Raw genomic sequence first — 42,256 nt, forward strand, 5'->3', positions numbered from 1 at the left:
TGAGCGTCTCCGATTGCGAGACCGTGAGCCATGCGGTGTCGCCTGCGCTCGACGTGGACGATCCGATCGATCGCGCGTATCATCTGGAAATCTCCTCGCCGGGTATCGATCGCCCGCTGGTGCGTCCGCAGGACTTCACCCGCTGGGCGGGTTACGAGGCGAAGGTCGAGATGGCCGTGCCGATCGAGGGCCGCAAGCGCTATCGCGGCATGATCGAGGGCGCAGAAGGGGCAACCGCAGTGATTCGCCTGCCCGATGCGCCCGAGGGGGCGGATCCGCTGGCGCGCCTGCCGATCGGCGATATCGGCGAGGCACGGCTGGTCCTGACGGATGATCTGATTCGCGAATCGCTGCGCCGGGGCACGGCTCCGACCGCCGATGACGCGGATGAAACCGAAGAATTCGACGCCGCCGGCAACGACGGCTCCGAGACGGATGATGCGACCGAGATGCCGGATCGTCCCGATAACGACAACGCCAGCAAGTCCACGAAGGAGTGACCTCGATGGCCATCAGCGCCAACAGGCTTGAACTTCTGCAGATCGCCGATGCGGTCGCGCGTGAAAAGGTCATCGACCGCCAGATCGTGCTCGCCGCGATGGAGGACGCGATCCAGAAGGCCGCCCGCGCCCGCTACGGCAGCGAGACCGAGGTCCGCGCCGAGATCAATCCGCGCACCGGCGAGATCGCCCTGTCGCGGCTCCTGCAGGTGGTCGAGGAGGTCGACAATCCGGCCATCGAGATTTCGCTCGAGGATGCCCGCCATCGCAACCCGGGTGCGCTGGTCGGCGACTTCATCGCCGAGACGCTGCCGCCTTTTGATTTCGGGCGTATCTCGGCGCAATCGGCCAAGCAGGTCATCGTGCAGAAGGTGCGCGATGCCGAGCGGGACCGGCAATACGAGGAATTCAAGGATCGCGTCGGCGAGATCATCAACGGCCAGGTCAAGCGCGTCGAATACGGCAATGTCATCGTCGATCTCGGCCGGGCCGAGGCGATCGTGCGCCGCGACGATCTGATCCCGCGCGAGACCTTCCGCCCGGGCGACCGCATCCGTGCCTATCTCTACGACGTGCGCCGCGAGACACGCGGGCCGCAGATCTTCCTGTCGCGCACGCATCCGCAATTCATGGCCAAGCTTTTCGGCCAGGAAGTGCCCGAGATCTACGACAACGTCGTCACCATCAAGGCCGTGGCCCGTGATCCGGGCTCGCGCGCCAAGATCGCCGTGATCTCGCGCGATTCCTCGATCGACCCGGTCGGCGCCTGCGTCGGCATGCGCGGCTCGCGCGTGCAGGCCGTGGTCGGCGAATTGCAGGGCGAGAAGATCGACATCATCCCCTGGTCCGAGGACGAGGCGACCTTCATCGTCAACGCGCTCCAGCCGGCGGAAGTCGTCAAGGTCGTGCTCGACGAGGACAGCGAGCGTATCGAGGTGGTCGTGCCCGACGAGCAGCTCTCCCTCGCCATCGGCCGGCGCGGTCAGAATGTGCGCCTCGCCTCGCAGCTCACCGGCTGGGATATCGACATCCTGACCGAAGCCGAGGAATCCGAGCGCCGTCAGAAGGAATTCAACGAGCGCTCCGAATTGTTCATGGAGGCGCTCGACGTCGACGAGGTGGTCGGCCAGCTGCTCGCCTCGGAAGGTTTCCGCTCAATTGAGGAAATCGCCTATGTCGAGGTCGACGAGGTGGCCAATATCGAGGGCTTCGACGAGGAGACCGCGCAGGAAATCCAGACCCGCGCACGGGAATATCTCGAGCGGATCGAGGAAGAGAACGACGCCAAACGCCGCGAGCTTGGTGTTGCCGACGAACTGCGCGAGATCGACGGCATCACCACGGCAATGCTGGTTGCTTTGGGCGGGAACGATGTCAAGAACATCGAGGACTTTGCCGGATGTGCAACCGATGATCTCGTCGGCTATACGGAAGGTCGCGGTGCCGAAGCCGTGCGCCATGCCGGCTTCCTCGACGGGTTCGATCTGTCGCGCGCTGATGCCGAAGGCATGATCATGGAAGCCCGCATCCGTGCCGGCTGGATCGACGCGCCAACCGAGGAGGTCGAGACCGTCGAAGGTGATGAAGGCGGGGCGGAAGAGGTGACGGAGGCAGCCGCGACGGCTGCGGACGATACTGTTCTCCCCGCCGGAGAGAATGTGGAAACGGACCGGTGAGCGGGCCCTTCCGGGCCTGTCCGGTCATGATGACCAAGGGCCGCCGCAAGGCGGTGAGGGAGGCGCTTGCGTGCCGCGTCGTGAACAACGTCGAACCTGTATCGCCACCCGCGAGGTGCGCGAACCCGACGAGCTCATCCGCTTCGCGGTGAGCCCGCAGGGCGATGTCGTTCCCGATCTGAAAGAGCGTCTGCCCGGGCGTGGCGCCTGGGTCAGCGCCCGACGCGATGCGGTCGAGGCGGCCTTGCGGCGCAAGGCGTTCGCCCGCGCCTTCAAGGCTTCGGTGAATGCGCCGACCGATCTGGCCGACCGCATCGAGGCCGATCTCGCCATTGATCTTCGCCAGGCTCTCGCCCTGGCCAACAAGGCCGGATGCGTGGTCACGGGCTTCCACAAGGTGGAAGGCGCGATCGCATCCGGTGACGTGGTGGTGCTCATCCATGCGGCGGAAGCTGCTGCGGACGGGCGTCGCAAACTCGCACAGGCGCTGCGACGGTGCCTCGGTGACGGTGCGGAAACGATCCCCGTGATCGATTTTCTCTCCGGTGACGATTTGGATTTGGCTTTAGGCCGGTCTCGTGTGATACATGCAGCCCTCGTCGCGGGCGCCGGGAGCCGAGGCTTTCTGGAGCGCTGGCGACGGCTATGCGTGTTTCGCGGATCCATCGCCATGTCTGACGCCCCTCATGAGGAGGAGCGCAGCCCTGATGATAACGAACCCGCAGGATTGTGAGCGGAATGTCTGATACGAAGAACCCGGGCGACAAGACTCTTCAGGTTTCGTCCCCCAAGACGCTGACCCTCAAGCGCCGTGGCGAGCAAGGAACGGTTCGCCAGAGCTTCTCCCATGGCCGCACCAAGCAGGTCGTGGTCGAGAAGGTCAAACGGCGTAGCGTCGGCCCCGGCGAGACCGTCAAGGATGGTGCCAGGGATGCCGGCAAGGATGCCGGCAAGGACGCCCCGAAAGAGGCGGCCCGTACTTCTGCGCCGGGCCCGTCTGCGACGAAGCCCGTCTCGTCGCGCGAATCTGCTCCGCCGCGCCAGCCGGCGCGTCCCGGACGCGGCGGCGGTGTCGTCCTGCGCACGCTGAGCGAAAGCGAGATCGATGCCCGTGCGGCAGCGCTCGCCGATGCCAAACGCCGCGAGGAAGAGGATCGCCAGCGCCGTGAGGCGGAAGAGCGCGCCCGCATTGAGGCGGAGGCACGCGCCAGGGCCGAGGCCGAGGCAGCGCGCAAGGCCGAGGAAGAGGCGCGTCAGCGTCAGGAGGCAGAGGCTGCGGAAAGCGCGAAATCTGCTGCAACCGCCAAGGCCGATACGTCTCAGGCCGCGCCTGCTGCCGAGAAGGCCGCACCCGCCGCGCCCGAGCCTGCGGAGTCGGCTCAGGCTTCTGCGCGGCCCATGCGTGACATGCGCAAGCCGCCGAGCCTCGACGATCTGGCAAAGCCCGAGCCTGCACCAGAAAAGCCGGCGGAGAAATCTGTCGACGCCAAGTCTGGAGAAGCCGGCAAGGCTGCAGAAAGCGGCAAGGCGGCGACCAAGGAAACGACCCGCCCTGCCGCCAAGCCCTCACCTGCCCGTGCGCGTGCCGCAGAGGAAGACGACGCTCCGCGCGGTGGTCGCAAGGGCGCCGCGAAGGTTCCGGCCGCACCGAAGGCCCCCAAGGGCGCCGACGATCGCCGCAAAGGCCGCCTGACGGTCACCAAGGCGCTTTCGGGTGATGACGAGCGTACCCGTTCGGTCGCCTCCTTCCGTCGCCGCATGCAGCGCCTGACGGGCAAGGGCTCTTCCGAGCCCAAGGAGAAGATCGCGCGTGAGGTCATCGTCCCGGAGACGATCACCATCCAGGAACTCGCCAACCGCATGGCCGAACGCGGCGTCGACGTGATCCGCCTGCTGATGAAGCAGGGTGCGATGCACAAGATCACCGATGTGATCGATGCCGATACCGCGCAGCTGGTGGCCGAGGAAATGGGTCACACGGTCAAGCGCGTGGCCGAATCCGACGTGGAGGAAGGCCTGTTCGACGATGCCGATGCCCCGGAGGTGCTGCGCACGCGGCCACCGGTCGTCACCATCATGGGCCATGTCGATCACGGCAAGACCTCGCTGCTCGACGCCATCCGCAAGACCAGCGTGGTCTCGGGCGAGGCCGGCGGCATCACCCAGCATATCGGTGCCTATCAGGTGACGAGCCCGAGTGGCGGCAAGGTCGCCTTCGTCGATACGCCCGGCCACGCCGCCTTCACGGCGATGCGTGCCCGCGGTGCCCAGGTCACCGATATCGTGGTGCTGGTCGTGGCCGCCGATGACGGCGTCATGCCCCAGACCATCGAGGCGATCAGCCACGCCAAGGCCGCTGGTGTCCCCATCGTGGTGGCGATCAACAAGATCGACAAGCCCGAGGCCGATCCGCAGCGTGTGCGCACGGAACTGCTCCAGCACGACATCCAGGTCGAGTCCATGGGTGGCGAGACTCTCGAATTCGAAGTCTCGGCCAAGAATGGGGACGGCCTGGGAACCCTGCTGGAAGGTTTGCAGCTCCAGGCCGAGATCCTCGATCTCAAGGCCAACCCGGATCGTCCCGCAGAGGGGACGGTGATCGAAGCCAAGCTCGATCGCGGGCGTGGTCCCGTGGCCACCGTTCTCGTGCAGCGCGGTACGCTGAAGACCGGCGATATCGTCGTGGCGGGCGCCGAATGGGGCCGCGTGCGCGCCCTGATCAACGACAAGGGTGAGAAGGTCGACGAGGCCGGACCGTCCATGCCGGCGGAGATCCTCGGATTCAACGGCACACCGGAGGCCGGCGACCGCGTCGCCGTGGTCGAGAACGAGGCGCGCGCCCGCGAAGTCACGGAATACCGGTCGCGCCGCAAGCGCGATCTCATGGCCGCGCGGACCGGCGGCACCAGCCGCTCGCTCGCGGACATGATGCGCGACCTCAAGGAAGGCGCAGAGCGCAAGGAATTCCCGCTCGTCATCAAGGGTGACGTGCAGGGCTCCGTCGAGGCGATCGCAGGCGCGCTGGAAAAGGCCGGTAACGATGAAGTCAGCGCCCGCCTGGTGCATGCCGGCGTCGGTGGTATCACCGAATCCGACGTGACCCTCGCGGAAGCCTCGGATGCCATCGTCATCGGCTTCAACGTCCGCGCCTTCAAGGAAGCGCGCGAACTCGCCGCCCGCAACGGCACCGAGATCCGCTATTATAACATCATCTACGATCTCGTGGACGATGTGAAAGCGGCGATGTCGGGCATGCTCGCGCCGACCTTGCGCGAGACGCGTCTGGGCGAGGCCGAGATCCTCGAAGTGTTCAACGTCTCGAAGGTCGGCAAGGTGGCCGGTTGCCGCGTGCTCGACGGCAATGTCCAGCGCGGTGCCCATGTCCGCCTGATCCGCGAGAATGTCGTCATTCACGAGGGCAAGCTCAGCCAGCTCAAGCGCTTCAAGGACGATGCGCGCGAGGTGGTCGCCGGACAGGAATGCGGCATGGCCTTCGAGAATTACCAGGACATGCGCAAGGGTGACGTGATCGAGTGCTACACCGTTGAAGAGGTGAAGCGCACGCTGTAAGCGTCGCATATCGGTCGGCGCGCATTGCGCGCCGGCATGATCTGTAGTCCGGATGCGGCGTCCGAGCCGCCGCAGCACCGGATCATGACCGGTCCCCGGTATTGCGTAAGGCCGCCTGTGGGCGACGCGTGGGCCGGCCCGGATACAACCAGGATCAGGAGCGGAGGCGGCCATGCCGAAGCGTTTCGAATCGCGGGGCCCGTCCCAGCGCCAGCAGCGGGTGGCCGAACTCGTCCGTCATGCGCTCGCGGAAGTCCTCCAGCGCGGTGATATTTCCGATGATGTGCTCGCGAGCCATATCGTAACGGTGCCTGAGGTGCGCATGTCGCCGGATCTCAAACTCGCCACGGCCTATGTCATGCCGATGGGCGGACAGGACGAGAAGCCGGTGCTTGCCGCGCTCGAGCGCCATCGCAAGCTGCTGCGCGCCGAAGTGGCGCGCCGCGTCAACCTGAAATTCGCCCCTGAATTGCGCTTTCGCCGCGATGAGACCTTCGACGAGGCTGATCGCATCGAGGCGCTGCTGCGCACGGACGAAGTCCGCCGCGATCTCGACGTGTCCTCCGACGACGACCACGATCCCGACGCGGCAGGGCGTCCGGGCGAGGGCGATCTGCGAGATTGAGCCGCAGCGACCGCACTGCAAAACGACACCAGAATTCCGATCAGGAACCCCGCACAGGAACCCCCCGTATGTCTGACGAGATTTCGCAGCCCGGCTCACCTTCCGCTCAGCCCGACCAGCCGCGCGACGATGCAGCCGGCGCGCGCCGGCGTCACGGCAAGTCAGAAGGCAACGCAGAGGGCAAGTCAGAGGGCAAGTCAGAGGGCGAGCCGGGCCGCAAACGCGGTGGCGCGCGTCGCGGCGGGCGCGGCCAGCGTCAGGGTGATCGCCCCAAGCGGCGCGATGTGAATGGCTGGGTTGTGCTCGACAAGGGCGTCGGTATGACCTCGACCCAGGCGGTCGGCATGGTCAAGCGTTGCCTCAATGCCAGGAAAGCCGGCCATGCCGGGACCCTCGACCCTCTCGCCTCCGGTCTGCTGCCGATCGCACTTGGTGAGGCGACCAAGACCGTTCCCTTCGTCATGGACGGGCGCAAGGCTTATGTCTTCACCGTGACCTGGGGAGTGGAGACCGATACGGATGATGCCGAGGGCAATGTCGTCGATCGCACTGATGCGGTGCCCGAGCGCGCCGATGTCGAGGCGCTGCTGCCACGCTTCACCGGCCAGATCATGCAGACGCCGCCGCAATTCTCCGCCATCAAGATCGCCGGCGAACGCGCCTATGACCTCGCCCGTGAGGGCGAGCAGGTCGCGCTGCAGCCGCGCCCCGTCGAGATCGACTGTCTGACGCTGCTGCATCATGCCGAGGGCAGGAGCGTGTTCGAGGCGGAATGCGGCAAGGGCACTTACGTGCGCGCGCTCGCACGCGACATGGGTCGCGAACTGGGGTGCCTGGGCCATATCACCGCCCTGCGCCGCACCCGCGTCGGCCCGTTCACCGAAGAGGACACCGTCGCGCCGGCGGAGATCGAGGCCATGACTGACGCCGCAGCGGGAACTGCGCCGATCGATTTCGGTGATCTGATCCTGCCGGTTCAATCCGCCCTGGAGGAGGTCGATGAGATCCCCGTCTCGCGCGATGCCGCCACTCGCATCATGCGCGGCCAGTCCGTGATCCTGCGCGGGCGCGACGCGCCGATCGAGGGTCAGGTCTTCGTTTCGCTGGCGGGTACGCTCGTCGCGGTCGGCGATGTCGAGAACGGCGAATTCATCCCCCACAGGGTGTTTCACCTCGGCGCCTTCTGAAGCGGCGCGCGCGGCTTGCCGGTCAGGTGATCACCTGAAGGCCATCATCGGCATTCACATGCGCAAGCAGCCTGTCGATGACCAACTGCGCTTCCTCGATCTCAGTCGAATCCGGAATGTCCCGTCCACCGGAATTGAGGAAGGCGCCGGCCTGGGCGACGAGTGCGCGCAGGGCCGGAGCCGTCACTTCGGCAACCAGAGCGGCATCTTCGGCCTCGCAGGGCGGGCGCAGGGCGCGGATCGCGGTCATGGCGAGGCGGTCCATGGCATGGACGAGTTCCTCGAAGGCCGCGCGGCGATCGGTTGCGACGCGATCATAAGCGGCGCCCGCCTCAGGGGCATGGCGCAGATTGGAGGCCGCGAAATACTCCGGATAGGAAACCGGGCGCCAATCCTGCAGATCCGCAACGATCTCGGGCGCATCGGCCGCGATCTCCACCAGCATCAGCACTTCGTTGAAATGGTTGAGGTAATCGTTCGACAAGCCGTCCGCCGCACGACGGCGACCGGCCGCAGAATCCGGGCGCGTGCAATCATCTGTCATATCTGCGGCTGTCGACATCCAAACCTCTTCTGCCTGAAGCCCACAAGCTGACCCATAAAGGCTGATAAAGCGTTGACGGCGCGTTGGACGAGACGCTGTGCGCCGGTTGATCGCACATGCCGGGTCATCGCATCGCACATGCCATTGACCGCGCGGGCGCATCAGGCTTTCCTGCCGAGCCGACAGAGGGGGCTTGCGACAGACCGGGCTTGCCGCCCGTTCGACGAGCCGGGAGATGATCATGTGCGGGCGCTTCGCCGTTACATTGCCGCCGGAGCACTTTCGCGAGGCCTACGGCTATGAAGAGGCCCCGAACTTTCCGCCGCGCTACAACATCGCACCGACCCAACCCGTCGGCGTGGTGCTGCAGGATGGCGAGGCGCGCCGTTTCCGGCTGATGCGCTGGGGGTTCCTGCCGGGCTGGGTGAAGGATGCGAAGGATTTTCCCCTCGTCATCAATGCGCGACGCGAGAGCATCATGCAGAAACCGGCCTTCCGCGCGGCAATTCGCCGCCGCCGCTGCGTTTTTCTGGCGGATGCGTTCTATGAATGGCAGCGCGAGGGTGACCGGAAAATCCCTTTCGCCGTGCGCATGGAGAGCCTCGGCCCGATGCCGATGGCGGGCATCTGGGAGACCTGGAGCGATCCGCAGGGCGGCGAGATCGACACGGCCGCGATCGTCACCACGGATGCGAACGGCCTCGTCAGCGCCATTCATCATCGTATGCCGGTGATTCTCGGCAAGGCCGGGCTCGCCGCCTGGCTCGACCCGCAGACACCGCTCGACAGGATCAGAGGGCTCACCGATCCCTGTCCGGATGACTGGTTGCGGCTCGACCGGGTTTCGCGCCGGGTCAACAAGGTCGCCAATGATGATGCGGGGCTGCTCGAACCGGTTACGGATGACGAACCGGCGCGCGGGCACAGCGGGACTGCCCGGGAGACGGTTGACGGACAGGCCGATGAGTCGGTTCAGGAGGCCAGGCCGCGTCAGGGGTCGCTTTTCTGATCAGGCGCCAAAGGTGCTTCAGAACAGCGTGCGCACGATGACCAGCAGCGTCACGCCGACGACGAAGGCCAGCCCGAAACGCTGCCACATCTCCAGGCGATCCCAAAAACGCCAGAACTGGTTCATGTCGATTGTCCCCCCCGCGCGTATCGATTTCGAGGATCGTGGGGCAGCGACCGGGCTGCGTCAACCATGGCGAAAGGGTTTCAGCCATGCCGTTCACGCAGGGCGCAGCTGCCGCGACTCCGTGGGGGCTTTGAATGCGCCGGGGGGCGTGATAGTACCGCAACGGTTTTTACGGGCGCATCCGTCGCGCCCGCCTCAATTCACGTGCGCGCCTTGCGCGCCGGACGGTCGAAACGACCGGTAACCGAGAGGATGATATGAGCGTAAGCCCGATCAAAGCCGACCAGAATTCGAATCATCTGTCGAACGCCTTCTTCTCCGCATCCCTGCGCGATGTGGATCCGGAGATCGCATCGGCGATCGATCAGGAACTGGGCCGCCAGCGCGAGGAGATCGAACTGATCGCCTCGGAGAACATCGTCTCGCAGGCGGTGCTCGAGGCTCAGGGCTCGATCATGACCAACAAATACGCAGAAGGTTATCCCGGGCGGCGCTATTATGCGGGCTGCCAGTTCGTCGATATCGCGGAAAAGCTCGCGATCGAGCGCGCCTGCAAGCTGTTTGGCTGCAACTTCGCCAATGTCCAGCCCAATTCCGGCAGCCAGGCCAACCAGGCGGTCTTCCTCGCCCTGCTGCAGCCGGGCGATACCTTCATGGGTCTCGACCTCGCCGCCGGTGGCCATCTCACCCACGGCGCCCCGGTCAACGTCTCGGGCAAGTGGTTCAACGTGGTTGGCTACAATGTCCGCCCTGAAGACCAGCGCATCGACATGGACGAGGTCGCCCGGCTCGCGCATGAGCACAAGCCGAAGCTGATCATCGCCGGCGGCTCGGCTTATCCGCGCCATTGGGATTTCGCCCGTTTCCGCGAGATCGCCGATGAAATCGGCGCGTATTTCCTTGTCGACATGGCGCATTTCGCCGGGCTCGTCGCCGGCGGCGTGCATCCTTCGCCCTTCCCGCACGCGCATGTGGCGACCACGACGACGCACAAGACCCTGCGCGGCCCGCGCGGCGGCATGATACTCTCGAATGACGAGGCGCTCGCCAAGAAGTTCAATTCGGCGATCTTCCCTGGCATCCAGGGTGGTCCGCTGATGCATGTGATCGCGGCCAAGGCCGTGGCTTTCGGCGAGGCGCTGCAGCCGGAATTCAAGCTCTATGCGCAGGCCGTGGTCGACAATGCCCGTGCACTCGCCGCGACCATCGCCGAAGGCGGTTTCGCCATCACTACGGGTGGCACCGACAATCATCTGATGCTTGTCGATCTGCGCCCCAAGAAGCTTACTGGCAAGGCGGCGGAGGCCTGTCTGACGCGTGCCCACATCACCTGCAACAAGAACGGCGTGCCTTTCGATCCGGAAAAGCCGATGGTGACCTCCGGGATTCGTCTGGGCACCCCGGCGGCGACGACACGCGGTTTCGGCGTAGCCGAGTTCCAGGAAGTCGGGCGTCTGATCGTCGATGTGCTCGACGGACTGGCCGCTAATGGCGAGGAGGGCAATGCCAGGCTCGAGGAAGCGGTCAAGGAGCGGGTGCATGCGCTGACCCGCCGTTTCCCGATCTACGGCTGAGTCACGCGCGACCATGCGCTGCCCGTATTGCGGAAGCCTCGATACGCAGGTGAAGGATTCGCGACCGACGGAAGATTCGGCCGCGATCCGGCGCCGGCGCGTCTGCTCTGATTGCGGGGGGCGCTTTACCACCTTCGAGCGGGTGCAATTGCGCGAGCTCTTCGTGATCAAGCGCTCGGGCAAACGCGCCGCGTTCGACCGGGACAAGCTCAAGCGCTCGATCGACGTCGCCCTGCGCAAGCGCAGCGTCGATCCCGAGCGCGTCGAGCGCATGCTCAACGGCATCGTGCGCCAGCTTGAAGCCACCAGCGAGGGCGATATTCCCAGTGAAAAGCTCGGCGAACTCGTCATGGAGGGGCTCAAGGGTATCGACGATGTCGCCTATGTGCGCTTCGCTTCGGTCTACAAGAACTTCCGCGAGGCGCGTGATTTCGAGGAACTGCTCGGCGGGCTGGGCCGGCGTGACGACATAGCCGATGCCGCACCGTCTCCTGCCGAAGACGATCCCTCCGGGAAGCAGGAATGAGCCCGCGCCTTTACGATCTGGCGCAAGCGCATGATGCGCATTTCATGCGCGCTGCGCTCGCTCTGGGCGAACGCCATCTCGGCGCCACCTGGCCCAACCCCTCTGTTGGTGCGATCATCGTCGATTACGCCTCCGGCGCGCCCGTCATCGTGGCGCGCGGGATCACCCAGGCGGGCGGGCGGCCGCATGCCGAGCGGGTCGCCATCGACATGGCCGGGCCCGCAGCGCGCGGCGCCACCATCTACGTGACCCTCGAGCCCTGCTCGCATCACGGCAAGACGCCGCCCTGCGCCGAGGCGATCATCGCGTCGGGCATCGCACGCGTGGTAACGGCGCTTTCCGATCCCGATCCGCGCGTCGCCGGGCGTGGGCACGGTTTGCTGCGGCAGGCCGGATTGCTGGTCACGACCGGGATTGAGGCGCAGGGGGCGGCACGCAGCCATCGCGGGCACGTCTTGCGCGTCACCCAGGGGCGTCCCGCCGTCACCGTCAAGCTCGCCCGTACGGCTGATGGCTATGCCGCAGCAGCGGACGCTGAACGATTGATGATTACCGGCTCTATCGCCAATGACCGGGTGCATCTGATGCGCATGCATGCGGATGCGATCATGGTCGGTGCGGGTACCGTCGCTGCCGATGATCCGCGCCTCGATGTGCGCCTGCCCGGCCTTTCTGCCCGCTCGCCGGTGCGCGTCGTTATCGATAGCGGGCTCTCGCTCGCTCTCGAATCGCGGCTCGTGCAGAGCGCTGGCGATCCGCCGAGCTGGGTGATCACCACGGTCGATGCCCCCGTCGAGGCCGAACGGCGGCTCGTCGCGGCGGGACTCGAAGTCATGCGGGTTGGCGCTGACGATACGGGACGGGTGCGGCTCGACGAGGCGATGCGCCTGCTCGGTGCACGCGGCATCACCCGCGTCTTCTGCGAGGGCGGGCCTGCCCTGGCGGAGGGGCTTGCGCAGGCCGGCCTTATCGACGAGGCGGTGCTGGTGACCGGTGCAGAAAAGCTCGACCGTCCCGGATTGCGTGCTGTCGGGCCGGCGCTGGCGCACTATATCGGCAACCGCATGCAGGCTTTCGCGGAAGAATTTGCGGGGCCGGACCAGTTTTCAGTCTTCGAAAGGAGCGCGTGAATGTTCACGGGCCTCGTCACCGACAAGGGCGAAATCGCCGCGATCAGCGACCAGCAGGATCTGCGCCGTATCCGCATCCATTCCTCCTACGATCCCGACGGTATAGCGCTGGGCGCCTCGATCGCCTGCAACGGCCCCTGCCTCACCGTGATCGACAAGGGCCACCGCGAGGGCGGCTCGTGGTTCGATGTGGATGTCGCCGCCGAAACGCTGGCGCGCACGAATGCGGGGGCCTGGCAGGTGGGCGATGCGCTCAATCTTGAGCGCTCGCTGAAGATCGGTGACGAGCTCGGCGGCCATATCGTCACCGGCCATGTGGACGGGGTGGCGACCATCGTCGCGCGTGAGGAAGTGACCGGCGCAGGCGAATGGGGGCCGACTGCGCGCTTTACCATCAAGGCGCCCGCGCAACTCGCGCGTTTCATTGCCGAGAAAGGCTCGATCTGTCTCGATGGTACCTCGCTCACCGTGAACAGCGTCTCGGGCAATTGTTTCAGCGTGCTGCTGATCCCCCACACACTGGCCGTCACCACCTGGGGCGAACGCAAGGCCGGAGACGGGCTCAATATCGAGATCGACCTGATGGCGCGTTATGCCGCGCGGCTGGTCGAGGCGGGAAGCTGATCCGCGCTCACGCGCACCACAGCCGCTCGCCGTAAGCCAGCGCGAATCGCTGCGGATCGGCGCCGATCCCCGCCATGGCGCGCAGGATCACCGCATCGTCGAGCAGCAGCGCGAGCGGCATGGCCCTGGCAAAGGCATCGACCGGCGCCTTCCCGGTGAAATGCCGTCGGAAGGTCTCCGGCTCGATCAGCCGCGCCAGCGCATGCAGCACGCCCCCGCGCAGGAAGACACCGCCGGTGGCGCCCAGGACGAGGGCGAGATCCCCGGCAGTGCGCGCCAGAAGCTTCAGGAAGACCCGCGCGGTTGTCGCCGCATGCGCATCGGTGCCGGCAAGCGCGGCTTCCGCGATTTGCGGCGGCGGGGTCGCAGCCGCTGCGCTGGCATCTGCGCCGAAATCGGAGGCCAGCGCGGCATGCAGCCGTTGCAGGCCGGGACCGCAGAGCAGCGTCTCGGCCGTGACACGCCCATGCTGGCGCGCGATACGTGGCCAGTAGCCGTCATCTTCCGCATCCTGCGGGCCGATCCCCACATGCCCGCCTTCGCCCGGAAGCGGCAGGAAGGTCTCGCCGCAACGCGCCAGAGCCGCGACGCCGAGCCCGGTTCCCGGTCCGAGCACCAGTTTCGGGCCGCGTCCGGCCACGATGGTGGGACCGATGGGCGAGACGTCACCCTCCTCGACAAAGGCGAGAGAGAGCGCTGCCGCCTCGAAATCATTCAGCAAAAGACCCTGTTCCAGGCCGCAGGCCTGTGCGATGGCCGGGCCGTCGAAGTGCCAGGGCGCATTGGTCAGGCGCGCCGTGCGCCCGGTGACGGGGCCGGCGGCGCAGATGATTGCCGCGCGCGGGCGCACTTCCCCACAGGCAGCGATCGCTTCGTTCAGGGCGTCTTCCGGACCGGCATGAGCGGCAGTCGCCAGCTTGGTCACGAGACGCGGCGGCTCGCCCGGCCCGCGGGTGAGGGCGAAACGCGCATTGGTGCCGCCGATATCGGCGACGATGAGGGGGTGCGCAAAGGCGGAGAGCTCACTCATCCGGGCAGATTACGGCAGGCGCACGGGCCGTGTGAAGGGGCAACGCGTCCCGATGCGCTATTGCGCCTTCTGCCTGCGGCGTTCGATCGACGACGGTATGCGCAGGGATTCGCGATATTTCGCCACCGTGCGTCGGGCGATATCGACGCCCTGTGCCTGCAGGGCCTTGACGATGGCATCGTCCGACAGGATGCGTTTGGGGTCCTCCTGATCGATCATCTGCCTGATGCGATGGCGCACGGCCTCCGCCGAATGGGCATCCTCGCCGGCGGATCCGGAGATCGCGGCAGTGAAGAAATATTTCATCTCGAACGTGCCGCGGCTGGTGCCGATCGATTTGTTCGAGGTAACCCGCGAGACGGTCGATTCATGCATGCCGATCGCATCCGCCACCGTCTTCAGATTGAGCGGGCGCAAACCTGCCACGCCATGGGCGAAGAAGGCATCCTGCTGGCGCACGATTTCGGAGGCGACCTTGACGATGGTGCGGGCGCGCTGATCGAGGGAGCGGGTCAGCCAATGGGCGTTCTGTAGGCATTCGCCGACATAGGCCTTCTCGGCCTCGGTCCGTGCCGCAGCCGAGACGCGGGCATAATAGCTCTGATTCATCAGGACGCGCGGCAGTGTCTGCGGGTTGAGATCGACGAGCCATGTCCCGTCGTGGGCTGCGCGCACGAAGACGTCGGGGATCAGGATCTCCGCCGGCGCACCGCCGAAGACGCGGCCCGGCTTGGGATCGAGGGCGCGCAGCTCCGCGATCATCTCGGCGAGATCGGCCTCGTCGACCTCGCAAAACCGTCTGAGCGCGGCGAGATCGCGCTTCGCCAGCAGGTCGAGATGCGCGAGCAGCGCCTCCATGCAGGGATCGTAGCGGTTGCGCTCGCGCAATTGCAGCGCGAGGCATTCCGCGAGATCACGCGCGCCGATCCCCGTCGGCTCGAAACCCTGCACTACGGCGAGGACGGATGCGACCTGCGTTGGCGCCACCGACAGCCGGTCGGCGATCGCCTCGACGCTTTCGATCAGATAGCCGCTCTCATCGATCGCATCGATGATGAATTGCCCGATCAGCCGCGCGCGCGGATCGGTGACGGCGAGTTCGAGCTGGCCGATCAGGTGATCGCGCAATGTGGCTTCGCGGGTGAGGTTGCGCTCCATCCCTTCATCGTCCTCGAAGGACCCGCCGGATCCCACGCCGCTCCACATCCCTTGCGAGAGCGCGAATTCATCGCCGCCGGTGATCGGCGCCTCGCCGGGATTCTCGCTCTGGAAGACGTTTTCGAGGGAGGTGTCGAGCGCGCTCTCGATGGTTGAGCGCTCCGGTGCCATGTCGGATGCGAGCCACGGATCGGGCGCACCCTCCGCCAAAGTGCCGGAATCGTCGCTTGCTGCATTACCCTCGGCAGCGTTATCGCGGGAGTCGTCCCGGGACCCTTCTCGGGTCTCGTCGCGCGTGTCGTCTTCAGCGCCCGCCCCCGCGCCCTCGCTGCTCTCGTCCCGTTCCAGCAACGGGTTGCGTTCGAGCTCGGCATCGACATAGGCGACGAGGTCGAGATGCGACAATTGCAGCAGCTTGATCGCCTGCAGCAATTGGGGCGTCATCACCAGTGACTGCCCCTGACGCAGCTCCATGCGCGGTGCGAGACTCATCGATACCCCGTCGGTTCCGGAGGCCGCGCGCAGCGGCACAACCTTCCGGCATGGTTCTTGCATAATTTTCTTGAGGATTCGTATCGCGTCTCGTCGCCCGCGTCAAAGGCCGAGGTCGATGTCGCGATGATCTGAGCGGGGGAGGGCTCGGGAAGGGCTCCTTGCAGCTTACCCGGTGACCACACGCGCCGGCGGAAACACGACTTCCGCGAGCGTGCCTTCATTCTTGCGCGAGGTGATGCGCAGGTTGCCCTGATTCGCCTCGACCAGAGCCTTGGTCAGCGGCAGGCCGAGGCCGGTCCCGCCTGCCTTGCGTGCGGTGGCGAGCTGGCGGAACGGTTCGAGCGCTGCGGTGACCTCGCCCTCGTTCATGCCGATGCCCGTATCGCGCACCCGGAAGATGATGTCGCCCTCGCTGCCGCGCGCCGTCGAGACAATCACCTGCCCGCCGGGATCGGTGAATTTCACTGCGTTCGAGAGCAGGTTGATCACGATCTGGCGCATGGCCCGCTCATCGACCAGGACCGGTGGCAGGCTGTCGGCGAAGGAACTGCGCAGCACGATACGCTCGCGCGCGGCTTCCGGCTGCATCATCGCCACGCCGGCATTGACGAGATCGTTGAGCGCCACGGGGATGAAATTGAGCTCCATGCGCCCGGCCTCGATCTTGGCGAGATCGAGCAGATCGTTGACGAGGCTGATCACATGCTCGCCGGAGGCGTGGATATCGGTGAGATAGTCGCGGTAGCGCTCATTGCCGACGGGGCCGAATCGCTCGTCGAGCATGACCTCGGCAAAGCCGATGATCGCATTGAGCGGCGTGCGCACCTCATGGCTGATTCGCGCGAGGAATTCCGATTTCTGGGCGCTCGCGGCCTCCGCCGTGCGACGTGCTGCGATCAGTTCGTTCTCGGTCTGCTTGAAGGCTGTCATGTCGCGCAGCACGGCGCAGAACTTGCGGTCGAGCCCTTCACCCAAGCTGCCCAGCGTCATGAAGAGCGGGATCGCGCCCCCCTGGCGAACGCGCCCGAGCACCTCGCAGCCGTCATTGAGGACGCTGCGCAGGGCGTCCTCGCGCATGGATGCGAGATATTCCAGCGCGCTGACATGGCTTTCGGTTTCGAGCAGCTGCGTCAGGCTCTCCCCGGCGATCTCGCGCTGGTCGTATCCGAAAAGCGCCTCCGCCGCGCGGTTGAGCGAGAGGATGCGCCCGCCCTGGTCGAGCAGGACGACGCCGTCCGTCGCCGTATCCAGGATCGCGGTCTGCTCGCGCAGCCGCTCCTCGCGCGCGGCGAGATCGGTTTCGAGCGCACGCAGGCGCTCGACCGGGTCGGTTTCGGCGATCTTGCGCAGCATCAGCATGCTGGCCGGATAGCCGAGCCAGTCGATCATCGTCAGCCGCACCTCGACAGCAACCGATTCGCCATTGCGATTGGCGATGATCAGCGGCGCAGTGCTCTCCTGCGCCGCCTCCGACAGGGCGGCCGGGCGGGCGCGGAAAAGCCGTGCGAGACCGCCTGCTTCGACGAAGCTTGCGAGATCCGCGTAGCCGAGCAGATCGAGCAGGTAGCGGTTGATGAACAGCGCCTCTTCGCCCCTGTGGACAACGACGCCTGCGGGCAGGCGATCGAGCACGGTGCGGATATCGGGGGTACGGTCATTCGCGGCGGTGATGATGACGGGTGCCGATCCGGCGCCGCGGCTGCCGCCCGTGCCCGCCGCTGCGGCGTCATCCGGCGCGGGCGCTTCGGGTGCGTCTTCGTTTTCTTCCCCTGATGCGCCGCCATGCGTATCGTCCGCTTCATGAATCGCCGGTGAGCCGTCATCGCCGAAACGTGCGCCGAGCGCCTTCGCGATTTCGCGAAAGGCGTTGCGCTCCTCGCTGGAAAGGGGCGCCGGTCCAGGTGGCTGCGTCTGCACGGTATCGGGCGCTAAGACGTCTGGCTGCGCTGAATCCGCTTCAGCGGTTTGCGGCGTCGCGGGCGCAGGCGCGGCGGGCTCCGGGGCGGCTGCGGTTTCGGCTCCGTCCTCCTCGACAGCCATCTGCTCGACAGCCACCTCCTCGACGGTGCCATCCCCGGCGACCGCATCTTTCCCAATCACAGTCTGCTGGTCGACAATCTCCCGGTCGGCAATCTTGCGGGCCGGAGGCGTGGCGGTCGTCGTCTCGGCCTCACCGACGATGCGTAACGGCGTTTCGCCGTCGCCGAGGCGCCCGCCGATCCGGGTCGCGAAGCCCGCCATGGCATCTGCCGCGCCCTGCTGCCCGAGCGCCGTGATATCGAACGTGGCCGCTCCGAAAGCCGCCGTCACCGAGACCGGTGTGAGCGGGAGGACCTGATCCGGTGCGGTTGTCGGCGGTGCGGTTGTGGGCGCTGCAACCGGGGCGTGAGCGGATGCCGGCGCATCCGGCATTGCCGCACCCGCTGCAGGTTCCGGTTCGGGCGCGGGCTGCGTGGGCGGGACGGGCACCGTGGCCGCCTGCGTCTCGGGCGTCGCCTCGGGTTTTGCGCCGGGCTGCGGGACCAGACTGGCCAGCGGGCCCGGGTCGGATGGCTCCGCGATTGCCCCGGCAGGCTGTTGCTGCGGGGCGTCGTTTTCCTTTGCAGGATGGTCCTGCCCCTGCCGCACAAGCGAGGCCCAGGCGCAGCTGATTTCCGGGCGGGCGATGCCGAAGCCGCGATAGGCGCCTGCTCGCCCTGCGGCACCGGGCGCGGGAAATCCGGCAAAATCGACCGCGATGGCCGTCTCGCCCTGCGCCTTCCAGAAGATCCGCCGCCCCGAGAAGGTCTCACGTCGGGCAATCAGGTCGAGAACCATTTCCTTGGGATCGTGAGCCAGCGCATCCGGTGTGGTGGTATCGAGGATCGCGCTCAGGCTGCGCCCGACCAGATCGGCATGGGGCGCCCCGACGGCGCGCGCGAGATCGCCGCTGATGCGCGTAATCACGCCGCCGGCATCGCATTCCCATAAAAACCGCACGGGGCCCGTAATCGGCTCCGGGGCTTGCGCCTCGACGGCCTCGACCGAAGCCGATTGTGAATCCTGCCCACCCGGCTCACTGATCTGCGCCTGAGCCGGGCCCGCGCTCGCCGGGCGCCGTATCTGGGGGAGGCGGTCGATGAAGGTGAGGATGAGCGCGGTGCTGCTGTCCGGCATGGTAATGCGCCGGAAAGCGCAGGTGGTCAGCGGGGCGAGGGTGCTGGTCTCGAACCGGATCTTCTCGAAACGCTTGCCCGTCATCGGCGCTTCGCTGCGCGCGAGCGCCTCGATGCGCCGCGCCGCCGGGAAGGCGGGATCGATCCGCCCGTCAGGTGCGATCACGATGGCGCAGGCGAGGGCATTGGTATACTGGCTCGACCATAGCAGCCGCAGGGGATCGGCGGCGAAGACCAGCGCAGGAACCCTCGACCCCAGGAGGGGGGCGAGATCCGCATCGCTTGCCATTGTTGCGATGGCTTTGTCGATCTCTTCGAAGGTCACGCCGCCACACCTTATAATTGCGCTGCTTCCGTTCACCAATGATTAACCGATCCCGACTCGGAACGCATCCCTGTTAGCGCGCGTAACCTTACATCAACCTTAATGAGCTTGCGGCGCGACGGTTGATTTTGCAGTGCACAATGTGTATATTGCGTCGCAATAACACGGTCGGACGCGGTGATCGGTTGACGGGATCCGCAGGCTGGGCCGAGGATGATTCCGTCTTCGTCAGACGCCGTGTTCCAAAGGAGGATTATGATGACCGACAAGAACCCGAAGCTCGAAGTCCCCACCGAAATGCGTGAATTCGCCGAGCGCAGCATCGATCAGGCCCGCAAGGCCATGGATGGTTTCGTTTCCGCTGCCATGAAGGCGATGGATACGTTCGAGGGCTCCACCTCGACCGCCGGCACCAGCATGAAGGACATGCGCCACAAGACCTTCAGCTATGCCGAGCAGAATCTCACGGCGGCTTTCGATCATGCCCAGAAGCTGGTCAAGGCGAAGGATCCGTCCGAGGCGATGAAGTTGCAGGCGGAGTTCATGCAGAGCCAGTTCGCCATGATGCAGAAGCAGATGGCGGAGTTCGGCGAAGTCGCCAAGGCCGGCATGACCGATGCGCAGAAGACGATGGCGGAAGCGTCGAAGACGATGACGGAGAACGTCACGGCTGCGACCAAGGCCGCCACGGATGCGGCCCAGCCTAAGAAGTAAGGTTTTCGCGCGCTCCGGGCGCGCCTGATTTCCGGGTGCGGCGGCGATTGTTCGCCGCGCCACCGCGCATCCGCCGTGCGTGTGCCGGTGCGCATGAAACTGCGTTTCGGCAGATCATCGCGGCGGGTCGTTATGAATGGGCCGGACCCTCGGCCATATCGGACAGGACGGGCAGATCATGACGACGAAGACCAAGCCGCCGCAGGCCGCCACCAAGCCGCCGCAGGCAAATGCAAAGCCGGTCCAGAGCGTGACCGCTCAGACGAAACCTGCCGCTGCGGCCAAACCTGAATCATCCGTGACGCCGGCGCCCCAGGTGGCTGCCACCAAGGCCGCCCCTGCATCTGCATCTGCATCTGCATCGACGCCTGCGCCGGCAAATCCTGCGTCGTCGAGCCCTGCACCGAAGGCCGAGGCCAAGGTTGCTGCTGCGCCCGCCGCTGCATCGGCCCCTGCGCCCGCGGCTTCGCCGAAGGTCGAGACCAAGGTGGTACAGAAGGCCGAGCCAGAGAAGGCGCCGGCTGCGGCCGCTTCCGTTGAAAAGAAGCCTGCGGCCAAAGCTGCTGCAAAGCCTGCCTCAAGGAGCGCAGCGAAGGCGCCTGCGAAAGCAGCTGCCCGCAATGCGAACCCGCAGAGCGTGAAGAGCGACACGGCTGCTTCTGCCGGCGAAACGGTCAAGGCCGATACCGGGCAAGCGCCGGGGAAGGCATCCAAAGCGACGCCCGCGCCCGCCGCAGCGGCACCCGCCGAACCCGCCGCTTCCTTCAAATTCGCGCCCAAATTCGCCCCTGTGCAATCCGGACCCGCCACAGCGGAAGCCGCGTCCGGGTCGCTCGGTTTCGATCTGTTGCCCGGTGGCGATGCGGTCGCGAAGCCCTTGCGCATGGCGCTCGATCTGTCGACGCAGAGTGCACGTGACGGCTATGAGCGTGCACGCGAATCGCAGGAGGTACTTCAGAAGGCTTGCGCCAGCAGCGTCGATGCCGCCTCGCGCGGTCTGGTCACGCTTAATGCGCAATGGATCGATCTGATGCGCATGCACAGCGATGCAACGCTGGGCCTGTGGCGCGCCACCATCACCGCACCATCGCTCTCCGAGGCGGTGAAGGCGCAGACGAGCGGCATGCGTCAGGCCTATGACAGCACGAGCGCGCAGTTGAAGGCGATCGCCGAAACCGGCAGCCGCGTCGCCAGCGAGACGACCGAGCCTTTGCGCAAGGCCTTTCCGGGAGCCTGATCCGCAGGTGTGCGAATCTGTTGCGAAAGAAACGCATCCGGGGGCTTGCGAAAAGTCGTCGGATGCGGCATTCAATGCGCCGTCCTGATCGGCGCCCGTTCGCTTGGCAGGACGCGCCACGCACGAGACATGCCGTGCACGAACGTGCAGCTGTAGCTCAGTAGGTTAGAGCGTCGGATTGTGGCTCCGAAGGTCGGTGGTTCGAGCCCACCCAGCTGTACCATTTTCCTGACTGCCATATCGCGTCACGTTGATCATCCCAGCCCGATTTCGACCGATCCGCCGCAGTTGCACCGTTTTGCCGCCGCAGGCCATGCGGCGTCGATCATCGGCACCCATCCGATCCGAAAACCCGTGACCCCGCCCGGCGTCACTCCGCCGCTTCTCTGGGCCCGTAGCCCAGCCGCTCGTTGAGCTCGGCGATGAGCTTCTCGGCGGCTTGCGCGATTACCGTACCCGGCGGGAAGATGGCGGAGGCGCCCGCTTCGATCAGGGCGTCGAAATCGCCCGGCGGGATCACGCCGCCGACAACGATCATGATGTCCTCTCGGCCATATTCGGCGAGCGCGGCGCGCAGGGCAGGGACCAGCGTGAGATGCCCGGCGGCGAGCGAGGAGACGCCGACCATGTGGACGTCGTTCTCGATCGCCTGGCGCGCGGCCTCCTCGGGCGTGGCGAAGAGCGGGCCGATATCGACATCGAAGCCGAGATCGGCAAAGGCCGAGGCGATCACCTTCTGGCCCCGATCGTGCCCGTCCTGCCCCATCTTGGCGACGAGGATGCGCGGGCGGCGCCCGTCATTTTCCTCGAAAGCCTCGACCCGTTCGCGCACACGTTCGATCGCCGGGGACATGGCGCCCGCCTCCCGCTTGTAGACGCCGGAGATCGACTTGATCTCGGCCTGGTGACGGCCCCAGACGCGTTCCAGTGCACCCGAGATTTCGCCCACTGTCGCCTTGGCGCGCCCGGCCTCGACGGCGAGCGCGAGGAGATTGCCTTCGCCGGTTTCCGCGCTTTTCGCCAGCGCATCGAGGGCGGCATCGACCGCGCCCTGGTCACGCTCACCGCGCAGCCGGGCGAGCTTGTCGAGCTGCATCTTGCGCACATTGGCGTTGTCGACCTTGAGCACCTCCACCGGGCGATCCTCGCTCGGGCGATGGGCGTTGACGCCGGTGACGATCTGCTGGCCGGAATCGATGCGCGCCTGGGTCTTGGCCGCCGCTTCCTCGATCCGCAGCTTGGGCACGCCCTTCTCGATCGCCCGTGCCATGCCGCCGAGCCCCTCGATCTCGCGGATATGCTCGCGCGCCCGCGCCACCAGATCGGCGGTGAGGCGCTCGACATAATACGAACCGCCCCAGGGATCGATGATGCGCGTGGTGCCGCTCTCCTGTTGCAGGAAGAGCTGGGTGTTGCGCGCGATCCGGGCGGAGAAGTCTGTGGGCAGGGCCAGCGCCTCGTCGAGCGCGTTGGTATGCAGCGATTGTGTATGCCCCTGCGTCGCTGCCATCGCCTCAATGCAGGTGCGGGTGACATTGTTGAAAACGTCCTGCGCCGTGAGCGACCAGCCCGAGGTCTGCGAATGGGTGCGCAACGCCAGCGACTTGGCATTCTTCGGCGCGAATTGCTGCACGAGCTCGGCCCAGAGCAGGCGCGCGGCGCGCAGCTTGGCAACCTCCATGAAGAAATTCATGCCGATCGCCCAGAAGAACGACAGGCGCGGGGCGAAACGGTCGATGTCGAGCCCCGCCGCGAGGCCCGCGCGGATATACTCGACCCCGTCGGCCAGCGTGTAGGCCAGCTCCAGATCCTGCGTCGCCCCCGCCTCCTGCATGTGATAGCCGGAGATCGAGATGGAATTGAATTTCGGCATGTTCTGCGAGGTATAGCCGAAAATGTCGGAGATGATGCGCATCGACCCCTTTGGCGGGTAGATATAGGTGTTGCGCACCATGAATTCCTTCAGGATGTCATTCTGGATGGTGCCCGACAGCTTGTCCGGGCTCACCCCCTGTTCCTCGGCGGCGACGATATAGAGCGCCATGACGGGCAAGACCGCGCCGTTCATGGTCATCGACACGCTCATCCGGTCGAGCGGAATGCCGGAGAACAGCGTGCGCATGTCGTAGATCGAATCGATCGCGACCCCGGCCATGCCGACATCGCCGGAGACGCGCGGATGGTCCGAATCATAGCCGCGATGCGTGGCGAGATCGAAGGCGACCGAGAGCCCCTTCTGTCCGGCGGCGAGGTTGCGCCGGTAGAATGCATTGGAATCCTCCGCCGTGGAGAACCCGGCATATTGCCGGATGGTCCAGGGCTGGTTGACATACATCGTCGGATAGGGCCCGCGCAGATAGGGTGCGATGCCGGGAAAGCTCTCGACCCCCGGCAGGCCCTCGCGATCCTGCGGCCCGTAGACCGGTTTGACGGCGATCTCCTCCGGCGTCGTCCAGGCAGCCGCATCCGCGAATGCGCGGGCGGGTATTGCGGTGGGCGCGTAGGCGACCCTGGTGTAATCCGGCAAGACTGACATCCGGCGTGATCCCCGTATCGACGATTTCCTGTGCGGCATTGTAAGCGAGCATGCGGCGCGGGCAAATCCCCCCGTCGTCGCATATGGTTGGCGACTGCACGCTCAGCTGAAACCGGGCAGGGCCGGATCATCGCGCCGGCGCAGGCCCAGCACCTTGAACAGCCCACCCATCGCTTCCGGCGTCGCATCGACGAGACGCGCCCGCGCGGCTTCGATCTCCGCTTCGCGCTCCGGCGCGGCGGCAGCGAGCGCGGCCTTGCGGGCATCGATTCCCAATGCGCGCAGGAAGGCGCCCTGGGTGACGACCGGCTCGGTCTGCGCGCCGGCGCTCTGCGCGGCCGCAGCGAGCTGGGCGAAATCGACATGGGCGGTGACATCCGCCTCGCCCGGGTCGGCCAGAACATCGGTGAAACCGTGATTGCGAATCGCCTGCAGCGTGTCGGCGAGGCCTGAGCGGACATGGCCGTAATCAATTGCGAGCGCCGCGCCGCCATCGCGGGCGATGCGCCCGGCGAGCGCACGCATCTGGGCGATCCCCGCCATCGGCCATTCGACCACCGCCCCCTCGCGCCCCGCGACGGTGATCTCGGGCATGGCCTCGCGTGCGAGGCCGAAACACAGCGAACCGTCATCGGCGAGTCCGACCAGCCGCTCGCGCCAGGCGCCCTCGGCGCGCACGAATTGCCTCAGCGGCAAGGCGTCGAAGAATTCGTTGGCGATGACGATGGCCGGGCCCTTGGGCACGGAGTCGAGCGCCGTGTGCCAGCTGCAGGGCACCGGCGCGCGCGAAAGCATGTCACGCTGGCGGTTGATCAGGACGGGGCTCGTCTCGACCATCTCCACCCGCACGGCATCGATGAATCCCGGCGCCACCGCCGCCGCGCGCAAGGCGTCGCGCATCAGCGTCCCGCGCCCGGGGCCGAGTTCGATGATGCGGATCGGTGTCGGCGCGCCGCGATCGAGCCAGACCTGCGCTGCCCACAGCCCGATCAGTTCGCCGAACATCTGGCTGATTTCCGGTGCGGTGATGAAATCACCTTCCAGCCCGAGCGGATCGCGGGTCATGTAATAGCCGAATTGCGGATGTGACAGGCACAGCCCCATATAGCGCTCGACCGTGATCGGCCCGTCGAGGGCGATCATGCGGGCGATCTCGCGCGCCAGAGGAGTGGCCGGCACGTTCACGCCGATCCGGCCTTCGCCGATGGCGGATGCCCCGGCCCGGTCAGCCCGCGCCGCGCGGCGAGGATCGCCACGATCCCGGCCAGCGCCAGCGGGAGTGATAGCAGCATCCCCATGGTCAGCCAGTTGCCCATCAGGAAACCGAGTTGCGGATCCGGCTCGCGGAAGAGCTCGCAAAAAATTCGCGCCGCCGCGTAACCGATGGCGAATATCCCTGCAAGCATGCCCGGACGGCGCATGCCGAGAACGGCCACCGCGATCAGCATCACGATGAAGAGTACGAGCCCCTGCGTGGCGGCTTCGAAGAGCTGGGAAGGGTAGCGCGGGACGGGACCGGCGAAGGGAAAGACCACCGCGAAGGGGAAATCCGGCGCCGGGCGGCCCCAGAGCTCGCCATTGATAAAATTCGCGATGCGCCCGAAGAACAAGCCGATCGGCGCGGTCACCGCCACGATATCGAGCATGGAGAGCCCGATCAGCCCGTTGCGCCGCGCGAAGACGAAGGAGGCGATCACGGCGCCGAGGAGCCCGCCATGGAAGGACATGCCACCCTGCCAGACGAAGAGGATCTCATGCGGGCGCGCCAGATAGGAGCCGAGATCGTAAAACAGCACATAGCCCAGCCGCCCGCCGAGGATCACGCCGAGCGCGATCCAGACGATGAAATCGTCGATCTGCTCCTTGCTCGGGCGCGGCACAGTGCCCCACAGGCCCTCGGCACCGGCAAGGCGCCGCGCCACCAGCCAGCCGCCGAGAAAGCCGGCGAGATAGGCCAGCGCGTACCAGCGTATGACGAGCGGGCCGAGAGAAAACGCGATCGGATCGATATCGGGAAAGGGCATGCGCGGCGAAACACTCCGGTTGCGGGTGGCGCCGGGCTGCGTGCCGCGACGAACACGAATCAGGTGAACTGCTTCATGCAGCGCGTCAAGATCATTGCGTGACGGCAGCATGATCGCCAGATAACAATCTGGTCACGAGCCGCGACATGCCATACCACATGTCCCGGCACATGACGGCAACCGGGCCGGCAGGCCCGGCAACCGAAAGAGGAGGCGACCATGGCGCAATCATCGAACCGTATCCTGGAAGAGTTTTCGCGTCTGTTCACGGATGCGGCCGGTGCCGCGACGGGCGCCCGGCGTGAGGTCGAGGCGATCATGCGCGCCCAGGCGGATAAATTCCTCAAGGACATGGATGTCGTCACGCGCGAGGAATTCGAGGCCGTGCGCGAGATGGCGATCGAGGCACGCAACGAGAACGAGCGGCTGGCAGAACGCATCGACGAGCTGGAGGCGCGCCTTGTCAAGCTGACCAGCCGACCGGACTGAGCGCATCGTCGTGTTTCACTCGGGCAGGCACCTCAGTCATCAAGGCACCAGTCGATCGGTGGCTGTCCGTTTCGCGCAAGCCATTCGTTGGCCGCTGCGAAATGCCGGTTGCCGCGAAAATCGCGCTTGCGGTTGAGCGGTGAAGGATGGCCGCAGGTGAGGACGAGATGCCGGGTGTCATCGCCTTGCTCTGCCTCGACCTGCTCCGCTCGCGCCATCGCCCGCGCCCCCCAGAGCATGAAGACGATGCTCCGCTCCCGGCGCGCGAGCGTGGCAATCACCTCGTCGGTGAGCGCATCCCAGCCGATCCGCAGATGCGCGCCGGAGCGCCCTGCCGGTGTCGTCAATGCGGTGTTGAGCAGGAGTACGCCCTGGCGCGCCCAATGACTCAGATCGCCGGTGCGCGGCATGACACAACCGCAATTCTCCGCCATTTCCGCGAGAATCACCTTCAGAGAGGCCGGCAGGCGACGATCCCCGACATAGGAAAAGGCGAGGCCATGCGCGTCCCCGGGGGTCGGATAGGGATCCTGGCCGAGAATCACCACGCGCGTTTGCGCCAGCGGTGTCAGTGTGAGCGCGGCGAAGACCTGATCCGGCGTCGGCGTGATCGCGGTGCCGGCGGTGATCTCGCGATCGATCCGCGCCGCCACCGCATCCGCGCGCCCGTCCCGGAAGAACGGCAGATCTGCCCAGCCGCCGGGCGGGTTCGCGTCGCGGAAATCGGCCAGGGCCGCACGCACCGTATGCACCGTCATGATCACTCCGGAATCACTTGCAGGATTTGCCGAAAGGCTCTGATAACAGAGCCGGTATCGCACGGCGAGAACCGCCTCGAGCCGGCGCGCGGTGGCCATGTCTCCCGTTCCACCGCGAAATCGCCGGCGACCCGGTTCGCAACCATTGACCGGCGCTTCACGAACCCTTATTGAAACCGGCGCCGGAGACGTGGCCGAGTGGCTGAAGGCGGCGGTTTGCTAAACCGTTAGGCGGGTATTCCCCGTCTCGGGGGTTCGAATCCCCCCGTCTCCGCCATGTTTGCTTCAGCGGGGTCGGGTCGTTGGTGGCAGCTGGTTGGGCTGGTCGGCTTCGCGTCACAAGTTCTTCATCATGATCTGCAAGTCCTCGACGAAGCCGTGGGCGCGATAGGCGTCTATGGCCGCCTGGTTGGTGGCGAGGACGGTGATGGCGAGGCGGGGCAGGGCTTGTGCGCGGGCGGCATCCTCGACGCTGCCGATCAGGGCACCGCCGATTCCGCTGCCGCGATGCTTTTGCGCCACCACGAGATCGGTGATCAGCGCATGGCGGCGAAGATGCACCTGCACATAGGGCTCGCCCTCCTCGATGACCCAGCCGATCATGCCGACGGTTTCGTCGCGCCGCTGAGCCACGAGAATACCGCCGCCGGCCCGCGCGATGCGTCCCTTCAGGCTCGCCAGACATTCCCGCGCAGCCGCGATGTCGGTGCGCCGATCATCCGTCAGGACTGCCTCGTGCCGGTTGAGCGCGTCGATCAGCGCGACAAGGGCGGACGTATCCTGCGCGGTGGCGGGGCGTATGCTCAGGCTGCTCACAGTGCGATGCTTTCGAGCCTGGCCGCAGGATCGCCGTTCTCGATACCCTCCATCAGCATCCTGACCGCTTCGCGCCCGCCATCCTCGAACAGGCTGACATGGCCGCTCTCAGGAAAGGCCAGCAAGCGTTTTGGCCCGGGCAATGCCTCGTAGAGTGCGCGTCCATCGGCGAAAGGGACGACCTGGTCGCGGCGCCCGTGCATGATCAGGGCAGGGGCCGTGATGTCATCAACGAGATCGATTGAGCGGAACTGGTCGAGCATCAGAAACCGCACCGGCACGATCGGATAAAGCCGCGCTGCAACATCGGTGGTGGAGGTGAAGGGGGCATCGAGCACGATGGCGCCGAGCGGGTTATCAGAAGCCAGCCGCATGACCACGCCGGTACCGAGAGATTCTCCGTAAGCGAGGATACGCGCGGGGTCCGCGTGCGCACGGGCGAAGGCATAGGCGGCGCGGGCATCCGCATGCAGGCCCTCCTCCGTCGGAGAGCCGGTCGAGCCGGAATAGCCACGATAGCTCACCATCAGAACGCCGCGCCCCTCTTCCGCCAGTGCCTGGGCGCGAAAGCGCCGGTTCCACAGGCTGCCGCCATTGCCATGGAAATAAAGCACCAGCGTGCGTCCCTCTTCAGGCGGCTTCCAGAAGGCGCGCAGCTGTTCGCCGTCCTCGGTGGTGATCACGACGTCGGAGAATCCGGTGAGCTGCGCTTCCTCGACATCCGTGACGCGCGCGGAGGCCGGGTATTGCAGCGCACGCTGGGTGGTGAAGAGCATCGCCACGAGGCCGATATAGGCGACGAGGACAATGATTGCGGTCCGCAAGATCCAGCGCATTCCCGGCCCCCGATTCACGCCGTCATGGCTTCGATGGAGTGCGATCGCAGAGGAGATGGGCGAATATGGGGCAGGGGGTGGTTTCTGTCAGCGGGGGGCGGGCACCGCGCAGTCCGGGGATCGCGAGGGAGCAGGCGGCGCCTCAGCATGAGGGGCCGCCGCAGTGAGGCAGCATGCTTGGCGTCGCACTCAGCGCGGGATGCGCAAGCTGGAGATTTCCGTGAGACAGTTCAATCCATAATCCATTCTGCCTGGTATCATTCGGGCTGGAAAGCTCGTAAAGTGAACGACGACGTTTTCCAGCGCCTCAAGCTGATCCCTGACCTCTATGTCCATTGCGGTGAGGTTCTCTCGATCGGCGCTCTCCGTGGGAAGGACGAGATGCATTGTTTCGCCATCGTAAATTGTAAGCATATTGATGTAGGAAGTGACTTGCTCACCCCCGTCCGAGAGAGATTCATTTTTGTTCGGAATATAGACGATGTTCAGATTCGGATCATTTTCAAGCTTGGTAATCGTCGGATCGTCCCTGAGTGAATCGTTGACGATTAGCGTGTTGTTCGTCAGTGGCGTTAATACCTGATCGATATGGTAGTTTATTTGCTCATTTCCGACAAAGTTCCAGGGTATGTTATATTCACTCATTTCTGCAAGACGTTCCAGGACACCTGGGGAAATATCATTTCGCGCACCTTCAGGGAGCGTCGCAAGGACTTCGCCAATGGTTCGTGTGCCAGCCCCCAGCGGAAAAATCCCGCTGGCTGATCCAGAGATGCGTTCGATCTCTTCCATCACTTTCGCGGTTGCGTAAAGACGTTGCTGGGCTTGATTCAGATCCGCAAGATGCTCCGGGATCGTATCTTCGTTTGAGAATATCTGATTATGTGCCAGTAACGCGGTCTCCGCACCAAAGAACTGGACCTGTGAGGGGCCGCCATGGTCCTGCGGCGATAAGCCCTGCGTCGGCGATAGATCCATGACGTGGAAATCGCCGCCATAGGTCAGAAAATCAAGCCCAGTGAATCCAAGGCCGTCCAGCGAGGCGGCGGCTGTCTGGGCCATATCCTGGGACCGCAATGGAACGAACATTCCGTGCGGCCCTGCCAGAAAGCCTCGGTCAACTCTGTCACGACTCATGCCGCCGGCGACCGGATTACCGTCCATGTCGTAAATCAGGGCCGTGAAGCCATCCTCCGTGAACCTGCCAATTGGACTGTAAATGGCGCCGGCATCCACACCATTCGTCGGCAATGGTATAGCATTGGAGCCGACACCTTCGGAAAAGGCTCGCCTCACCTCATGTGCATCTTCTGCGCCCCGCTCATATGCGCCGGAAAAAATGGCAAGCGTAATTTCTGGATCGATCTCTGCAAGTATTTCTGATATTTCTTGGAGAACTCCCAAATTTTCTTGGAAGTAGCTCATAAATACAGTTTTTGTTGTGGCGTTGCTTGCTGCGAAGCCAGGGGTCCTGTTTTCCGCCGCTTCGACCCGGATCAGATTTTGATCGGAAGGGCCGTCGACTGCCGCGTCAGCGACTGTCGTAGCGGTAGCGCTGCCTGGCGGCAGCTGCTGAGACAGTGCCTTGGAAAAGCTGGAATCAGCCCGGTTGTGATCGGCAGGCTGCTTTGAGTCGGGGCTAAGGAAATGGTTTGGAATCAATGAGTTGGGCATTAATCATCTCCGAAAAACAATCATCAAAATTAGCTATATTTTTTTTGAATATTAAATATTAATATTTTATATCTAATTTCAAGGGTGATAATTCAAATCAGGGTGATTTTCGGGCCCTCGAACCCGGTGCAGTCCTGCCCCTCAGTTTCCCAAGGGCGCGTCCCGTTCGATTTCGACCGCGCGGACCAGAATGCACAGGGCGAAAAGCAGGGCCCAGACCGCGCAGTCATGCATCAGCTCGAGGCTGGATTGCTCGACTACGACGACATGCTGCGGCGGCGCGCCGAGCAAGCGCGCAGAAAGACGCGCATTTCGGGAAGGCCCGCGTTCCGCCAGGATTCACTGCGTCGTCTCCCGACGTCGTGAAGGCGTCCTGCGGCCCGAGATTGCCGGCACGGCCTCTGCGAAAGCGAGTTGCGGCGCGAGGAGCCAGATCGACTGGTACAGTCACGCCTTCTGACCGCTTTCTCGAGGGCGACGGGTTTTTGGGGTTGTGGCCGTGATCCCGGATGTTGTGCGGGCCCCTCGTGCCGGGCGCGGTCATGCCGTCAGCGCCACAGAGATTCCGGGCGCGCGGTGCCCACAGCGGCCATTGCGCCGATCAGGGAGGGAATGACGAGAAAGCCGTAGGTGAAGCTGTAGGAGTCGGTCAGGGCGTGGATCTGCACGAAGGCCGGTGGTGCAAACAGCACGCCGGCAAAGGCGGCGAAGGTGCCAAGCCCCGATGCCGCGCCGATCAGCCCCGGTGGCGAGACCCGCACGATCTCGGAGACGAACACCCCGTTCCAGCCAACGGCCGAAACGCCGAACGCCACCGCGAGCCCATAGCTGACGAAGCCCGGCGTATCGGGCGTGATCAGCGCGAAACCGAGCGCCGAGGCAGCGCTGATCAGGCCGATCACCACCAGAACGGCGCCGTTATGCTGTAGCCGGTCGGCCACGATGCCCCAGGCGATGCGCCCGATCACACCGGAAACCTGAATCACCGCCAGCAGCGTCCCGGCCCGCACGAGGCTCATGCCGAGTTCGAACACGGCGAAGGTGACGACGAAGGTCATCAGGCACAATTGCACGCCGCCGAAGCAGAAGGCGCACAGGCACAGCCAGCGCAGACCCGGCAATTGCAGCGCCTCGCCCGCACCGCGCAGGGCGCCGGGCCCGAGAGAAGCGCCGGGCGTGCGATCGGCATCCCATGCGGGGCGCGGCGGGGCGAGCGCGAGCACCGCCACGAGCGCAACCGGCACGATCGCGATCAGCGCCACCTGCCAGCCGAAGGCGATGGCGATGGCGGGCGTGATGATCCCCGCCGCGATGCCACCCAGAGGAACGCCGGTCTGCTTGATCGAAAAGATCAGCCCGCGATTGCCCTTGTGGGTATGGCGCGCGAGAAGATGCGCAGCTGAAGGATTGGTCATGCCGTGCGCGGCGCCGATCACGATCGAGGCGACGACGATCGCCGGAGCGCCGGGAAAGGTCGCCACCATACAGCCCGCCCCGCAGGCCGCGAGCGAGATCTGGCTGACCCGCGCGCCGCCGAACCGCGTCACCAGCGAGCCGGCCAGCAGCGAGACGCCGGCGCCCACTGCGTAGACGATAGCGATCTGATAACCGATGACGATGGCCGGCAGCCCCACACTCTCGGCCACGACCGGCGCCATGGCGGCCAGCGCGAGCACGCTCCAGGAGACGAGGATCTGCGTCGTCAGGGTGGCGGCCAGCACCGTGCCGAGTTCGCGCCGCTCACTCATGAGGGGGGGCGCATCAGAACGAAACCGAGAGGCCGGCATCCACGGTCAGGACATGGCCGTTGACATAGGATGCGGCATCGCTGGCGAGAAAGACCGCGGCGCCGGCGATCTCGTGCGGCTCGCCCCAGCGGCCGAGAGGGATGTGTTCCTCGACAAAGCGCTGCACCTTGGGATCGCGCGTCATCGCCGCATTGGTCTCGGTGGCGAAGAAGCCGGGTGCGATGCCGTTGACGAGAACGCCATGGGGAGCGAATTCCATCGCCATGGCCCGCGTCAGCGCCGCGAGCCCGCCTTTCGCAGCCGTATAGGCGGCGTCGTTGGCGCGCGCGCGCGGCCCGGCGATCGAGCAGATATTGATGATCCGCCCCGTGCCTCGCGCCATCATGGCCGGGACGAGTGCCCGGGTGAGGGCATAGGGAGCGGCGAGATCGGCATCGACGAGATCGAGAAAGGCGGCGTGGTCAATCTCGCTGACGGGTCCGCGATGGCGGCGCCCGACATTGTTGACGAGGATATCGACGGGATGGCCCGCCCCGGCGAGATCCGCCAGCGCAGCCTCGCGCCCAGCCGCATCGGCGATGTCGAAGGCGCAGGCCTGCGCGCTCCCGCCCGCTTCGCTGATGGCCTCGACCACCGGCGCGATCCGGGCCGCATCGCGTCCATTGACGATCACATGCGCGCCGGCCCGCGCCAAAGCCTCCGCGATCGCCCTTCCCAGTCCGCGCGAGGCGCCGGTGACGAGAGCTGTGCGCCCGGTCAGTGAGAACATCATCGCAGCAGCCCGGGCAGGAAGGTGACGACCTCCGGCACCAGGATGATCAGGCCGATCACCGCAAGGATCGGGATCAGGAAGGGCAGCACCGCCATCACCACCTGCTCGAAGCGCAGCCCCGTGATTTCCACGAGCACGAACAGCACATTGCCGAATGGTGGCGTGATCACGCCCACCGAAAGCGTGATCACCATCAGGATGCCGAAGAAGACCGGATCGATCCCGAGCGCCTGCACCGTCAGCATGAAGATCGGGGTGAAGATCAGCACCGCCTCGACCACGCTCATGAAGCAGCCGATCACGAGGAAGAACAGCGCGATGAAGAGCAGGATCACGGTCAGGCTGACATCGAGATCCATCAGCATCATCGCCAGTTCCTGCGGGATCCGCAGCCGCACCAGCAGCCAGCCGTAGAAGGTGGCGATGGCGATGATGAACATGATGATCGAGGTGAACCGCACGGTGCGGGCGAGCACGTCGATCAGATCCTTGAAGGTCACGTCGCGATAGACCACGAAGCCAAGGAACATCGCATAGAGACAGGCGATGGCGCCGGCCTCGGTCGGGGTGAAGATGCCGGTCCAGATGCCGCCGACGATGATCAGCGGGGTGAGCAGCGGCGGCAGGGCGCGCCAGAACAGCCGCACCAGCTGCATCAGTTTCGGACGCGGCGAGCGGGGCATCTCGATCCAGTAGGAGACGATGAAACAGGTGATCATCAGGGCGATGCCGATGATCACGCCGGGCACAAGACCCGCCACGAACAGCGCCGCGATCGAGGTTCCCGAGAGCCAGCCATAGACCACCATGGCGATCGAGGGCGGGATCACCGGGCTGATGATCGAGGCCGCGCCGGTGATGCCGGCAGCAAAGCGCATCGGATAATTGCGCTCGCGCATCGCCTTGATCTCGAGCTGTCCGATCCCCGCCACATCCGCCACGGCGGTAGCCGACATGCCGGCGAAGATCATCGAGGCGACGACGTTGACATGGCCGAGCCCCCCCCGGATGAAGCCGACGAGCGCATTGGCGAAATCGAAGATGCGGTTCGTCACCGATCCCACATTCATCAAGGAGGCGGCGAAGATGAAGAATGGAATGGCGAGGATGGGGAAGTTGTTGAGCCCGCGCAGCATCTGAAGCGCGAACAATTCCGTCGGAATCGCCTGCCATCCCCCTTGAATGACGAGCACCGCGAGGCAGGTCAGGCCGATCGAGACCGCGATGGGAACGCCCAGTGCGAACAGGACGATCATCAGGCCTAGGAAGATGTAGAGGTACTCCATTCGAGCCCCGTGTCGAGATCGGCGACCATGGCGCGCCCGCGTGTCAGCAGGCGCACGAGATGCAGAAGGGAAAAGACGATCATCGCGCCGACACCCAGCGCGAGGGCGAGATACAGCCAGGTATAGCTGATACCGAGCGCGGTGGTCGCCATATGCGCGCTGGAGCGCATCATGCCGACGGCGCCGGTGAAGATGATCACGAAGAGTGACAGCGAGGCAATCTCGATGATGATGCTCATCACCCAGCGGGTTGTCAGGCCGACCCGGCGCAAGAGCACGTCGATGGCGATATGGCGCCGGCGTGACCACGCGGCAGCGGATCCCAGCATCACCATCCAGGCCAGCAGCCCGGCGCCGATTTCCTCGGACCAGGGCACCGATATCCGCAACACCTGGCGCCCGAAGACCGACCAGGCGATCACGCCGACGAGGATCAGCATCATCGCCACGGCGAAGAGTTCGAACAACCGCGCGACGCGGGCTTCGAGCCGGTCGATCCTGTCCAGCATGGTGATTATCCCGAAAATGACGAAGGAGGGCGGCCGCGAGGCCGCCCTCGGGACGTGTTCGCGGCAGCCTTACTGCGTTGCGGCGATGGCGGCGTCGATATCACCCATCACGCTCTCGGCCTTGTCGGCGAGCGCACGCTCGATGGCCGGTGCGGCCTTTTGACGGAAGGGGGCCTGATCAACGTCGATGAACTCCATGCCACGCTTGATCAGCTCCTCGCGATAGAAGTCGTCGCGTTCCATCTCGACGGCGATGCCGTACTGGCGCGCTTCCTCGACCGCCTCAAGCACCATGGTGCGATCATCGTCGCTGAGACCATCCCACCAGGAGGCGGAGGCGACCCAGTGCCAGGGGAAGGAGAGATGCGCCGTGGTGATGATGTAATCCTGCACCTCCCAGAGCTGGCGGGTATAGGGCGAAGCAAGCGAATTCTCGTGCGCCTCGACCTGGCCGGTGCGCATGGCGAGATAGATGTCGGGGGCCGGGATCACCACGGCCTGCACGCCGAGCTCTTCCCAGACATCGACCCAGACGGGAATCTGCGGCAGGCGCATGGTGAGGCCGTCGAGATCATCGGGCGAGTTGATCGGCTTGGCTGAGGTCATGTGGCGGAAGGCGCGCATCTGGGGCCCGAGATAGACGAGGTTGCCGCGCTCGAGCGCCGCCGCCTGAAGCGCTGCGCCGGATTCGGTCTCCATGATGTAGTGCTCGACCGCATCCCAGCTCGGGAAGACGAAGGGCACCGAGACCGCATCGTAATCCGCCGCATATTCGCCCATGAAGGCGCCGCCGGTCAGGGCCATCTGGGTCTGGCCGAGGCTGAGCAACTGCAACACGTCAGTTTCGTTGCCGAGCTGGCCGCCGAGATAGATGTCGACGCCGAGACGGCCGTCGGAACGCTCGGCGATTATTTCCTGGAAGCGCTGCAGTGCCGCTTCTTCCGAGCCGCCGGCGCTCATGGTGTTGTGGATCTCGATCTGCTGCGCCTGCGCATCGCTCATGCCGAGTGCGCCGAGGGCGAACAGGCCGGCGATCGCGCCGGCGGGGATGGTTTTCTTCAGAGTGTGTAGCATTCGTTTTCCCTCCCTTTGAATGACCCGGCATGCAGATTGCCGGTTTTCTTGCGTGCCTTTAGGGCTTTGGTCATGCCTGACTGGTCATCGGTAACCTTCGCCGCTACGACATGCAATCTCCTTCACCCGGTCCGCTGCGCGAGACGGTCGCGCAAGGGGCCGAGTATCTCTTCATCGTGAGCGCCGAGTTCAGGCGCCGGCAGGCGCGCTTCGCAGGGCGTCTCGCTGAGTTTGACGGGAAAGCCGAGCATGCGCACGGCGCCATGGCCGGGATGATCGACCGAAATCACCATTTCCTGCGCCGCCACCTGCGGATCGGAGAAGACCTCCCCGAGATCCTGCACCTTGCCGCTGGGCACGCCGGCGGCGTTGAGCGCCGCGATCCAGTGCGCCTGGCTCTCGTCCTGCATGCGCGCGTCGATGATTTCCTTGAGCTCATCACGCAGGGGAAAGCGCTTGCTATTATCGTCGTAGCGGGGATCGTCGAGCAGGTCTTCGAGGTCGATTGTGCGCATGAACTTGCGCAGCACGACATCGTTGCTGGCCGCCACCGCGACCTCGCCGTCACGGGCCTTGTAGAGGCCATAGGGAGCGACGAGGGGATGGTTGTTGCCGGTGCGCAGGGGAAGCTGGCCGGTGAGCAGGTGCTCGCTCGCCAGATAGGCCATGAAGGAGAGGATGCCGTTCATCAGCGCGCTCTCTACATGCTGGCCGCGCCCGTTGAGATCGCGGGCGCGCAGGGCGGAGACGATGCCGAAAGCTGCATAGAGCCCGCCCACGAGATCGGTGATCGGCTGGCCCGAACGCATCGGTTCCTGATCGGCGCGCCCGTTGACGCTCATGAATCCGCTCATCGCCTGGATGATGAAATCGAAGGCTGGCAGATCCGCCATCGGCCCGGTACTGCCATAACCGCTGATATTGGCCGTGACGAGCCGGGGATTGAGCCCGTCGAGGCGCGCCTTGTCGAAGCCCATTTTCGAAAGCACGCCGGGGCGGAAATTGTCGACGAGCACATCCGCGTCGCGGATCAGTTCGGCCAGCAGCGCCTTGCCCTCATCCGCGTAGAGATCCAGCGTGACGGATTTCTTGTTCCGGTTGAAGGAGGCGAAATACCACGACAAACCATCCTTGATCGTACCCTGCCCCCGCACCGGGTCACCCTTGCCAGGCGGCTCGACCTTGATCACCTCCGCGCCCATATCGCCGAGCAGCATCGAGCAGAACGGGCCGGAGAGCACGCGGGTCAGATCGACGACGCGGATGCCGTCGAGGGGTTTCTTCAGGTCCGCCATCGGCTCACCCGCAGGCCGTGGCGACGGCATCCATCGCGCTGGTCTTGAGACGCGGGCCGGCCTTCGCCGCCTGTCCGGGGAGCTTGCGCCCCATCACCTCCTCCATCCAGACGGCGGCCTCGGTGACCGCGATGGCGTCAATGCCGGTCTCGACTCCGCATTCATGCAGCATGTAGACGAGATCCTCCGTGGCGATATTGCCTGTGGCGCCCGGCGCGAAGGGGCAGCCGCCGAGCCCGCCGATGGACGATTCGAAGATCGTGATCCCCTCGGCGAGCCCCGCATGCACATTGACAAGCCCGATGCCGCGCGTGTTGTGGAAATGCAGGGCGATATCCGATTCCGGCACCTCCTTGCGCAGGGCCTTGCAGCGCTCGGCAACGAGCGGCGGCGTTGCCATGCCCGTGGTGTCGCCCAGCGTCACATGGGTGATGCCCATCTGCGTATAGGCCTTGGCGATATCGGTGATCGCACCGACATCCACCTCGCCCTCGAAGGGGCAGCCGAAGCTCGTCGCGATGGCGCCCTGGACCTTGATGCCGGCCTCGCGGGCGATCGCCACGACCTCGCGGAAGCCCTCCAGCGATTCGGCACGCGAGCGATTGACATTCTTGCGATTGTGGCTCTCGGAAGCCGAAAGGAAGACGACCATTGCGTCTACGCCCGCCGCAGCCGCCGCCACGGCGCCACGCGGATTGGGCACCAGTGTGGTGAGGCGGATCGGCCGCCCGCGATCGACCCCGGCGATGACTTCGGCGGCGTCGCGCAATTGCGGCACGGCGCGCGGCGAGACGAAGGAGGTCGCCTCGAATTCGCGGATGCCTGCCGCCGCAAGCCGATCGATCATCGCGATCTTGTCGGACGTTGCCACGAATTCCGGCTCGGCCTGCAAGCCGTCACGCGGGCCGACCTCGACGACACGGACGCGCTGCTCGAAGCCGTAGCGGCGCGCATATGCGGCGTTGCGATTCATCACTCGTCCCCTGCCGGCCCGGTTCTGCATTGTTCGTTCACCGCCTTGTCGAGCAGCGTCTTTTTCTTTTCGCCCAGATGGCGTACCATGACGGTATACCAACCAGATCAGTGCCGGCAAGTCGCCGCAGACGGAGAATTCGGGTTGAACGAAGCATCCATGACGGGCGAAGCCGCACAGGCAGCTCTACCGGAGGGGGCAGGGCGGGCGCAGGATGTCTATGAAAGATTGCGCGATGATCTGCTGGCGTTGCATCTCGTGCCGGGCGAGCGGCTCTCCGAGCGCAATCTGGAACGCAGGCTCGGCGCCTCACGCACGCCGATCCGCGAGGCGCTGATGCGGCTCGAGGGGGAGGGGCTGGTGCAACGCGGCGAGGGCGGGCTGCGTGTGGCGCCGCTCGACCTGGATGAGTTGCTCGAGGTCTTCGAATTGCGCATCGAGACCGAGGCGCTCGCCGTGCGGCTCGCCTGCACCCGCGCCGATCATGCCCGGCTCGATGCGTTGCAAGCACGCATGGACGGCGTCCTTGCCGATCCCTCCCCCGATGCCTGGTACGCGATCGGCACCGATTACCATATCGAGCTCGCCGCATTGTCCGGCAATCGCTTCGTGCATCGCAGCGTGCGCGACGCCGTAACCCGCATCGCCCGGGCGCGTTGGCTGATGGCGAGTTCCGAAGCAGGGCGCTGCGCCGCCCATCGGGAGCACAGCGCCATCGTGGCGATGATCCGCGCCAACCGCCCCGACGCGGCCGAGGCGGCGATTCGCGCCCATATCGGCATCGTCCGCGACGCCTTGGTCGCCGCCATGCGCGAGGAGCATCGGGGCTGGAAGGCGCGGGGCGTGCAGATGCTGATCGGAGAGCGCTGAGGCGGAATTCGACGCGGCGTCGTTTGCGACGCTGCCCGTGCCTGCGTGTCGAGGTGCAGGCACAGCTCGCCCGAACCCGCGCCTGACGCGCCCGCCTGGGCGACTTGGCCGGGTCTGCAATGGCGCGCGAATGGCGTGTGATCTGCGGCTGACTGGCCTGCAGCGCCGGCTACGTCTGTCGGGATTGTGCAAAATCTCATCAATAATTGGAAATCGTGTTCGACGCCGGGAAAGTCCTATCGCGGCGCCATCCCGCAAGACGTCGCAAGGCGTCGTGTTCGTTTCGGCTCTGCATCCGTGAGGCGTGTTTGCTTAACAGTGCCATACCTTTGCGTGGCATTGTGCGCGGCACACCAGAAACCGAGGATCCTGAAAAATTTGGTCGGAGTGGCAGGATTTGAACCTGCGACCCCCTCGTCCCGAACGAGGTGCGCTACCAGGCTGCGCTACACTCCGAACCGCTGGTGGGGCATCCTATAGCGCCCATGGACGTCGCTCGCAAGCATCAAATTGCCCGATCAGACCTGCAAAAAGGCGTTGCATCCCCGCACGCGCGGCACTATGTTCCGCGCGCTTTCCAATGGGGCGTAGCCAAGTGGTAAGGCAGCGGTTTTTGGTACCGCCATGCGCAGGTTCGAATCCTGCCGCCCCAGCCAACCAGCATCCAAGCATCTGAAATATAACGGGAAAATTCCCCGTTATCAAGGCTCGGAGTCCAACTGTGACACAGCGCTGCAACACAGGGCTGGCGCACATGTCACAGGTCTCCTATCTCCACAGAAGAGGGGCGGTCTATTACTGGCGGCGGCGTCTCGGGGACATGGCACCCGCTTGTCCGCGTGGCATTCTCGCGATCAGTCTCGCGACCAAGGACCTGGCCGTCGCCCGCCGGCGTGGAGCGGAAATGACGATGATGAGCGAGGAGCTGACCGCCCGGGTGCGTGACGGGCTGCTTTCACCCGACGAGGCACAGGCCATATTGAAGACGGTCGCCCGCCGTCATGCCCGCAAGCTCGACGCGATCGCCCGGGTCGAAAAGGCCGATGGCGCCGCGGGCCCGGCGAACGGGGCCCGCGGCGACCGGATCGTGGGTGCTGTCTACCGGATCGTCGCGATGAAGGGCATTGGTGCCGGTCCCGAGGATATCGACGAGGCCTTTCTCACGAGGTGCGGTCTCGATCCGGCAGACAAGGAACGTGTGATCACGACGCTCGATCAATACCGCCGCCAGGGCCTGATCCCGCCAAACCCGGCAAAACTCGCCGCTTTGATCGAAGAGAACGCACCCGGCAAGAGCCCGACGGGGATGAACATCCTGCATGCCCAGGAAGCTTATCTGAGGGGTATGGCAACGGCGTGCTTCATGACGCAAGTACGATGGGGCGACAAGCTCGACGCGGATATCGAACGGTTCGGTGACGAGGCCGTGCAGGAGGAGCATGCCACCACGGCCTTCGACGAAACGCAGTTGCAGGCCGCGACGCATTTCTCAGGCGAGACATACTTGCCGCCCGCGACGCATTTGCCGCCCGCAACATCCGACGCCGCGATGATGCTGGGGGCTGCCGGGCCGGCCTCTTCGTACGATCGGGGTGAGCCTGCTCTGCCGGACACGCGGCATCCCGGGTCTTCACTGCACCTTGACGCAGCGACGCGGGCCGTAACGGATCGCTTTGCCCCAAATCCGGGCGCGACAGGAGAAGAGATCGGGGCGGGTCACCACGCCGGTTTTCATCACCACACCCATTTTCACGAGCATGCACAGCCCCGCTCATATTCCCACCCGGACGGCCATGCCCAACCCGAGGCCCTCGGCCAAGCCCACGTTCCCAGCCAAGCCAACCCCCACCTCCAAACCCACGCTGATGACGCGAGGTATGCCGGTGGGCATGCGGTTATTGCAGATGGCCCTGATCACTATCGGCATGGTGGCCATGTTCCCCCTAATGCCCCGCATGCCCCTGAACCGCCTCGACATTGGCAGGCATCTCTCGCCAGCGATCCGAGCTTTCCCGATATTGCCATGATCACAGAGAGCCTGATCAGCCAAAAACTCAAAGGCCGGGCCTGGACAACAAAGACGGCATCTCAAGCCCGCCATACCGCACGCCTGTTCACGCGAATCACCGGCATCGACGATATCCGACAGGTTCGCCAGCATCACATCGCGCAGTTCACCGATACGCTGTTGCTCGATATGCCCCGCAATTACGGGCGATCGAGCGGGGATGCGACCCGGCCGATGTCCGAAATCATCGCGATGGCTCGGCTCTTGCCGGAGGATGAACGCGGGTTGAACGGGGCGACGATCAACCGTCACCTGACGGCCCTGCATTCAATTTTCGACTTCGCCAAAGCCAGGGGCATCGTGCCGGCGGCAACGATTTCGCTCACCGCACTGCGGACCCGGAAATCAAAACGCGATCGTGATGCCCGGTCGGCTTTTTCCGTGGCAGATCTTATCACGTTGTTCGGCTCCCCGGTCTGGATGGGCAGTGCATCGGTAAAACGGCGTCTCGAACCCGGATCGATGATCGTGCACGATGCCGAATATTGGGTTCCCTTGATCGGTGCCTACTCGCTGATGCGGCGGGAGGAAATCTGCGGATTGATGCTCGACGAGGTCGCTTTCGACGCGCCGATCCCGTATTTCGATATCAAGGTCAACAAATATCGACGCATCAAGAACGCCCAGTCGGAACGCAAGATCCACATTCACCCCGAATTGCTGCGGCTCGGCCTGGAGGAATATTGCCGGCAAATCGCGGGTACCGGCTATGATTTGGTGTTTCCCGAACTCTATGGCGACAATCCCGCTCGTGCGCTGGGCAATGCCTTCGATCGGGGTTGGAACCGCATCCTGAAACAGGCGCTTCCGGATGCACGTGAACGAAAGCTGGTCTTTCATTCGTTACGCCATTTCGGCAACAACGAACTCCTCCGCCAGGAGGTGATGGTCGAATGGCGACAGGACCTGCTTGGCCAGGGCGGCCAAAGCGAGGCGGGAGAACGTTATCGTGAGGCAATCAGCCTCGACCTGATGCTCTCCGCTTTGAGAAAGATCCCGTGCGTCACCGCTGGCGTTGAGCCGGCACCGATCAACTTGCGCAATGACGTGCGTGCCCACAGCGTGAATCGCCAGCGTCGACCGCGTCGGTGACCGGGGAGAGCGTCGTGACGGGAGCGTCGTGACGGGAGCGTCGTGATCGACAATTGGCATCAACGCGTTTTTCCCTGGCGGTCGGTCGGTCAGGGAGTGGGGGCGGCCTTGCGGGATCGCCCAAATTGTTGAAACTCACCCCTGACGAGAGCGGCCTGGGCTGGCGAGACCGCGATGGCCGGTTTCACATCCCAACCCGATCTACGCCGTGCATAATGTGTGAAGGCGGTG

34 protein-coding genes and 4 tRNA genes are annotated in these 42,256 nt (G+C 65.1%); 19 read left to right on the forward strand and 19 right to left on the reverse strand.

Annotated features, from left to right (window positions below; all coding sequences use genetic code 11):
- The 6 genes from rimP to truB form a co-directional block, all read left to right on the forward strand.
- Window positions 1–500, forward strand: a 500-nt coding sequence (gene rimP / locus VKP01_RS17030; RefSeq protein WP_324414395.1) for a ribosome maturation factor RimP, incomplete at its 5' end; no start/stop codon positions are given.
- 5 nt (window positions 501–505) lie between these two features.
- Window positions 506–2,176: a transcription termination factor NusA gene (gene nusA / locus VKP01_RS17035; protein ID WP_324414397.1), complete on the forward strand. Its 1,671-nt coding sequence runs from the start codon at window positions 506–508 to the stop codon at window positions 2,174–2,176.
- Complete coding sequence (locus tag VKP01_RS17040) at window positions 2,157–2,909, forward strand: RNA-binding protein (RefSeq protein ID WP_414706603.1); 753 nt, start codon at window positions 2,157–2,159, stop codon at window positions 2,907–2,909. Before nusA ends, VKP01_RS17040 begins: the two co-directional genes overlap by 20 nt.
- Window positions 2,910–2,914: 5 nt before the next feature.
- Window positions 2,915–5,746, forward strand: coding sequence for a translation initiation factor IF-2 (gene infB / locus VKP01_RS17045; protein ID WP_324414401.1), 2,832 nt, complete (start codon window positions 2,915–2,917; stop codon window positions 5,744–5,746).
- Between the two features lie 172 nt (window positions 5,747–5,918).
- Entirely contained in the window at window positions 5,919–6,371 is a 453-nt protein-coding gene (gene rbfA / locus VKP01_RS17050; protein WP_324414403.1) for a 30S ribosome-binding factor RbfA, read from the forward strand.
- 68 nt (window positions 6,372–6,439) lie between these two features.
- Window positions 6,440–7,558 carry a tRNA pseudouridine(55) synthase TruB gene (gene truB / locus VKP01_RS17055; protein WP_324414405.1) on the forward strand — a complete coding sequence of 373 codons (1,119 nt, stop codon included), beginning with the start codon at window positions 6,440–6,442 and terminating at the stop codon, window positions 7,556–7,558.
- A gap of 22 nt (window positions 7,559–7,580) precedes the next feature.
- On the opposite strand, the gene VKP01_RS17060 is transcribed toward truB, so the two are convergent.
- Window positions 7,581–8,120: a hypothetical protein gene (locus VKP01_RS17060; protein WP_324414407.1), complete on the reverse strand. Its 540-nt coding sequence runs from the start codon at window positions 8,118–8,120 to the stop codon at window positions 7,581–7,583.
- A gap of 223 nt (window positions 8,121–8,343) precedes the next feature.
- On the opposite strand from VKP01_RS17060, the gene VKP01_RS17065 reads away from it, so the two are divergent.
- From VKP01_RS17065 to VKP01_RS17085, 5 genes are all read left to right on the forward strand, one after another.
- Window positions 8,344–9,111, forward strand: coding sequence for an SOS response-associated peptidase (locus VKP01_RS17065; protein ID WP_324414409.1), 768 nt, complete (start codon window positions 8,344–8,346; stop codon window positions 9,109–9,111).
- A 383-nt stretch (window positions 9,112–9,494) separates the two neighbouring features.
- Entirely contained in the window at window positions 9,495–10,811 is a 1,317-nt protein-coding gene (gene glyA / locus VKP01_RS17070; RefSeq protein WP_324414411.1) for a serine hydroxymethyltransferase, read from the forward strand.
- A gap of 13 nt (window positions 10,812–10,824) precedes the next feature.
- A complete protein-coding gene (gene nrdR, locus VKP01_RS17075; protein ID WP_324414413.1) occupies window positions 10,825–11,337 on the forward strand; it encodes a transcriptional regulator NrdR in 513 nt (170 codons plus the stop codon).
- A complete protein-coding gene (ribD, locus tag VKP01_RS17080; protein WP_324414415.1) occupies window positions 11,334–12,467 on the forward strand; it encodes a bifunctional diaminohydroxyphosphoribosylaminopyrimidine deaminase/5-amino-6-(5-phosphoribosylamino)uracil reductase RibD in 1,134 nt (377 codons plus the stop codon). The genes nrdR and ribD overlap by 4 nt, the downstream gene beginning before the upstream one ends.
- Window positions 12,468–13,091: a riboflavin synthase gene (locus tag VKP01_RS17085; protein ID WP_324414417.1), complete on the forward strand. Its 624-nt coding sequence runs from the start codon at window positions 12,468–12,470 to the stop codon at window positions 13,089–13,091.
- 7 nt (window positions 13,092–13,098) lie between these two features.
- Here the strand turns inward: VKP01_RS17085 and VKP01_RS17090 are convergent, their stop codons facing one another.
- The 3 genes from VKP01_RS17090 to VKP01_RS17100 form a co-directional block, all read right to left on the reverse strand.
- Window positions 13,099–14,121 carry a glucokinase gene (locus VKP01_RS17090; protein ID WP_324414419.1) on the reverse strand — a complete coding sequence of 341 codons (1,023 nt, stop codon included), beginning with the start codon at window positions 14,119–14,121 and terminating at the stop codon, window positions 13,099–13,101.
- Between the two features lie 57 nt (window positions 14,122–14,178).
- Window positions 14,179–15,771, reverse strand: coding sequence for an RNA polymerase factor sigma-54 (rpoN, locus tag VKP01_RS17095; protein WP_324414421.1), 1,593 nt, complete (start codon window positions 15,769–15,771; stop codon window positions 14,179–14,181).
- Window positions 15,772–15,939: 168 nt separating this feature from the next.
- Complete coding sequence (locus VKP01_RS17100; RefSeq protein WP_324414423.1) at window positions 15,940–19,254, reverse strand: ATP-binding protein; 3,315 nt, start codon at window positions 19,252–19,254, stop codon at window positions 15,940–15,942.
- 258 nt (window positions 19,255–19,512) lie between these two features.
- On the opposite strand from VKP01_RS17100, the gene VKP01_RS17105 reads away from it, so the two are divergent.
- From VKP01_RS17105 to VKP01_RS17115, 3 genes are all read left to right on the forward strand, one after another.
- Window positions 19,513–19,968, forward strand: coding sequence for a phasin (locus VKP01_RS17105; protein ID WP_324414425.1), 456 nt, complete (start codon window positions 19,513–19,515; stop codon window positions 19,966–19,968).
- Between the two features lie 136 nt (window positions 19,969–20,104).
- Window positions 20,105–21,205 (forward strand): phasin family protein, encoded by a 1,101-nt coding sequence (locus tag VKP01_RS17110; protein ID WP_324414427.1) that lies wholly within the window; start codon window positions 20,105–20,107, stop codon window positions 21,203–21,205.
- A gap of 146 nt (window positions 21,206–21,351) precedes the next feature.
- A tRNA-His gene (locus VKP01_RS17115) sits at window positions 21,352–21,428 on the forward strand.
- Between the two features lie 147 nt (window positions 21,429–21,575).
- Here VKP01_RS17115 and scpA read toward each other — a convergent pair.
- The 3 genes from scpA to lgt all read right to left on the reverse strand — a co-directional run bounded on the left by scpA (window position 21,576) and on the right by lgt (window position 25,765).
- The gene (gene scpA, locus VKP01_RS17120; protein WP_324414429.1) at window positions 21,576–23,741 is read right to left on the reverse strand and encodes a methylmalonyl-CoA mutase; all 2,166 of its coding nucleotides are present in this window, start codon (window positions 23,739–23,741) and stop codon (window positions 21,576–21,578) included.
- A gap of 102 nt (window positions 23,742–23,843) precedes the next feature.
- Complete coding sequence (locus tag VKP01_RS17125; RefSeq protein ID WP_324414431.1) at window positions 23,844–24,920, reverse strand: class I SAM-dependent methyltransferase; 1,077 nt, start codon at window positions 24,918–24,920, stop codon at window positions 23,844–23,846.
- 2 nt (window positions 24,921–24,922) lie between these two features.
- Window positions 24,923–25,765, reverse strand: coding sequence for a prolipoprotein diacylglyceryl transferase (gene lgt / locus VKP01_RS17130; protein WP_324414433.1), 843 nt, complete (start codon window positions 25,763–25,765; stop codon window positions 24,923–24,925).
- 219 nt (window positions 25,766–25,984) lie between these two features.
- On the opposite strand from lgt, the gene VKP01_RS17135 reads away from it, so the two are divergent.
- Window positions 25,985–26,254, forward strand: a complete 270-nt coding sequence (locus VKP01_RS17135; protein ID WP_324414435.1) for an accessory factor UbiK family protein — start codon at window positions 25,985–25,987, stop codon at window positions 26,252–26,254.
- Window positions 26,255–26,286: 32 nt separating this feature from the next.
- Here the strand turns inward: VKP01_RS17135 and VKP01_RS17140 are convergent, their stop codons facing one another.
- Window positions 26,287–27,012 carry a uracil-DNA glycosylase gene (locus VKP01_RS17140; RefSeq protein WP_324414436.1) on the reverse strand — a complete coding sequence of 242 codons (726 nt, stop codon included), beginning with the start codon at window positions 27,010–27,012 and terminating at the stop codon, window positions 26,287–26,289.
- 184 nt (window positions 27,013–27,196) lie between these two features.
- Here VKP01_RS17140 and VKP01_RS17145 point away from each other — a divergent pair.
- Window positions 27,197–27,289 (forward strand) — tRNA-Ser (locus tag VKP01_RS17145).
- A gap of 59 nt (window positions 27,290–27,348) precedes the next feature.
- Here VKP01_RS17145 and VKP01_RS17150 read toward each other — a convergent pair.
- The 10 genes from VKP01_RS17150 to VKP01_RS17195 form a co-directional block, all read right to left on the reverse strand.
- Entirely contained in the window at window positions 27,349–27,828 is a 480-nt protein-coding gene (locus VKP01_RS17150; RefSeq protein WP_324414437.1) for a GNAT family N-acetyltransferase, read from the reverse strand.
- Complete coding sequence (locus VKP01_RS17155) at window positions 27,825–28,652, reverse strand: alpha/beta hydrolase (protein ID WP_324414438.1); 828 nt, start codon at window positions 28,650–28,652, stop codon at window positions 27,825–27,827. The genes VKP01_RS17150 and VKP01_RS17155 overlap by 4 nt, the downstream gene beginning before the upstream one ends.
- Window positions 28,653–28,853: 201 nt before the next feature.
- On the reverse strand, window positions 28,854–30,338 hold the full coding sequence (locus VKP01_RS17160; protein ID WP_324414439.1) for a hypothetical protein: 1,485 nt from the start codon (window positions 30,336–30,338) through the stop codon (window positions 28,854–28,856).
- 548 nt (window positions 30,339–30,886) lie between these two features.
- The gene (locus VKP01_RS17165; protein WP_324414441.1) at window positions 30,887–32,086 is read right to left on the reverse strand and encodes an MFS transporter; all 1,200 of its coding nucleotides are present in this window, start codon (window positions 32,084–32,086) and stop codon (window positions 30,887–30,889) included.
- 13 nt (window positions 32,087–32,099) lie between these two features.
- On the reverse strand, window positions 32,100–32,858 hold the full coding sequence (locus VKP01_RS17170) for an SDR family oxidoreductase (protein WP_324414443.1): 759 nt from the start codon (window positions 32,856–32,858) through the stop codon (window positions 32,100–32,102).
- Complete coding sequence (locus VKP01_RS17175; RefSeq protein ID WP_324414445.1) at window positions 32,855–34,144, reverse strand: TRAP transporter large permease; 1,290 nt, start codon at window positions 34,142–34,144, stop codon at window positions 32,855–32,857. The genes VKP01_RS17170 and VKP01_RS17175 overlap by 4 nt, the downstream gene beginning before the upstream one ends.
- Complete coding sequence (locus VKP01_RS17180; RefSeq protein ID WP_324414447.1) at window positions 34,120–34,653, reverse strand: TRAP transporter small permease; 534 nt, start codon at window positions 34,651–34,653, stop codon at window positions 34,120–34,122. Before VKP01_RS17180 ends, VKP01_RS17175 begins: the two co-directional genes overlap by 25 nt.
- 69 nt (window positions 34,654–34,722) lie before the next feature.
- Window positions 34,723–35,727 carry a TRAP transporter substrate-binding protein gene (locus tag VKP01_RS17185; RefSeq protein WP_324414449.1) on the reverse strand — a complete coding sequence of 335 codons (1,005 nt, stop codon included), beginning with the start codon at window positions 35,725–35,727 and terminating at the stop codon, window positions 34,723–34,725.
- Between the two features lie 122 nt (window positions 35,728–35,849).
- Window positions 35,850–37,022: a CoA transferase gene (locus VKP01_RS17190; RefSeq protein ID WP_324414451.1), complete on the reverse strand. Its 1,173-nt coding sequence runs from the start codon at window positions 37,020–37,022 to the stop codon at window positions 35,850–35,852.
- Between the two features lie 4 nt (window positions 37,023–37,026).
- Complete coding sequence (locus tag VKP01_RS17195) at window positions 37,027–37,995, reverse strand: hydroxymethylglutaryl-CoA lyase (RefSeq protein ID WP_324414453.1); 969 nt, start codon at window positions 37,993–37,995, stop codon at window positions 37,027–37,029.
- A gap of 144 nt (window positions 37,996–38,139) precedes the next feature.
- On the opposite strand from VKP01_RS17195, the gene VKP01_RS17200 reads away from it, so the two are divergent.
- Window positions 38,140–38,865, forward strand: coding sequence for a GntR family transcriptional regulator (locus VKP01_RS17200; protein WP_324414455.1), 726 nt, complete (start codon window positions 38,140–38,142; stop codon window positions 38,863–38,865).
- Window positions 38,866–39,244: 379 nt separating this feature from the next.
- On the opposite strand, the gene VKP01_RS17205 is transcribed toward VKP01_RS17200, so the two are convergent.
- A tRNA-Pro gene (locus tag VKP01_RS17205) sits at window positions 39,245–39,321 on the reverse strand.
- 125 nt (window positions 39,322–39,446) lie between these two features.
- Between VKP01_RS17205 and VKP01_RS17210 the strand changes: the two genes are divergently transcribed.
- Window positions 39,447–39,521: transfer RNA gene (locus VKP01_RS17210), tRNA-Gln, on the forward strand.
- A 98-nt stretch (window positions 39,522–39,619) separates the two neighbouring features.
- A complete protein-coding gene (locus VKP01_RS17215; protein ID WP_324414457.1) occupies window positions 39,620–42,025 on the forward strand; it encodes a DUF6538 domain-containing protein in 2,406 nt (801 codons plus the stop codon).
- Window positions 42,026–42,256 lie beyond the last annotated feature (231 nt).

The organism is Saliniramus sp., assembly GCF_035311605.1.
In the GTDB taxonomy this organism is placed as follows: domain Bacteria; phylum Pseudomonadota; class Alphaproteobacteria; order Rhizobiales; family Beijerinckiaceae; genus Saliniramus.

Excerpts from the sequence above, each read along its gene's own strand:
- nrdR (WP_324414413.1), top strand. The coding sequence starts at position 10,825 with ATGCGCTGCCCGTATTGCGGAAGCCTCGATACGCAGGTGAAGGATTCG.
- infB (WP_324414401.1), top strand. The coding sequence starts at position 2,915 with ATGTCTGATACGAAGAACCCGGGCGACAAGACTCTTCAGGTTTCGTCC.
- nusA (WP_324414397.1), top strand. The coding sequence starts at position 506 with ATGGCCATCAGCGCCAACAGGCTTGAACTTCTGCAGATCGCCGATGCG.
- VKP01_RS17165 (WP_324414441.1), bottom strand. The coding sequence starts at position 32,086 with ATGAGTGAGCGGCGCGAACTCGGCACGGTGCTGGCCGCCACCCTGACG.
- rbfA (WP_324414403.1), top strand. The coding sequence starts at position 5,919 with ATGCCGAAGCGTTTCGAATCGCGGGGCCCGTCCCAGCGCCAGCAGCGG.
- VKP01_RS17090 (WP_324414419.1), bottom strand. The coding sequence starts at position 14,121 with ATGAGTGAGCTCTCCGCCTTTGCGCACCCCCTCATCGTCGCCGATATC.
- VKP01_RS17185 (WP_324414449.1), bottom strand. The coding sequence starts at position 35,727 with ATGCTACACACTCTGAAGAAAACCATCCCCGCCGGCGCGATCGCCGGC.
- VKP01_RS17085 (WP_324414417.1), top strand. The coding sequence starts at position 12,468 with ATGTTCACGGGCCTCGTCACCGACAAGGGCGAAATCGCCGCGATCAGC.
- lgt (WP_324414433.1), bottom strand. The coding sequence starts at position 25,765 with ATGCCCTTTCCCGATATCGATCCGATCGCGTTTTCTCTCGGCCCGCTC.
- VKP01_RS17170 (WP_324414443.1), bottom strand. The coding sequence starts at position 32,858 with ATGATGTTCTCACTGACCGGGCGCACAGCTCTCGTCACCGGCGCCTCG.
- scpA (WP_324414429.1), bottom strand. The coding sequence starts at position 23,741 with ATGTCAGTCTTGCCGGATTACACCAGGGTCGCCTACGCGCCCACCGCA.
- VKP01_RS17215 (WP_324414457.1), top strand. The coding sequence starts at position 39,620 with ATGTCACAGGTCTCCTATCTCCACAGAAGAGGGGCGGTCTATTACTGG.
- ribD (WP_324414415.1), top strand. The coding sequence starts at position 11,334 with ATGAGCCCGCGCCTTTACGATCTGGCGCAAGCGCATGATGCGCATTTC.
- rpoN (WP_324414421.1), bottom strand. The coding sequence starts at position 15,771 with ATGAGTCTCGCACCGCGCATGGAGCTGCGTCAGGGGCAGTCACTGGTG.
- truB (WP_324414405.1), top strand. The coding sequence starts at position 6,440 with ATGTCTGACGAGATTTCGCAGCCCGGCTCACCTTCCGCTCAGCCCGAC.
- VKP01_RS17190 (WP_324414451.1), bottom strand. The coding sequence starts at position 37,022 with ATGGCGGACCTGAAGAAACCCCTCGACGGCATCCGCGTCGTCGATCTG.
- VKP01_RS17135 (WP_324414435.1), top strand. The coding sequence starts at position 25,985 with ATGGCGCAATCATCGAACCGTATCCTGGAAGAGTTTTCGCGTCTGTTC.
- VKP01_RS17105 (WP_324414425.1), top strand. The coding sequence starts at position 19,513 with ATGACCGACAAGAACCCGAAGCTCGAAGTCCCCACCGAAATGCGTGAA.
- glyA (WP_324414411.1), top strand. The coding sequence starts at position 9,495 with ATGAGCGTAAGCCCGATCAAAGCCGACCAGAATTCGAATCATCTGTCG.
- VKP01_RS17175 (WP_324414445.1), bottom strand. The coding sequence starts at position 34,144 with ATGGAGTACCTCTACATCTTCCTAGGCCTGATGATCGTCCTGTTCGCA.
- VKP01_RS17180 (WP_324414447.1), bottom strand. The coding sequence starts at position 34,653 with ATGCTGGACAGGATCGACCGGCTCGAAGCCCGCGTCGCGCGGTTGTTC.
- VKP01_RS17065 (WP_324414409.1), top strand. The coding sequence starts at position 8,344 with ATGTGCGGGCGCTTCGCCGTTACATTGCCGCCGGAGCACTTTCGCGAG.
- VKP01_RS17040 (WP_414706603.1), top strand. The coding sequence starts at position 2,157 with ATGTGGAAACGGACCGGTGAGCGGGCCCTTCCGGGCCTGTCCGGTCAT.
- VKP01_RS17195 (WP_324414453.1), bottom strand. The coding sequence starts at position 37,995 with ATGAATCGCAACGCCGCATATGCGCGCCGCTACGGCTTCGAGCAGCGC.
- VKP01_RS17110 (WP_324414427.1), top strand. The coding sequence starts at position 20,105 with ATGGGCCGGACCCTCGGCCATATCGGACAGGACGGGCAGATCATGACG.
- VKP01_RS17160 (WP_324414439.1), bottom strand. The coding sequence starts at position 30,338 with ATGCCCAACTCATTGATTCCAAACCATTTCCTTAGCCCCGACTCAAAG.
- VKP01_RS17140 (WP_324414436.1), bottom strand. The coding sequence starts at position 27,012 with ATGACGGTGCATACGGTGCGTGCGGCCCTGGCCGATTTCCGCGACGCG.
- VKP01_RS17060 (WP_324414407.1), bottom strand. The coding sequence starts at position 8,120 with ATGTCGACAGCCGCAGATATGACAGATGATTGCACGCGCCCGGATTCT.